At 64.9% G+C, this 57,671-nt stretch carries 44 protein-coding genes (1 of these 44 only partly in view); 25 read left to right on the forward strand and 19 right to left on the reverse strand.

Annotated features, from left to right (window positions below):
- Nucleotides 1-142: 142 nt before the first annotated feature.
- The 3 genes from FSY59_RS05220 to FSY59_RS05230 form a co-directional block, all read right to left on the reverse strand.
- A complete protein-coding gene (locus FSY59_RS05220) occupies nucleotides 143-322 on the reverse strand; it encodes a hypothetical protein (RefSeq protein WP_003058919.1) in 180 nt (59 codons plus the stop codon).
- A 194-nt stretch (nucleotides 323-516) separates the two neighbouring features.
- The gene (locus tag FSY59_RS05225; RefSeq protein ID WP_148728625.1) at nucleotides 517-1,755 is read right to left on the reverse strand and encodes a PLP-dependent aminotransferase family protein; all 1,239 of its coding nucleotides are present in this window, start codon (nucleotides 1,753-1,755) and stop codon (nucleotides 517-519) included.
- Nucleotides 1,752-3,170 carry a VOC family protein gene (locus tag FSY59_RS05230; RefSeq protein WP_148728626.1) on the reverse strand — a complete coding sequence of 473 codons (1,419 nt, stop codon included), beginning with the start codon at nucleotides 3,168-3,170 and terminating at the stop codon, nucleotides 1,752-1,754. Before FSY59_RS05230 ends, FSY59_RS05225 begins: the two co-directional genes overlap by 4 nt.
- A gap of 173 nt (nucleotides 3,171-3,343) precedes the next feature.
- On the opposite strand from FSY59_RS05230, the gene FSY59_RS05235 reads away from it, so the two are divergent.
- On the forward strand, nucleotides 3,344-4,261 hold the full coding sequence (locus FSY59_RS05235; protein ID WP_050871751.1) for a LysR family transcriptional regulator: 918 nt from the start codon (nucleotides 3,344-3,346) through the stop codon (nucleotides 4,259-4,261).
- Nucleotides 4,262-4,388: 127 nt separating this feature from the next.
- Here the strand turns inward: FSY59_RS05235 and FSY59_RS05240 are convergent, their stop codons facing one another.
- A complete protein-coding gene (locus tag FSY59_RS05240) occupies nucleotides 4,389-5,300 on the reverse strand; it encodes a transporter substrate-binding domain-containing protein (RefSeq protein ID WP_003058910.1) in 912 nt (303 codons plus the stop codon).
- 464 nt (nucleotides 5,301-5,764) lie between these two features.
- Between FSY59_RS05240 and FSY59_RS05245 the strand changes: the two genes are divergently transcribed.
- Together FSY59_RS05245 and FSY59_RS05250 are read left to right on the forward strand one after the other, a co-directional pair.
- Nucleotides 5,765-6,418 (forward strand): DUF2760 domain-containing protein, encoded by a 654-nt coding sequence (locus FSY59_RS05245; RefSeq protein ID WP_003058908.1) that lies wholly within the window; start codon nucleotides 5,765-5,767, stop codon nucleotides 6,416-6,418.
- Between the two features lie 3 nt (nucleotides 6,419-6,421).
- A complete protein-coding gene (locus FSY59_RS05250; protein ID WP_148728627.1) occupies nucleotides 6,422-8,386 on the forward strand; it encodes an Hsp70 family protein in 1,965 nt (654 codons plus the stop codon).
- 356 nt (nucleotides 8,387-8,742) lie between these two features.
- Here the strand turns inward: FSY59_RS05250 and FSY59_RS05255 are convergent, their stop codons facing one another.
- The 7 genes from FSY59_RS05255 to FSY59_RS05285 all read right to left on the reverse strand — a co-directional run bounded on the left by FSY59_RS05255 (nucleotide 8,743) and on the right by FSY59_RS05285 (nucleotide 16,382).
- A complete protein-coding gene (locus FSY59_RS05255) occupies nucleotides 8,743-9,774 on the reverse strand; it encodes a porin (protein WP_148728628.1) in 1,032 nt (343 codons plus the stop codon).
- Between the two features lie 243 nt (nucleotides 9,775-10,017).
- Entirely contained in the window at nucleotides 10,018-11,277 is a 1,260-nt protein-coding gene (locus tag FSY59_RS05260; protein WP_050871748.1) for an acyl-CoA dehydrogenase family protein, read from the reverse strand.
- 98 nt (nucleotides 11,278-11,375) lie between these two features.
- On the reverse strand, nucleotides 11,376-12,392 hold the full coding sequence (locus FSY59_RS05265; protein ID WP_003058894.1) for an aldo/keto reductase: 1,017 nt from the start codon (nucleotides 12,390-12,392) through the stop codon (nucleotides 11,376-11,378).
- 21 nt (nucleotides 12,393-12,413) lie between these two features.
- Nucleotides 12,414-13,373 (reverse strand): ABC transporter ATP-binding protein, encoded by a 960-nt coding sequence (locus FSY59_RS05270; RefSeq protein ID WP_043370803.1) that lies wholly within the window; start codon nucleotides 13,371-13,373, stop codon nucleotides 12,414-12,416.
- 7 nt (nucleotides 13,374-13,380) lie between these two features.
- On the reverse strand, nucleotides 13,381-14,379 hold the full coding sequence (locus tag FSY59_RS05275) for an ABC transporter ATP-binding protein (RefSeq protein WP_003058891.1): 999 nt from the start codon (nucleotides 14,377-14,379) through the stop codon (nucleotides 13,381-13,383).
- On the reverse strand, nucleotides 14,380-15,396 hold the full coding sequence (locus tag FSY59_RS05280; RefSeq protein ID WP_003058889.1) for an ABC transporter permease: 1,017 nt from the start codon (nucleotides 15,394-15,396) through the stop codon (nucleotides 14,380-14,382). It abuts the gene before it with no gap.
- Nucleotides 15,396-16,382 (reverse strand): ABC transporter permease, encoded by a 987-nt coding sequence (locus FSY59_RS05285; protein WP_003058887.1) that lies wholly within the window; start codon nucleotides 16,380-16,382, stop codon nucleotides 15,396-15,398. The genes FSY59_RS05280 and FSY59_RS05285 overlap by 1 nt, the downstream gene beginning before the upstream one ends.
- Nucleotides 16,383-16,748: 366 nt before the next feature.
- On the opposite strand from FSY59_RS05285, the gene FSY59_RS05290 reads away from it, so the two are divergent.
- The 19 genes from FSY59_RS05290 to FSY59_RS05380 all read left to right on the forward strand — a co-directional run bounded on the left by FSY59_RS05290 (nucleotide 16,749) and on the right by FSY59_RS05380 (nucleotide 44,136).
- Entirely contained in the window at nucleotides 16,749-17,933 is a 1,185-nt protein-coding gene (locus tag FSY59_RS05290; protein WP_050871746.1) for an LLM class flavin-dependent oxidoreductase, read from the forward strand.
- Nucleotides 17,934-17,980: 47 nt separating this feature from the next.
- Complete coding sequence (locus FSY59_RS05295; RefSeq protein WP_148728629.1) at nucleotides 17,981-19,567, forward strand: ABC transporter substrate-binding protein; 1,587 nt, start codon at nucleotides 17,981-17,983, stop codon at nucleotides 19,565-19,567.
- Nucleotides 19,564-21,096 (forward strand): amidase, encoded by a 1,533-nt coding sequence (locus FSY59_RS05300; RefSeq protein ID WP_148728630.1) that lies wholly within the window; start codon nucleotides 19,564-19,566, stop codon nucleotides 21,094-21,096. The genes FSY59_RS05295 and FSY59_RS05300 overlap by 4 nt, the downstream gene beginning before the upstream one ends.
- Nucleotides 21,093-22,331: an acyl-CoA dehydrogenase family protein gene (locus FSY59_RS05305; protein ID WP_148728631.1), complete on the forward strand. Its 1,239-nt coding sequence runs from the start codon at nucleotides 21,093-21,095 to the stop codon at nucleotides 22,329-22,331. The genes FSY59_RS05300 and FSY59_RS05305 overlap by 4 nt, the downstream gene beginning before the upstream one ends.
- A 41-nt stretch (nucleotides 22,332-22,372) precedes the next feature.
- Nucleotides 22,373-23,998 carry an ABC transporter substrate-binding protein gene (locus FSY59_RS05310; RefSeq protein WP_148728632.1) on the forward strand — a complete coding sequence of 542 codons (1,626 nt, stop codon included), beginning with the start codon at nucleotides 22,373-22,375 and terminating at the stop codon, nucleotides 23,996-23,998.
- Between the two features lie 31 nt (nucleotides 23,999-24,029).
- Complete coding sequence (locus tag FSY59_RS05315; protein ID WP_148728633.1) at nucleotides 24,030-25,115, forward strand: ABC transporter substrate-binding protein; 1,086 nt, start codon at nucleotides 24,030-24,032, stop codon at nucleotides 25,113-25,115.
- A complete protein-coding gene (locus FSY59_RS05320; RefSeq protein ID WP_148728634.1) occupies nucleotides 25,112-26,008 on the forward strand; it encodes an NAD(P)H-binding protein in 897 nt (298 codons plus the stop codon). Before FSY59_RS05315 ends, FSY59_RS05320 begins: the two co-directional genes overlap by 4 nt.
- Before the next feature lie 122 nt (nucleotides 26,009-26,130).
- Nucleotides 26,131-29,004 (forward strand): Hsp70 family protein, encoded by a 2,874-nt coding sequence (locus FSY59_RS05325; RefSeq protein WP_148728635.1) that lies wholly within the window; start codon nucleotides 26,131-26,133, stop codon nucleotides 29,002-29,004.
- Between the two features lie 195 nt (nucleotides 29,005-29,199).
- Nucleotides 29,200-30,228 (forward strand): tripartite tricarboxylate transporter substrate binding protein, encoded by a 1,029-nt coding sequence (locus FSY59_RS05330; protein ID WP_043376045.1) that lies wholly within the window; start codon nucleotides 29,200-29,202, stop codon nucleotides 30,226-30,228.
- Between the two features lie 63 nt (nucleotides 30,229-30,291).
- On the forward strand, nucleotides 30,292-30,666 hold the full coding sequence (locus FSY59_RS05335; protein ID WP_019042728.1) for a DUF2809 domain-containing protein: 375 nt from the start codon (nucleotides 30,292-30,294) through the stop codon (nucleotides 30,664-30,666).
- Between the two features lie 6 nt (nucleotides 30,667-30,672).
- Nucleotides 30,673-32,004: a nitrate regulatory protein gene (locus FSY59_RS05340; protein ID WP_255439179.1), complete on the forward strand. Its 1,332-nt coding sequence runs from the start codon at nucleotides 30,673-30,675 to the stop codon at nucleotides 32,002-32,004.
- 253 nt (nucleotides 32,005-32,257) lie between these two features.
- The gene (locus FSY59_RS05345) at nucleotides 32,258-33,529 is read left to right on the forward strand and encodes a CmpA/NrtA family ABC transporter substrate-binding protein (RefSeq protein WP_003058866.1); all 1,272 of its coding nucleotides are present in this window, start codon (nucleotides 32,258-32,260) and stop codon (nucleotides 33,527-33,529) included.
- Between the two features lie 27 nt (nucleotides 33,530-33,556).
- The gene (gene ntrB, locus FSY59_RS05350; RefSeq protein WP_043370815.1) at nucleotides 33,557-34,549 is read left to right on the forward strand and encodes a nitrate ABC transporter permease; all 993 of its coding nucleotides are present in this window, start codon (nucleotides 33,557-33,559) and stop codon (nucleotides 34,547-34,549) included.
- Nucleotides 34,550-34,657: 108 nt separating this feature from the next.
- A complete protein-coding gene (locus tag FSY59_RS05355; RefSeq protein ID WP_003058864.1) occupies nucleotides 34,658-35,470 on the forward strand; it encodes an ABC transporter ATP-binding protein in 813 nt (270 codons plus the stop codon).
- A 289-nt stretch (nucleotides 35,471-35,759) separates the two neighbouring features.
- Entirely contained in the window at nucleotides 35,760-38,228 is a 2,469-nt protein-coding gene (gene nirB / locus FSY59_RS05360; RefSeq protein ID WP_255439180.1) for a nitrite reductase large subunit NirB, read from the forward strand.
- Between the two features lie 23 nt (nucleotides 38,229-38,251).
- Nucleotides 38,252-38,650: a nitrite reductase small subunit NirD gene (gene nirD, locus FSY59_RS05365; protein WP_003058862.1), complete on the forward strand. Its 399-nt coding sequence runs from the start codon at nucleotides 38,252-38,254 to the stop codon at nucleotides 38,648-38,650.
- 174 nt (nucleotides 38,651-38,824) lie between these two features.
- Nucleotides 38,825-41,686 carry a nitrate reductase gene (locus FSY59_RS05370; RefSeq protein WP_148728637.1) on the forward strand — a complete coding sequence of 954 codons (2,862 nt, stop codon included), beginning with the start codon at nucleotides 38,825-38,827 and terminating at the stop codon, nucleotides 41,684-41,686.
- A 36-nt stretch (nucleotides 41,687-41,722) separates the two neighbouring features.
- Nucleotides 41,723-42,547 carry a uroporphyrinogen-III C-methyltransferase gene (gene cobA / locus FSY59_RS05375; protein WP_043370819.1) on the forward strand — a complete coding sequence of 275 codons (825 nt, stop codon included), beginning with the start codon at nucleotides 41,723-41,725 and terminating at the stop codon, nucleotides 42,545-42,547.
- Between the two features lie 146 nt (nucleotides 42,548-42,693).
- A complete protein-coding gene (locus FSY59_RS05380; RefSeq protein WP_003058859.1) occupies nucleotides 42,694-44,136 on the forward strand; it encodes an NAD-dependent succinate-semialdehyde dehydrogenase in 1,443 nt (480 codons plus the stop codon).
- A 188-nt stretch (nucleotides 44,137-44,324) separates the two neighbouring features.
- Here FSY59_RS05380 and FSY59_RS05385 read toward each other — a convergent pair whose 3' ends face one another.
- From FSY59_RS05385 to FSY59_RS05395, 3 genes are all read right to left on the reverse strand, one after another.
- The gene (locus FSY59_RS05385) at nucleotides 44,325-46,319 is read right to left on the reverse strand and encodes an FUSC family protein (protein WP_003058856.1); all 1,995 of its coding nucleotides are present in this window, start codon (nucleotides 46,317-46,319) and stop codon (nucleotides 44,325-44,327) included.
- A complete protein-coding gene (locus FSY59_RS05390; protein ID WP_003058855.1) occupies nucleotides 46,316-46,807 on the reverse strand; it encodes a MarR family winged helix-turn-helix transcriptional regulator in 492 nt (163 codons plus the stop codon). Before FSY59_RS05390 ends, FSY59_RS05385 begins: the two co-directional genes overlap by 4 nt.
- 179 nt (nucleotides 46,808-46,986) lie before the next feature.
- Nucleotides 46,987-48,075, reverse strand: a complete 1,089-nt coding sequence (locus FSY59_RS05395) for a YeiH family protein (protein WP_043370824.1) — start codon at nucleotides 48,073-48,075, stop codon at nucleotides 46,987-46,989.
- A gap of 265 nt (nucleotides 48,076-48,340) precedes the next feature.
- On the opposite strand from FSY59_RS05395, the gene FSY59_RS05400 reads away from it, so the two are divergent.
- Both FSY59_RS05400 and FSY59_RS05405 read left to right on the forward strand, forming a co-directional pair.
- On the forward strand, nucleotides 48,341-49,297 hold the full coding sequence (locus FSY59_RS05400; protein ID WP_034399482.1) for a LysR family transcriptional regulator: 957 nt from the start codon (nucleotides 48,341-48,343) through the stop codon (nucleotides 49,295-49,297).
- Between the two features lie 127 nt (nucleotides 49,298-49,424).
- Entirely contained in the window at nucleotides 49,425-49,646 is a 222-nt protein-coding gene (locus FSY59_RS05405) for a hypothetical protein (protein ID WP_148728638.1), read from the forward strand.
- Nucleotides 49,647-49,716: 70 nt separating this feature from the next.
- Here FSY59_RS05405 and FSY59_RS05410 read toward each other — a convergent pair whose 3' ends face one another.
- Nucleotides 49,717-50,217, reverse strand: a complete 501-nt coding sequence (locus FSY59_RS05410) for a CreA family protein (protein WP_148728639.1) — start codon at nucleotides 50,215-50,217, stop codon at nucleotides 49,717-49,719.
- 273 nt (nucleotides 50,218-50,490) lie between these two features.
- Between FSY59_RS05410 and FSY59_RS05415 the strand changes: the two genes are divergently transcribed.
- Nucleotides 50,491-51,696, forward strand: coding sequence for an MFS transporter (locus FSY59_RS05415; protein ID WP_148728640.1), 1,206 nt, complete (start codon nucleotides 50,491-50,493; stop codon nucleotides 51,694-51,696).
- Between the two features lie 12 nt (nucleotides 51,697-51,708).
- Here the strand turns inward: FSY59_RS05415 and FSY59_RS05420 are convergent, their stop codons facing one another.
- The 4 genes from FSY59_RS05420 to cphA (FSY59_RS05435) form a co-directional block, all read right to left on the reverse strand.
- Nucleotides 51,709-54,024 carry a TonB-dependent receptor gene (locus tag FSY59_RS05420; RefSeq protein WP_148728641.1) on the reverse strand — a complete coding sequence of 772 codons (2,316 nt, stop codon included), beginning with the start codon at nucleotides 54,022-54,024 and terminating at the stop codon, nucleotides 51,709-51,711.
- Nucleotides 54,025-54,108: 84 nt separating this feature from the next.
- Nucleotides 54,109-54,483 (reverse strand): DUF2946 family protein, encoded by a 375-nt coding sequence (locus tag FSY59_RS05425; protein WP_043376051.1) that lies wholly within the window; start codon nucleotides 54,481-54,483, stop codon nucleotides 54,109-54,111.
- A 270-nt stretch (nucleotides 54,484-54,753) separates the two neighbouring features.
- On the reverse strand, nucleotides 54,754-57,324 hold the full coding sequence (cphA, locus tag FSY59_RS05430) for a cyanophycin synthetase (protein WP_148728642.1): 2,571 nt from the start codon (nucleotides 57,322-57,324) through the stop codon (nucleotides 54,754-54,756).
- A 95-nt stretch (nucleotides 57,325-57,419) separates the two neighbouring features.
- A protein-coding gene (cphA, locus tag FSY59_RS05435; RefSeq protein ID WP_029158446.1) for a cyanophycin synthetase crosses the window boundary here: on the reverse strand, nucleotides 57,420-57,671 show its 3' end. It continues 1,929 nt past the right edge of the window; the window shows 252 of its 2,181 coding nt (coding positions 1,930-2,181); its start codon lies beyond the right edge, outside the window — the gene reads right to left on this strand; the stop codon is at nucleotides 57,420-57,422.

Raw genomic sequence — 57,671 nt, forward strand, 5'->3', positions numbered from 1 at the left:
CCATGGCTGACCTCCGGATCGTCCTTTGAGCAAGATGCGGTGCGCGTGGCAGTACAGGGCCGCGAAGGCGTGGACGTACCTCTCCCATGCACCAGGGAAATGCTTTTCTGGAAGGCCGTGCGGAGGATGTGAGCTGTGTGCTTCAAGCCTTCCGCACGGCGGCGGAAAGCATGGCCGTGACACCGCTCAGGCTCACGAATGCGGTGGGAATGCCATGGCGGCGGGTGTGTAGCGCACGCAGCACGCAGGCACGCGCGGACAGCTCTGCAGCAAGGGCAAAGCGGCGCAGGCGGGCGGCGGTGGACAGGTGCAGGCAGGCCATGGCAGGGAAGGTGTCAGAGCCCCGATTATGCCGCGCGGCCCGGGCTGGTGCAGATGACCCCCTGCTTGTCCGTTATTTCATGGCGCTGTGCATGGCCGGGCGCCGCGCAAGGGCCGCCCCGCAGCGTCGGTGCCGTCCCCCTCCGGCGAAGCCGGAGAGGGGGAAGACGCGAAGCGGCACAGGAGGGCTCTATCTCAGCGGCTTTGCGCTGCGGCCTGGCACAGACGCTCAACGGCCTGTGCGATCTGCGGCACTTCGGGTGCGGCAAACGACATGCGCAGCGTGTGCAGGTCGGGGTCGGCCGGATAGAAGGCCTTGCCTGGGACATAAATCACGCCCAGGGCCACGGCGGCGTCGAAGAGCTTTTGAGGATCGATGCGGCGGTCCAGCTCGGCCCAGACAAACATGCCGCCTGCGGGGCGCGAGCAGCGTATGCCGCTGTCCGGCGCCGCGTTCAAGCCCTGGACCAGGGCCTGCATGCGTCGCTGGTATTCCTGGCGCGCGCGCTGCACGGTGGCCGGGTAGCGCCCGCTGGCCAGATAGCAGGCGGCGACCGACTGCGTCAGCGGCGAGGTGCACAGGTCGGCCGTCTGCTTGGCCACCGTGCAGCGGCGCAGCAGCGGCGCGTCGGCCAGCATCCAGCCCACGCGCAGCGCGGGCGCCACGGTCTTGGACAGGCTGGACAGATAGACCACCGGGTTGCTGCCGTCCGCCGCCAGCCGCTCGCCCGCGGCGCGTACGGTGCCAGGCATGGCCTGGGGGAGACTGTCGGCATCGTCGAAGCGCAGCTCGCCATAGGGATCGTCCTCGACCACCCAGAAGCCGTGCTGCCTGGCCAGTTGCACCAGAGCCTCGCGGCGCTCGGCCGCCAGCAGCGTGCCGCGCGGGTTGGAGAAGTTCGGCACGGTGTAGAGCAGCTTGGGACGCTGGTCGGCGGGCAATGCGGCCAGCAGATCGGCCAGGGCTTTGGTCTGCAGGCCTTGCTCGTCCATGGGAATGGGCAGGATGCGCGCCTGCGCCAGACGCAGAGCCTGCAGCGTGGCCGGATAGGCGGGCACCTCGACCAGCACCGTGTCGCCGGGCTCGACGAGCACGCGCACCAGCAGGTCAAAGGCCTGCTGCGATCCGGTGGTCACCAGTATGTCGGCGGCCGTCGCCTGCATGCCGCGCTCGCGCGCCTGCTGCGCCAGGGCCTCACGCAGTTCGCTCAGGCCTTCGGTGGCGCCATATTGCAGCGCGCCCGGACCCTGTGTCATGGCCTGCGCGGCGGCCTGGGCCAGGCCTTCGGCATCGAAGAGGCTGGGCGATGGATAGCCGCCGGCCAGCGAGATCATGCCGGGGCGAGAAAGATAGGGAAACAGCTCGCGTATCGGCGATCCCGCAGGCTCGGCAAACACGACGGCAAAGGGTGCCAGTGCGCTGTCCTGACTCATGCCGCAGCTCCCGACAGCAGCCCGAGAACCTGAGCCCTGGATTGTTGCTCGCTGGCCTCGTACAAGGCGATTTCGTCATGCACGCGTGCGCCCAGTGCGCTCTCGAAGACCTGCTGCGCGGCATGGGCCTGGTATTGCTTTTGCTCCTCGCCGCCGAGGTTGGACTGGAAGATGCCGGCCGCGCTCACGGGCAGGAAATCCTCATAGGTGATCGGCTCGGCCTGCACCAGTCCCTTGCCGATCAGCGCTTCCAGATCTGCCTCGGCAGCGTCCTGGGGCAACTGAGCCTGAGCATGTTCGGTCAGGCTGTAGCGGTAGAAGGCCAGACCCTGGCGGCGAAGTTCCTCGTGGGTGTCGGGAAACTGCGTGAAGACCTGTTGCAGGCGGTGTGCATAGTCGGGCGCGGCGCTGCCCGCGCTGTCTATGCCGCGCACCAGACCCAGCAGCTCGTCGTACAGAGCGCGGCCCTTGCGTGTCAGCGCGACGCCGCGCTGCTCGATCTCGCCAAAGCGGGCGGTATGGGCGCCGGCATTGTCCGCGTTGGCGTCGGCATCGGTAAAGCGCACGGCCTCCTTGAGCGCCTTGAAGCTGGTCTGGCGCAGCAGGATCGGGCAGGCGCGCTGCGGCGGGCCTTCGACCACGTCCTTGGCATCCATGCCGCGCGCGGGCATATCGGCCTGGGCCAGGTCGATGTCCAGCGTGCGCGGCGTCAGATGGTTGATGTGGGGTCCCTTGAAGCACACCACATCGGCCACCAGGCGGTGGGCTTTCTGCAGGGCGTTGTAGGTCGCGGCATCCACGGTGGCGTCGCTGTGCCAGCGGAAGGTCTCCAGGGCCTGCTGCACAAAGGCGTCGGCATCGCCGCTGTCCAGGCCGCCGTCACGCTCGGCCTGGGCAATGAGCTCCAGTGCGCGCGGCGTGAAGATGCGACGGCGCTGGAGGATCTCGGCGGCCTGCGCGCGCAGCGCCTCATCGGCGATCAGCTCCAGACGCAGCAGCGAGGTGAAGACGCGAAACGGGTTGGCCAGCAGTGCCTCGTCGTGAACGGGGCGAAAGGCGGTGGAGTGCACGGGAACGCCGGCCACCGAGAGGTCGTAATAGCCCACGGGTTCCATGCCCATCACGGCGAACAGGCAGCGCAGCGTGGCCAGTTCCTCGGCCGTGCCCACGCGGATGGCGCCATGGCGCTCCACATCCAGGCGCTCAAGCTCGCCGCTGCTGCTCATGCGCTGGCGCAGCTCGGGATCGGCCTGCAGCGTCAGAGCGTTGACATCGGCAACCAGGTCGATCAGCGTGCCGTACTGGGGCACTTCCTTGCGGTACATCTCGGACATGGCGCGCGAGAAGCGCGTGCGGATCTCGTTGGAGGAGACAAATCGGGCAGCTGTGGAAGAGGCGTGGGGCGTGGCGCTCATGACGGAACAGAAGGGTCTTGGGGGTCGTGGGATGGCCGCGCCGCTGGCGTGGCCGCAGGAATATGCAGGATGTTGTGCGTCGCCATGACTTTGGTCAAACGATAATCCTGCCTCCAGGTCATACCTAAACGGAATGAACCTGCTGGCAGCCCCCACATTTACCGGTTCGTTCCATGCAGCTATCCCGTCGCTTTCTGCCCCCCATGTCCCTGCTCTGCGCCTTCGAGGCTTCGGCGCGGCACCAGAGCTTTACCGCGGCGGCCGCCGAACTGCATCTCACGCAAAGTGCCGTCAGCCGCCAGATCCGGGCGCTGGAGGAGCGGCTGGGCACCGAGCTGTTCGTGCGCGAGCGCCAGACCGTGCGCCTGAGCGCTGCGGGTCAGGTCTATGCGCAGGAGATTCGCGCCGCCCTGGCGCGCATCTCCAATGCCACGCTGGGCTTTCGCACCAATCCCCAGGGCGGCAGCCTGAACCTGGCCATCCTGCCGACCTTTGGTACACGCTGGCTGGCGCCGCGGCTGCCGCAGTTCTTCAGTGCCCATCCAGGCATCACCATCAATCTGACCACGCGGCTGTCGCAGTTCGATTTCCAGCTTGAAGCCGTGGATGCTGCCATTCATTTCGGGCTGCCGAACTGGCCGGGCGCGGAGCTGGAGTTCCTCATGAGCGAGACCGTGGTGCCGGCCTGCAGCCCCGATGTGGCGGCCCGCCATGGTTTTGCCCGGCCCCAGGACCTGCTGCGCGCGCCGCTGCTGCATCTGGCGTCGCGTCCTGATGCCTGGCAGCGCTGGTTCGGCAGCCAGGGCTGCCAGGGCGGTGATATGCAGGGCATGCTGTTCGATCAGTTCGCCACGGCGGCGCAGGCGGCGATTGCCGGCGTGGGCGTGGCGCTGCTGCCCAAGTTTCTGATCCTGCGCGAGCTGCAGGCCGGCGATCTGGTCCAGGCCCTGCCGCAACTGCCCGAGGTGCAAAGCGCCGAACGCTATTACCTGGCCTGGCCGACCAGCCGCTCGGCCTATCCGCCACTGCAGGCCTTCCAGGGCTGGCTCAAGCAGGTCGCGCAGGAGTTCGCTTCCTCTGCACCGCTGTAATGTAAAAAAGGAGCTGCTAGCGCAGCTCCTTCAAGGGATTGAGCAATGAATATGTCTGAAGTGCTTTACCAGCATGCGCAACCAGCTATCAATAAAGCATGGATCCAAGCGCAGGCCGGTGGTTGCTTCAGCTGTTGTAGGCTTCCAGCGGCTTGTCATTGGGTGCTTGCAGCAGCTGCTTGAGCGTCTCGCTCATGGGCAGGTTCAGCGGCATCTCCTTGGGCGGAATGGGCTGCATAAACCATTTGTCGTAGATCTTTGCCACTTCGCCGGACTTCATCATGCGCACCAGGGCATCGTCCACGGCCTTCTTGAAGCCGGGATCGTCCTTGCGCATCAGCAGCGCGATGGGCTCCGATCCCAGCGCCTCGCCCACGATCTTGTAGCCCTTGGGGTCCTTGGCGTTGGCGATCACCCCGGCCAGCAGGTTGTCGTCGAGCACGAAGGCGTCCGCGCGGCCGGACTCCAGCATCAGAAAGCTCTCGAAGTGGTCCTTGCCCAGCTGGGTCGGCAGCTTGACATTGTTCTCATGGCTGTATTTGCGCAGCAGCTGCACGGCGGTGGTGCCGGCCGAGGCTGCCACGGTCTTGCCGTCGAGCTGCTTGAACGAGGTCACGGGCGAGTCCGCACGCACGGCCATGCGCACCTGGCTGACATAGGTGGTGACGGCAAAGGCGACCTGCTTCTGGCGGCTGAGGTTGTTGGTCGTGGGGCCGCAGCCCAGATCCACCGTGCCGTTCTGCACCAGAGGCATGGTGTTCTGCGCGGTAATGGCCATGTATTCGATCTTGGCGCTGGGCACGATCTGGGCCAGAACCTTCTCGCACAGCTCCACGTGGTAGCCGGTGAAGCGGTGGTTGGCGCCTATGGCATAGGCCATGGGGGCGGAGCTCTCGCGCACGCCTATGACCACCTTGCCGGTCTTTTGCAGCTTCTCCAGCGTGCTGCCGGGGGCGGTCTGGGCCTGGGCACCGAAGGTGGTCATGGCGGCTACAAGGGCGGTACATGCCAGCGTCAGGTTCGCGGTCATCAGGCGCATGGGGGGGGCTCCTCGGAAAGTGGGCGTATGGAAAACGCAATGCTGTTGTTGTTCGGTCGTTCCTGGTGCCGCGCATTGCTGCAGCCCGTGAACCGGCAGGACCTGTGGCCGCAACGGCCTGTCTGTCAATGTCCTGCAGCAACTATCCGGCAAATGGCGGCGGCTTCATAACGATGAAACGGAAGAAGGTCATGCTTGCGGCGTATGACCCTGCAGCGCGCGCTTCGGTGCGGCCGCAGGCGCGGCAAAGCCATAGCGGGAAGGCAGATCGGGCTTTTTGGGTAATATCTGCGCCTATTGCACAGGCCCGCGCGCATCCGTTTGCGACGCGTCCAGCCTTGTGTCGCCAGGGCCGGCCGTGCTGCTGCCGCCTGGTCAGGCTCCGTTTTCGGTTCGCGCAGCCCAGCCCGCAAGGGCGCCACAGAATGATTGTGCGTGCGTGAACCCGTTTTGAGACAGACTCCATGACTGCCAATACTCCCCCCTCATTCCTGAGCCGCATCGCCATCGCGATCGGCAGTTTCTTTGCCATCCTCGGTAACGGCCGTCTGGCCGCCGACGTGACCCGTGTGCGCGCCGGTGAGGCCTTTGCCGCCGACGTCGCGCCCAAGGAAGTGCGCGTGGAAGTGCCGGTCGAGAAGATCGTCGAGGTCCGCGTCGAAGTGCCGGTCGAGAAAATCGTGGAGAAGACCGTCGAGGTTCCGGTCGAAAAACGCGTCGAGGTGGAAAAACTCGTCGTCACCGACAGCGCCGCCCTGCAGTTGCTGGGACTGATGCAGCGCGAAGCCCGCTTTGTGGACTTCATCCAGGAAGACGTCGCCCCCTATACCGATGCCGAAATCGGCGCTGCCGCACGCGTGGTGCATGAAGGCTGCCGCAAGGTGCTGCGCGAGCATTTCACACTGAGCCCCGTGCGCAGCGAAGCCGAAGGTTCGCGCATCACATTGCTGGCCGGCTTTGACGCCGCTGCCGTGCGCCTGACAGGCAATGTGGTCGGTCATGCACCGTTCACCGGCACGCTGTCCCACCGTGGCTGGCTGGTGACGGAGGTCAAGCTGCCTCAGCTCATCGACAGCCAGGCCGCCAAGGTCATCGCCCAGGCCGAAGTGGAGCTGTAAACCATGAACATGTTTGCCTCCATTGCCGCATCCGGTGCGGCCCCCCAGGCCGCGCCCGTGGCTGCTGGCGCTCAGCCGCAAGGCGCTGCTGCACAGGTCGATGTTCCATCTGCCGGCGCTCGGTTCAGCATCGGCATCGATCTGGGCACCACGCACTGCGCGCTGTCCTATGTGAACAAGACCGCCAGCGATGGCGAGAAGGTGGTGCAGGGCGTGCTGGACATCCCCCAGCTCACGGCTCCAGGCAGTGTCGAGGCCAGGCCCCTGCTGCCGTCCTTTCTCTATCTGCCGCACCAGAGCGAGCTGACCGAGGCCGAGCGCAGCTTGCCCGGCGCGCCCGGCGATTTCATCACCGGTGAATTTGCCCGCAGCCGTGGCGCGGCCACGCCCATCCGCCTGGTCAGCAGCGCCAAGAGCTGGCTCTGCCACCCCGGCGTCGATCGCCGCGCCGGCATTCTCCCCGCCGATGCCCCCGAGGAAGTCAGCCGCATCTCGCCGCTGACCGCTTCCACCCGCTATCTCGAGCATCTGCGCCGCGCCTGGGAGCAAGCCCATCCAGAGGCCCCGTTCGAGCAGCAGGACATTACCGTCACCATCCCGGCATCGTTCGACCCCGCCGCGCGCGAGCTGACGGCCGAGGCCTGCAAGGCCGCAGGTTTTGCCAGACTGACGCTGCTCGAAGAACCCCAGGCCGCGCTGTACAGCTGGATCCAGGCCAGCGGCGGCCAATGGCGCAAGCAGGTCCGGCATGGCGACATCATCCTCGTCGTGGACGTGGGCGGCGGCACCACCGACCTGTCGGTGATCGCGGTGCTGGAGCGCGAAGGCAATCTGGAGCTGCAGCGCATTGCCGTGGGCGAACACATTCTGCTGGGCGGCGACAACATGGACCTGGCCCTGGCCTATGGCGTGGCACGCAAGCTGGCGACCGAGGGCAAGCAGCTGGATGCCTGGCAAACCCGCGCGCTGGCCCATGGCTGCCGCGTTGCCAAGGAGCAGTTGCTGGCAGATAGCAGCCTGCAGGCCGTGCCCGTGGTCGTACCCAGCCGGGGCAGCAAGCTCATCGGCGGCAGCATCCGCACCGAAGTCACCAAGGACGAAGTGCTGGCCATGCTGGTCGAGGGCTTTTTCCCCAAGGTGGCCGTCAGCGACAAACCCAAGACCCGTGCGCGCGGCGCGCTCACGCAGCTGGGCCTGCCCTATGCGCAGGATGCCGCCGTCACGCGCCATCTGGCGGCCTTTCTGAGCCGCCAGGTTCATGCGCTGGCCGAGATCGAGGGCCTGAACGGCGATCAGATCGACGGCTCCACCTTTCTGCATCCCACGGCCATTCTGTTCAACGGCGGCGTGCTCAAGGCGCCGCAGATCGAGCAGCGCATTCTGGAAGTCATCAACGGCTGGCTGGACGACGAGGCCTGCGAGCCCGCGCGTCTGCTGGACGGTGCCAACCTCGATCTGGCCGTGGCGCGTGGCGCGGCCTATTACGGCCATATCGCCACCAGCGGCCGCGGCGTGCGCATTCGCGGCGGCACGGCCCAGTCCTACTACGTGGGCGTGGAGAGCAATATGCCCGCCATCCCCGGCATGGAGCCGCCCCTGTCCGCCCTGTGCCTGGCACCGTTCGGCATGGAAGAGGGCACGGAAGTCGCGCTGCCTGACGAAGAGTTCGGCCTGGTCGTGGGCGAGCCCGTGCGTCTGCGCTTCTTCGGCTCGTCCGTGCGCCGCACCGATCAGGTCGGCGCCATGCTGGACTTCTGGTCGCCCGAAGAGCTGGTGGAGCTGCAGGAGATCGAGCTGAATCTGCCCGCCGCCGGCCGTGCGGCCGGCGAGGTGGTGCCCGTGACCCTGGAGGCGCGCGTGACCGATATCGGCACCCTGGAACTCAATGCCGTTCCCGTGGGCGGAAGCGAGCGCTGGAAGGTGGAATTCGATGTGCGCGCGGAGACCTCTGCAGAGGTTGCCGAGTAAGGCCGTTGAGCCGCTTGGCTGCGAAAGCCCGCTGGCCGATTGGTTGGCGGGCTTTTTTGTTCTGGACACGGCTTACGCAGAAGCGGGTTCAGGCTGGGCGACTGCTTCTGCACCCAGGCCCTTGTTGCATTCTTGTTGGCGTAAGTTCTGCCGGAGTTTGCGGTTGCCTGTCTGCCCGTGTCCAAGGCATGTCGCCCAAACCAGCCAGTGGCAGAAGCGATCTGAAACAGAAACTTCAGGCCAGATCAGCTTCTGGCCCCGTCACAGAAAGCGCGATCAGCTCATTTCTTTGAGGAAGCAGGGCGCGCACCATGCCCACCAGCAACATGGCACGCGCCCGCCACTCAAGCAGAGGTCTAGAACGCGTGGCGCAGACCGATGCTCAGGCTGCTGGCATCCTGCCCATGGCCCACACCACCCTTGAAGTTATAGCCATAGGCCACGCCGGATCCGTTGTCGATGCGCGTGTAGGCCGCGTAGAGCTTGGTGCGCTTGCTCAGGTGGTGGTTGTAGCCAAGAATCCACTGGCGTGCGCTGCTGCCGGGCACATGGCTCCAGCGGCTGGCCCAGCCGTAGCCCAGGGCGACTTCCGAAGCGCCGACCCGGTAAACCGCGGTCACGCGTGCCGCATCGCGGCTGCCGCAGCCGGCACCGCCATGGCTGCACAGCGAGCCTGAACCGTTGTCCGAACGCTGGTAGTAGGCGCCGATCTGCAGAGCGTTCCAGAGGTAATGGCCGCGCAGGGCGAACTGCCTGTCGTCGCCCAGCTGGGTAAAGCCCGCCCCCAGGGCCAGCGCGCCGCGTTCCCAGTTGGCATAGAGGTCATAGCCGTTCTTCTGCACGGTGCCAGCCGTCTTTTCGTGCAGCGATGCCTGGGCTTCCACCGTCAGTCCGGCCATGACCGGGCTGCGGTAGGCAATCTTGTTGGTGTTGCGCATCACATAGTCGTAGAGCGCATCGGCGATGGCTCCGGTGTCGTGGTTGGGTTCGTCCAGCGCACCATAGTCGGCAATGCCGAAATAGGTGGCGGCACCGAAGCGGCCCAGACGCAGCTTGCCCAGGCTGCCCGATAGGTTGACTTCGCTCTGGCGCTGAAAGGCCAGCGCGCCGGTGCTGCCTGTGCCGGCACCGGTGTCGGACTCAAAGCCGGATTCGAGCTGAAAGCCGGCCCTGAGGCCGCCGCCCAGGTCTTCGCTGCCCACAAAGCCAAAGCGCGAGTTGTTGTTGAGCAGTCCGGTCAGGCTGTTGGCGCCGACCTTCTGGTGCTCGAGCGAGGTGTTGAGACGGCCATAGATCTGCACGCTGCTTTGTGCGGGTGCGGCGGAAGCTCCGGCGGTGGCCAGAGCGGCGAAGAGGATACGAGACGCAGTTGTTGTTTTGACTGGCATGTAGCGGCTAGCCTTCGATCTTTGCTATGAAACTTGCGCGAACCTGCGCGCTTGTAACAAGGCAAATCCCGTGCCAGCGGACATGCACCGGTTTGGACTGTGGTCTCCTTGAGGTCCTGCCCGCGCCTGCGTTCGGCAGCACTGCTGCGCAACAGGTTGACGGACTACGTGTGCTTTGGGGCAACCTCTCTGAGAGAGTCGGATACCTGCTCGGCCAGAGGCCGGCTGCGATTGTGTGCAGCTCTAGAAGACGCGACCCTCTTCCAGATGGGTACGTGTGCCATTGAGCTCGTAGTCGCCCACGACCCGTGATTTGTGCAGCAAGGGGTTGTGGCTGAAGATGGTGCGCAGATTGCGCCAGTGCCTGTCCAGATTCAGCTTGCGTGAGGTGGCCGAGGCTCCACCAACCTCGAACAGCCGCTCGGCGGCGTTGAGAGCCAGGCGGCTGACGACGAGCTGTGTCTTGGCCGTGGCCAGTGCGCCATGCAGCACGATGTTCTCGGTGTCGTCATGCTCCAGCAGCAGTGCCTCGGCGCCCAGGTCGAGCTGGCGGGCGTTTTCTGCCACCAACTGGTCTATGGCATAGCTGGCTGCGGCCAGCTCTCCCACCACGGCCTGCACGAAATGATCATCGCACGAACGCTCGGCAGGACTGTGCATGGCCGGGCGTCCGAGGTGCAGTACATAGTGACGTGCATCGCTAAAGAGGTTGCGCACTATGCCGGCTGCGGTGGCCACCAGAATCAGCTGTCGTAGTGCCGAAGCATGGCGGCCAGGCAATTGCTCACGGGAGCTGGGACTGATCTCGTCGTCGTACACCAGCACATTGTCCAGCTCCACGCTGCCGCTGGCCGTCAGGCGCTGGCCCATGCCGTCCCAGTCGTCGAGCACGCGTACGCCTTCGCGCTGAACGGGTATCACAGCCGTGATGCCCTGCTCCTGTGCGTTGACGGCAAAGACATTGAAATAGTCCGCATAGGCGGTTCCGGTGGCGTAGTACTTTTTGCCATTGAGGCGGTGGTGTTCTCCCTCGCGCCGCAGTGTCGAGGTACTGATACCTGCGCGTGCCGTGCCCAGCTCGGTGAATGCACCGCCGAACAGCTTGCCTTCCAGCACCCAGCCGATCTGGCGCTGTGCCAGCGGCGAAGGGCTTCGGTCCAGGCGCAGCAGCTCGGTCGTGTTGAAGTGAGTGCGCAGTGCATGGGCAACGTTCGAATCTGCTGCAGCGAGCGTGGCAACCACCTCGATGACATCGGCGATGGATCCGCCGGGGCCGCCTTGCTCGCGACCTATGCGCAGTGCCCCTATGCCTGAAGCACGCAGCAGATCAAAAGCCGCAAAAGGGGCTTCGCGCTGCAGCTCGCGCTGCGCCGCGCCGGGAGCAATGGCTGCGGCGAGCTGCGGCAGACCCGAGAGTATGTCTGTGCGGCCTGGGCGAGCGGATGGCGCTGCAGATTCCTGTGCGGCCGCGGCTTGCCGCAGAGGTGTGACGAATGCATTCATCGGTGATGGCCTGTTTCGGACTTTGAGCGGCAGACGCCACCGTGAAAGCCAGGTCAGGCAGAAGTTTCACGATGGTGCCTGCAGAGGCGTCTGCCGGCCTATGCGGCGGCAACGTAGGGAATGCGGCCTTCCACAGGGTGACCGGGGTCGGTGAAGCCCAGTGTTGAAGGATGGCCGGCAGCTACCAGGCGGTTGACCAGGGCTTCGTCCTCGGCAGTGAACCGGTAGTTCAGGGCACGGATATAGCCTTCCCACTGCTCGGGAGTGCGGGGGCCGGCAATTGCAGAGGTGATCAGGCGGTTGTTGAGCACCCAGGCCAGAGCAAAATCGACGGTGCTGATGTCGCGCGCGTCGGTGTGCTGTTTGATTTCGGCAGCGATGTCGATGGATTCGGGACGCCACTCGGTCTCCAGCAGGCGTTTGTCCTTGCGTGCGGCGCGTGAGCCAGGATCGGCAGTTTCCAGGCTCGGGTACTTGGCTGTCAGCACGCCTCGCGCGAGAGGGCTGTAGGAGACCACGCCCAGTCCATAGGCTGCAGCCGCCGGCAACTGCTCTGCTTCGGCCGTGCGGTTGACGATGTTGTAGAGCGGCTGGCTGGCGATGGGGCGGTCTATGCCTTCGGCATCGGCCAGGTGCGCCACCTCGGCAATGCGCCAGCCGCGGAAGTTGGACAGGCCAAAGTAGCGCAGCTTACCGGCGCGGATCAGATCGCCGATGGCGCGGACTGCCTCGCCTAGCGGGGCATCGAAATCTGCGCGATGAAAGTACAGCAGGTCAATGTAGTCTGTGCCAAGGCGGCGCAGGCTGTTTTCCACCGATTCGATGATCCATTTGCGCGAGGTGCCGGCACGATTGGGGCCTTCGCCTAGCGGGTTGCCGAACTTGGTCGCCAGAACCCAGTCGTTGCGGTCTGCGGCCAGGGCACGACCCACAACCTGCTCGGTCACGCCCTTTTGATAGACGTCGGCGGTATCGATGAAGTTGATGCCCTGGGATTTGGCCCTGGCGATGATCTCATGCGAGGTCTTTTCATCGGTGGGGCCTCCAAACATCATGGTGCCCAGTGCGAGGCGGGAGACTTTGAGGCCGCTGCGGCCCAGATAGCGATAGGTCATGGAGATGGCTTTGATCGGTGGTTAGTGGAGAAAGGAAATCACAGAGGTCTGTGGATGGTGGCAAGCGACCTGGTGGCCGCCTCCCAGATCGGTCAGTGCAGGCTCCTGCCTCAGGCACAGTTCGCTGGCCCTGGGGCAGCGAGGATGGAAACGGCAGCCCGACGGCAGGTTCTGCGGACTTGGGAGATCGCCGCTCAGCGGGGCTGCCTGCCGGTGGCGGGATGGGTCGGGCACGGCATCGATCAAGGCCTGGGTGTAGGGGTGGCGAGGAGTGCTCCAAAGGCTGCGGCGATCGGCGCTCTCGACGATGCGCCCCAGATACATGACTAGCACGCGGTCGGCAAAATACTGCACCACGGACAGATCGTGCGAGATGAACAGGTAGGAGAGACCGAACTCGCGTTTCATCTCGACCAGAAGGTTCAGAATCTGGGCCTGAATCGACAGGTCCAGGGCTGACACCGGCTCGTCGCAGACCACCAGATCTGGCTGCAGCATCAGAGCCCGTGCAATGCCCAGGCGCTGGCGCTGGCCGCCCGAGAATTCATGCGGGTAACGACTCAAAGCGCTGCGCGGCAGGCCTACGCGGTCGAGCAACTGCTCCACTTGCCTGCGGCGCTGGGAACGATCACCGAGGCCATGCACCTGCAACGGTGTCTCGAGAATGCTGCCAATGCTGTGGCGCGGATTCAGCGAGGCGAACGGGTCCTGGAAGATCATCTGCATGCGCTTGCGCAGGCCGCGCAACTGGGCGCCCTTGAGCGGCAGGATGTCCTGCCCGTCGAGCGTGATATGCCCTGCCGTCGGTGTTTCGAGCCGCAGCAGGCTGCGACCCAGGGTGGATTTGCCGCAACCCGACTCGCCCACCAGGCCCACGGTTTCGCCGCGTTCCACGGTGAAGGAAACGCCGTCCACGGCGCGCAGCACGCCCTTGGGCAATTTGAAATGGGTCTGAAGATCGCTGACGTTCAGCAGGCTCATGGCAATCCTAGGAAAAATTGGCGTTCTGCGTGGCAGCGGCAGGCAAGGTGACGGGGCAAGCACTGAGGCGCTTTGGTCCGGCATCCATCAGTGGCGGCACGGCGATGCGGCAATAGGCCTGGGTGTGCGGGCAGCGCGGGGCGAAGGCACAACCTTGCTGGCCGATGGCCGAGGCGATACTGCCGCGAATTTCGCTCAGGGGGCCGTCCTGATAATGCGCTCCGGGCTGCAGCCGCGGCGATGCAGCCAGCAGACCCCGGGTATAGGGATGCAGGGGGTGCTCGAAAAGCGGGCCGGGGCTTGCCTGCTCGACCTCGCGGCCGGCATACATGACGACCACGCGATCGGCCCATTGCGACACCACGCCCAGGTCATGGGTGATCAGAATCAAACCCATGGACAGTTCCTTGCGCAGGCGATCCAGCAGATCCAGCACCTGGGCCTGGATGGTCACGTCAAGGGCCGTGGTCGGCTCGTCCGCAATCAGCAGGCGCGGGCTGCAGGCAATGGCCATGGCGATCATCACGCGCTGGCGCATGCCACCTGAGAGCTGATGCGGAAAGTCGTCCACCCGCCGCTGGGGATCGGGGATACGGACGGTGTCCAGCAGCTCCACGGCGCGCAGCCGCGCCGACCTGGCGGAAAGTCCCTCATGCTGGCGCAGCACCTCGGCGATCTGCCAGCCGACGGAGTAGACGGGGTTGAGCGATGTCATGGGCTCCTGAAAGATCATGCCGATCTCGCGTCCACGCAGACGTCGCATCGATTGCTCGTTCAGCTGCAACAGATCGTGGCCGTTGAAACGGACTTCGCCTTCGGCGATACGCGCCGCGCGCGGCAGCAGCCTCATGAGCGCCAGTGCTGTCAGCGATTTCCCCGAGCCCGACTCGCCGACGATGGCCAGGGTCTCACCAGCATTGACGCAAAAGCTCAGTCCACGCACCGGATCATGCTGCGGGAAACGGATGCTCAACCCGCGTACATCGAGCAAGGTCTGTCCGCTCATTCAGCGCTCCTGCGAAAAACGTGGGTTCAGCGCGTCGTTGAGGCCGTCGCCGATGAGGTTGAAGGCCAGCACGGCAAACACTATGGCCAGGCCCGGCGCGGCGGTCAGATACCAGGCGGTACGCAGCAGCTCGCGCCCCGCGCCGATCATGCTGCCCCAACTGACGACATTGGGGTCGCCCATGCCCATGAAGGACAGCGCGGATTCCAGCAGAATGGCCGAGGCCACCATGACCGAGGAGGTGACGATGATCGGGGGCAGGGCATTGGGAAGGATTTCGCGCAGGATGATGCGGGCATGCGAGTAGCCCAGGGCACGCGCGGCCAGCACAAAGTCCTTTTCGCGCAGCGAACGGAACTCGGCGCGCACCAGGCGAGCCACGGTCGGCCAGGTCACCAGACCTATGGCCATGACGATCGTGCCTATCGCCGGTTGTGCAATGGCGACCAGAACGACCAGCAGGATGAAGCCGGGAATGGTCTGGAACAGCACCACCACGCGCTGCAGCACGTCATCGACCCAGCCTCCGAAATAGCCGCTGATCGAGCCGATACCGATGCCCAGGCTCAGACCGATCAGGGTTGCCGAGATGCCTACCAGCAGCGAAATCCGGGCGCCGTGGGCAATGCCGGCCGCTACATCACGCCCCATGGAATCGGTGCCGAGCAGAAACTGCGAGTCCTGGCCTGGCCAGAGAAAGGGCTGGGCCACCATGTCCAGCGGATCGCCGGGATAAAGCCAGGGGGCAGCCAGGGCCAGCGCCAGAACCGCCAGCAAAAAGGCGCAGCCCAGCATGGCCGTTGGGTTGTGCAGAAAAATGCGCAGTGCTCGATGGCCCTGGCTTGTGCTGCCTGCACTGGCCTCGCTGGTGGTGGTACGCACTGCATCGGGTGCGTGCACATTGGGCCAGGGGGGCGCCGGCTCGGGCGCTGCGGCCTCGTTGCGCGCGGCAGTCGCAGCCGATGTAGCCGCGTTCGGTGCGGTCTGCAGCAGATCAGGTGTGGATGACAGGGACATCAGCGAACCTCGATGCGCGGGTCCAGCCACGCGTGCAGCAGATCGACCAGCACATTGGCGGCGATCACCAGCAGGGAAGACAGAAACAGCACGCCCATCAGCACATTGAAGTCACGGCTGAGCACGGCTTCGAACGCGAGCCGACCCAGGCCAGGCCAGCTGTAGACGGTTTCGACGACCACGGCGCCGCCAAGCATGCCGCCCAGGTGCATGCCCGCCATGGTCGTGACGGGTAGCAGGGCGTTGCGCAATACATGGCGCAGCGTGATGCGCCAGGGAGAAAGGCCCTTGGCTGCTGCGGTGCGCACAAAGTCCTGGGACTGCACCTCCAGCATGGCCGCACGTGTCAGCCGCGCATAGATGGCGACAAAGAACAAGGCCAGCGAGGTGGCAGGCAGGACCATGTAGCGCAACTGGTCCAGCACGGCAGCCAGACCGCTGAGCTGCGAGCCAATGCTGGCCGATCCGCCGCTGGGCAACCAGCCCAGCTGCACCGAGAACAGCACGATCAGCATCAGCCCGACCCAGAAGCCCGGCACCGAATAGAACAGCAGGGACAGCACCGAGAGCAGGCGGTCGGGCAGGCGGCCTGCGAAGTACGCCATGGCCGCGCCCAGCGCGATGCCCAGCGTCAGCGCGATGGACAGGGCCAGCCCCATCAGCAGCAGCGTGCTTGGCAGGCGCTGAGCTATCAGAGCCATCACCGGCATGTTGTAGCGTGGCGAGAAGCCCAGGCTGAGATGGGCGAGGTTGCCCAGATAGGCCTGCAACTGCTCGAACACTGTCAGATCGAGCCCGAAGCGCGAGCGCAGTGCCGCCAGGGTCTCGGCCGTGGCCGCGCCGGCTTCACCGGCCATGACATCGGCGGCATCGCCCGGCGTCAGCTGCAGCAGCAGAAAGTTCAATACGGCGACGCCCAGCACGGTGGGGACCGCATATTTCGCATTGGACCAAAGCGAACGTAATAAACGTGGAGTGGCATTCATGGGGAATCGTGTGTTAATCCATGAATGATAGAGGCGTAAATATTCAGTGGAATCTGTTTATTGAGCCTGATTTCTTATATCGATCATTGAAAAATAAATAAGAAAGGCCTCATGAGTGAATTAGTAGATAGTAGAGGAACGCATATTATATTTTTGAGATTCTTGTTTATGTTTGAAAAATCTATAGGCATGAGTGTTCGAATTTTCTTGAGAGGCAAGGGCTTGGCATATTTCTGAATATGTAAATGCGAAATTATTGCTAGGGATATCAGGGTCGTCATGTGATTATTGGAAGGCGCTGTGATTCGGTATTTTCATTTCTATGAAAAGTATCTGCGTCACATATCAAGACCCCATGGCTGATCTATGACTTCTGCATTACGACCTGGCTCTCTCGTGGATTGGGAGCATTTCCCTTCACCTCTTGAATATTCCGAAAGCCCGCTTTCCAAGGCTTTCAATCAGCCGGTTCTGCTCGGCCTGTTTCTGCCCATACAGGCCGGTGGCTGGAGTGCTTCGACCCTGCCGCGCAGCACCGACTGGAGTTTTGACTACAACCGGGATCTGGTGCTTCATGCCGAGAAGCTGGGGTTCGACCTGGTGTTTGCCTTGTCGCAATGGCTGCCCAAGGGCGGGTATGGCGGAGTCTTCAATGGCCAGGCGCTGGATTCGTTTGCCACGACGGCGGCACTGACTTCTGTCACCAGCCGCATCATGCTGATCTCGACCATCCACGTGCTCTACGGACCTCTGCACCCCCTGCATCTGGCCAAGTGGGGCGCCACGCTGGATCACATCTCGGGAGGGCGCTGGGGCATCAATGTGGTGACGGGTCATCGCGAGGTGGAGCACAAGATGTTCGGCTGGGAGCAGATCGAGCATGACCAGCGCTATGCGCTGGCTTCGGAGTTCATCGAAGTGGTGCAGCGCCTGTGGGCCGATGAAGAGAATTTCTCGTTCTCGGGCCGCTCGCCCTGGAGGCTGGGCGGCGGCTTTGTGAGTCCCAAGCCGCGCTATGGCCGGCCGGTGCTGGTCAATGCCACGGGCTCGGAGGCGGGCATCGAATTCGCGGCCAGATACTCGGACCTGATTTTCATCACCAGCCCTGGCGCCTCGGACTTCGCGCGCGCCATCGAAGTGCTGCCCGACCATGCGGCGCGGGTCAAGCAGGTGGCGCGCAACGCGGGGCGATCAGTGCGCACCTTGCTCAATCCCATGGTGATCAGCCGTGAGACCGAGAAGGAGACCTGGGCCTATCACGATGCCATCGTGGCCCATCAGGACCTGCGCACACCGGAGGGCTTCAACAGCCACAAAAGCGATGCCCATGCCTGGAAGGGCCGTGCAGGTCTTGATGAGCCCAAGCGTCGGGCCATAGGTGGAAACATCGAAGTCATCGGCACGCCCGAGCAGGTGGTCGAGCAGTTCGTGCAGCTCAAGCGTGCAGGCATTGACGGCCTGCAGCTGAGCTTCTTCGACTTCAAGCCCGATCTGGAGTTTTTCGGTGATCGCATTCTGCCGCTCATGAAGCAGGCTGGTCTGCGCTTGTGAGCGCCGCCGTTCTGCATCGTCCTTCCTCTTTCTTGCTGATCTCTCCCATGCATACCATTTACAAGCCCATGTTCTGGGCTCTGCTGTCCGTGATTACTGCGGGCGCCCATGGCCAGACGCCGGCCACACCCGTCAAAGGGGGCACGGTGACTGCGGTGGTCGCCCAGGAACCCACCTCGCTGGTATCGTTTCTGGACACCAAGACCGACAACCGCGATATCAGTGCCAAGATCACCGAAGGCCTGTTGCGCTATGACGCTCAGTTCAAACCCCAGCCGTTGCTGGCCACATCCTGGAGCATCAGCGCTGACGGCCTCAGATACACCTTCAAGCTGCGCCAGGGAGTGAAGTTCCATGACGGCCAGGATTTCAGCTCGGCCGATGTACGCTATTCGCTGCTGACGCAGAAAAGGCTGGGGCCGCGCGGCCGCATCACGCTGCAGAGCCTGGAGCGTGTGGATACGCCAGATCCCCACACGGCCGTGCTGGTGCTCTCCAGACCGGCGCCTTTTCTGCTGAAGTCGCTGTCGTCGGCAGAGCTACCCATCGTTGCGGCCCGGCGCTACGGCGATGCAGATCCGCTGGCAAGCCCCAACATCACGGCCCCCGTGGGCACCGGTCCCTTTGTGTTCGAGCAATGGGTGCGCGGCAGCCATGTGATCCTCAAGCGCAATCCGAACTACTGGCGCCAGGGCGTGCCCCATGTGGATCGCGTGGTCTTCCGCTTTGTCCGCGATCCCTCGGCGATCTCTGCGGCCGTGGAAACAGGCGAGGCCGATATCGCCCAGAACCTGAGTCTGGCCGATCTCGGACGCCTGCTGCAAAAGCCCGCGCTCAAGCTGGACGCCAGCTATGACGCCTTTCTCAACAATGCGTCCTTTCTTGAATTCAATGTAGAGAACCCGGCTCTGGCCAAGGCCGAGGTGCGTCATGCGATCGCGCATGCAGTGGACCGCCAGTTCATCGTCAACAACGTCTACTACAAGCAGGCGGAACTGGTGAACTCGCCGATTCCCAAGGTGCTCGCCGGCTATTACGACGACAGCAGCTTCAAGTATGGCTTCGATGTGAGCCGCGCCAACCAGCTGCTTGACGCGGCAGGTTACCCACGCCAGGCCAGCGGCCAGCGCTTCAGCCTCAGGCTCAGCTATATCCCAGGTGCCCAGTTCAAGCAGACGGCAGAGTACCTGCGCTCCGCACTCAACCGCGTGGGCATCAAGGTGGACATTCTCGATGGCGATCTGCCGACTTTTCTCAAGCGCGTCTATACGTCACGCGAGTTCGATCTGAACATCAACGGCCTGGGTCGGCTGTTCGATCCCTCGGTGGGGGTGCAGCGCATCTACTGGTCCGACGGTATCAAGAACCCACTGATCTGGATCAACGCCTCCCACTACAACAACCCACAGGTTGATGAGCTATTTCGTCAGGCGGCGGTCGAGGTGGATGAGACCAAGCGTGCCGCACAGTTCCGCCAGATCCAGCAGATCGTGGGACGGGATCTGCCCGTCTATCCGCTGGCCACCGTGCCATCGGCACTGCGCGTGCACAGCACCCGCGTCCACGGGCTCAACAACAGCATCGACCTGACGGCAGGCGACTTCTCCGATCTCTGGCTGGAGCCCCGCAAATGACGGCCGTGAATCTCTCCCTTCCCACGCCGGCCGATGACGGGCTTGAATCCCTGGTCTTTGCCAGTGCACGCGAGCAGGCCCAGGCCCTGGCCGACGGCCGGGTCACGGCCGTGGCGCTGCTGGAGCAGGCGCTGGCGCGCATGGAGTGTCATGAGGCACAACTCAATGCAGTGCCCGTGCGCGCCGTGGCCCAGGCTCGCAGCGATGCGCTGCAGGCCGATGCCGCCTTGCAGCGCGGCGAGCGCAGACCGTTGCTGGGCGTGCCCATCACGGTCAAGGAGAACTTCGACGTGGCCGGCCTGGCCACCACCGTGGGCAACCCCGACTTCCAGGACAATATCGCGCGCCAGGATGCTTTGGCCGTGGCTGCGCTGCGCGCGGCGGGAGCCGTGCTCATCGGCAAGAGCAATGTGCCGCATTCCCTGGCTGATCTGCAAAGCTACAACACCATCTACGGCACCAGCCGCAATCCCTGGGATCTGCAGCGTACGCCGGGCGGATCTTCGGGTGGCGGCGCGGCTGCCGTGGCTGCAGGCTATGTGGCTCTCGAGTTGGGCACCGACATAGGTGGCTCGGTACGCATACCCGCGCATTTCAACGGCATCTTCGGGCACAAGACCAGCTATGGGCTGATCTCCATGCGCGGAGCCGGAGCGCCCCAGGGGCGCTTCAGTGCACGTGATCTGTCGGTGGCCGGGCCGCTGGCGCGCACCGCACAGGATCTGGAATTGGCACTGGACCTGTTGCTGAACCTTGATCCGCTGGAGGCCAAGGGCTGGAAATTCACGCTGCCACCGGCGCGCCACCGGCAGCTCAGGGATTTCCGCGTACTGGTGATCGACGCCTGGCCCGGGACCGATCCCAGTCTTTCCGAGCAGCTCGTCATGGATCGCTTGCTCCGGCGGTTGCAAGCCGAGGGCGTGACGCCCGTGCTATGGCGCGATCTTCCGGCAGCACTGCGCCCCGACCTCGGGGAGCAGCACCGCACCTATCGCAGCCTGCTGGGCGCGTCGGTGGCGAATCCGCCGCCGCTGTCGCCGGCCCAGCGCAAGCGCCTGGCCGAGTTGGCGGCGGATGATCGCAGCGCCGAGGCGGCCTTGCTGCGAGCGCCCAGCCTGCCGCATGCGACTTGGCTGCAGGACAACGAGCACCGCCATGCCCTGCGCCATCAGTGGGAGCAGCTGTTCACCCACTTCGATGTGCTGCTCAGCCCCGTCGCCCCCACGCCGGCCTTTGCGCACCAGCACCAGGAGCCCAAGGAGGAGCGCCGCTTTCCGGTGGCGTATGCCGACGGCATGCGCCAGCTGGGGTTTCGCGAGCTCTTCAACTGGGCGGGACTGCCCGTACTGCCCGGCTTGCCGGCGACCAGTTTCCCGCTGGGCCTGGACGACGACGGACTGCCCGTCAGCGCACAGGCCGTGGGTCCGTATCTCGAGGACCGCACCACGATCGCTTTTGCCCATGCGTTCGAGCTCGCGCATGGCGGCTTTGTGGCACCGCCGCTCCACAGCCTGGAGGTCGTGGCATGAGCGAAATTGTGCAAATGGAGCGCGGGCATCTCTCGCCTGCCCAGGCCAGGGGCGCAGCACCGCTTGGCGTGACCGCGCTGCAGGCGCCGGAGCTGGTGGCCAGAGCCGCAGCGCTGGCCGTGCAGCTGGCCGCGCTGGCCGCTGATCACGATAGCAGCGGCGCACCGCCCGCGCCGCAGTTTGCGTTGCTGCACGAGGCCGACCTGCTGCGCCTGACGATTGCGAAAGAGGCTGGCGGCCATGGTGCGGGGCTGGCGACGGCACGCGCCGTGGTCGGAGCCGTGGCCCAGGGCGATCCTGCGGTGGCGCTGATTCTGTCCATGCACTACAGCATGCATGCGGCGATAGCGCGCTCCCAGCAGGCGGGTTCGGGGGAATGGTCTGCGGCACTGGCGACCGAGCTGATTGCTGCCAGTCTGCAAGGGCCTGCGCTGCTCAATGCGGCCCAGGTGGAGCCTGAGCTGGGCTCACCCTCCCATGGCGGTTTGCCTGCGACAAGGGCCCGGCGTGTGCAAGGGGGCTGGCAGCTCAGCGGGCACAAGATCTATGTCACGGGCGGGCCGTTGCTGGCATGGATCAGCGTGCTGGCGGTGACCGACGAGGATAAGCCGCGCCTGGGCAGCTTTGTGCTGCCGCGCGGCACGCCGGGCTCGCGTCTGGTCGAGACCTGGGACCCCATGGGTATGCGTGCCACGGTCAGCCAGGATTTGCTGCTGGAAGAGGCCTGGGTGCCCGACCACCATGCGGTGGGCCTGCGCCCGGCCGCTCAGGGCCTGCAGCGCGAGGCGCATGGTATTGCCTGGTATTTCAGTCTGGTGGCCAGTGTCTACGATGGCGCGGCGCGCGCTGCACGCGACTGGCTGGCCGACTTTCTCAATCACCGGCGCCCCAGTGCACTGGGCGGTGCGTCCCTGGCTTCGCTGCCCACGGTGCAGGAGAAGTTTGGCGAGATCGAAGTGCTGCTGCAGGCCAGTGACTGCCTGCTGGACAGCCACGCACGCGCCTATGACGCGGGCTCTGCTCCCGACGGGCTGGCGGCAGTGGCCAAGCATGTCGCCGTGGAAAACGCCGTGCGTGCCGCCACGCTGGCTCTGGAGTTGGCCGGCAACCATGGTCTGGCGCGTCGCAATCCGCTCGAGCGCCATCTGCGCAATGTGCTTTGCAGCCAGATCCATTCACCGCCCAACAACCTGATTCGCAGCAATGCCGGCCGCGCAGGCCTGCAGCGCCGCTAGAGCGCGCTCTCCGTCTGTTTTCCACTCCGACTGCCTTCACCATGTCCGCTGATCTCGACTCTTCTCCGGCCTCGCGCCGCAGCTTTGTGCTGGCCGCCGCAGCCTCCGGCCTGTCCTCCATCGTTCCCTCGGTCGGCTGGGCCCAGCAGGAAAAGCCGCAAAAAGGCGGCACGCTGACGCTGCTGCTGTTTCCCGAGCCGCCGACATTGACCACAATTGCACATACGGCGGGTTCGTCAGTGACGATCTCGGGCAAGGTCACCGAGGGCTTGCTGACCTATGACTTCAACCTCAACCCCCAGCCCCAGTTGGCGGTGTCGTGGACCATCAGCCCCGATGGCCTGCTCTACAGCTTCAAGCTGCGCCAGGGTGTGAAATGGCATGACGGCAAGCCGTTCACGTCGGCCGACGTGGCGCATTCCATCGCCTTGCTCAAGGAGTTCCATCCGCGTGGTCGCGCCACTTTTGCCAGCGTCTCCGAGGTCCAGACACCCGATGCGCACACCGTGGTGCTCAAGCTAAGCAAGCCGATTCCCTATCTGATCACGGCGCTGGCGGCCTCGGAATCGCCCATGGTGCCCAAGCATCTGTATGCCACGGGGCGTGCCGATGCCAATCCGGCCAACAATGCACCGGTGGGGACCGGGCCTTTCGTGTTCAAGGAATGGGTGCGCGGCAGCCATGTGATTTACGAGCGCAACCCCCATTACTGGGATGGCGACAAACCGTATATCGACCGGCTGATCGTACGCTTCATTCCCGATGCAGCGGCACGCACGGCAGCGATTGAAAGCGGGCAGGTGCAGATCGCTCCGAGTTCGCCGGTGCCCTTCTCCGAAGTCGATCGCCTGCGCACCAAGCCCGGCCTGAGCTTCGAGACTCGGGGTTATGAATACATCAACACCGTCTATCGTCTGGAGTTCAACCTGGAGCACGAGGCCTTGAAGGATCTGCGCGTGCGCCAGGCCATTGCCCACGCGATCCAGCGCGAAAACCTGCTCAAGGTCGCCTGGTACGGCCAGGGGCGGCTGACCTCGGGGCCGGTCCATCCCGCCCTCAAGAAATTCTATGTGCCCGACCTTCCCCTGCTGCCCCATGACCTCAGGGCTGCCGAAAAGCTGCTGGACGATGCCGGGCTGCGGCGCGGCAAGGCTGGTGGCAATTGGCGCATCAGGCTGCATCTGACGCCGATTCCCAACGAGGGCGGCCAGCGTACGGCAGATTTTCTCAAGCAGGCCCTGGGGCGCATAGGCATTGACGTGCAGATCAACGGCCAAGACTTCGCCACTTACATCAAGCGCGTCTACACCGATCGTGCTTTCGATCTGCATGTCAGCGCCATGAGCAACACCTTCGACCCTACCGTGGGCATACAGCGGCTGTACTGGTCAAAGAACTTCAAGCGCGGCCTTCCTTTCTCCAATGGAGCCCACTATGTCAGCCCCGAGGTGGACCGCTTGCTGGAGTCCGCAGCCGTCGAGGTCAACGAGCCGCAGCGCATCCGCGATATCGCCGAGTTCCAGAAGCGCATCGCCCTCGATCTGCCGGACATCACTCTGGTCGCGCCGCATATCTACACCATCGTCGACAAGCGTGTGCGCAACCACACGGTGGGCGCCGACGGCGTGGCCGGAAATCTGGCAAGCGTGTGGCTTGCGGCGTCCTGATTCTTTCACCGTCTCAATCAAGGAGAAACGCATGAGTTCCACCCACAGCACGGCGGCTCAGCCGCAATCCCTCTGGTATACCCGCTGCCCCGTGCCGTCCCCGCTGGGGATTGCCGCGCAGCAAGGCTGGCTGCAGTCGGCCTTTGCTGAGCTGGGCATTGGTGTGGAGTCGATTTTCGACTCCAAGGACCGCAGCGTGCGAGAAAGCCATTTCGACCATCATCTGTCATGGTCCTTCCGGCAGGGCGGCAATATTCCCCCGATCTGGGCGCGCGCCAAAGGGCGCGATACCCGGCTCGTCGCCATCACCTGGACCGACGAATTCCAGGCGCTGATCACGCTGCCTAGTCGCGGCATTCATGCGCCCGAGCAACTGGTCGGCAGGCGCTTTGGCGTACCAGCCCGCGTCAATGACCTGATCGACTTCCACCGCGCTACGGCACTCAAGGGGCTGGTCTCCGGCCTGTCGCTGGCGAGCCTCAGCCATCGCGATGTGGAGCTGGTCGACCTGGTGATCGAGGAGTCCATCATCCAGGAGCAGGGTACGCCCAGCCTGTTCGGTCTGCGTCGCCGCCACCCTTATTTCCGCGAAGTCGAGGCCCTGGTGCGCGGCGAAGTTGATGCGATCTTTGTCAAAGGTGCCGAAGGGGTGTTGGTGGCCAATCTGATTGGCGCCCAGATTGTCAGCGAGTTCGGCCGTCACCCCGACCCGCGTGTGCGCATCAACAATGGCACGCCACGTACGCTGACCGTGGATGCAGCCCTGGCCGGGCAACGCCCCGACCTGGTGGTGGAACTGCTGCGCGTGGTGCAGCGCGCAGGCCGCTGGGCCGAAGCCCATCCCGACGAGACGCTGCGCTTTGTAGCAAGGGAGATCGCCACCAGCGAGGAGGCGATCCTGGCTTCCAATGGGCCCGATGTGCACCGCCATCTGGACATCAGCCTGAAGCCAGAGCTGATTGATGCCATCGGCTATTTCAAGGACTTTCTGCTCGAATGGGGATTCCTTGCAGCTGACTTTTCCCTCGCGGACTGGGTGGACCAGAGGCCGTTGGCCGCCTTGCTCGCCCAGCAGTCCGCTGCTGCCGAGTGGCCCGAGGTGGCTGTCAGCGCATGAGCAAGAGAGCAGAACCCAGAGTTCTGGTCAGCGGTGCCAGTGGGCGGCTGGGGCAGTTGCTGGTGCCGCGTTTGCTGGCACGCCATGCGCGTGTGCGCGTGCTGGTGCGCTGCGCCGCCACGGCACGCTCGCTATGGGGTGATGCGGTGGAGATTGCAGAAGCCAGCTTCGATGAACAGGCCTCCTTGTGCGAGGCCACGGCCGAGGCGGACAGCCTGTTCCTGCTTTCGCCCATAGGCCCCGCGCTGGCCGCGCAGCAGTCGCGCGTGATCGAGGCCGCGCAGGCCGCCGGTTTGTCTCATATCGTCAAGCTTTCGGGTTCGGACTGGACGATAAAGCCTTCTGGTCTCTCGCTGTCTGGCGATGCCCATGGCCATGTTGAGCAGTTTTTGCAGGACAGCGGCATCTCGCATGTGGTGCTGCGCCCCAACGCCTGGATGCAGGTGGGCCTGAGCCGGGTGGCCGGCGATCTGCGCGAGGGCGATGTGATCCGCTGCCACCATATCGGCGCCGCTGTGTCCTATATCGATGCCAGGGACATTGCCGACGTGGCCGTGCAGGCGCTGCTCAATCAGAGGCTGGTGCGCCAAATGCGCGAGCGCGCGCCCGGCCCGTGGGTGCTGACAGGTGGGCATGCGGTGGGCGCGCAGCAACTGGCGCAGATCGCCTCGCACCACCTGTCCCGGCAGATTCGGGTGGAGGCGCCATTGCCTGCGCTTGCGCAAGACCCGTTCATTGCTCGGGTGCATGGCCAGTTCTTTGCTCTGATGAGCGAGGGACATGCGGCCGCGGTGACCGATACCGTCAGACTTGTGCTGGGGCGCGAGCCACGCAACGTGGCGGATTTTCTGGCCGAACAGCTGCGTGCAGTGCCTATCGCTCCATTGTCCTGAGCAGGATCCGATACCGCAGGGATGGCGGGCTGCTCGTACCATTTCGCAATGCTTCTTGCATAGAGTTGCTACGATCAAGAATCCGGATGGCGTTTTCCGGGTTCTGCGTTTTTCGGCTCTCTATGAATTTACCGTCTCCCCTCTATGTCATCGGCATCGACCTGGGCACCAGTCACACGGTCGTGGCAAGCGTTGCGCTGGACGGTGCGACAAGCGATATCGCACTGCTCGACATTCCCCAGCGCAGCACGGCAGGCGAGGTCGTGGCCCAGCCGCTGTTGCCTTCGGTGCGCTACCAGGCGGCAAAGGGCGAGCTGGGCGAGGCCTGGCGGCAGCCCTGGTCGCCGCAGGGCGCAGATGCAGCGGCGCCTGCCGTCATCGGCCGCTGGGCGCGAGATCTGGGAGCAGCCGTGCCGGGGCGGCTGGTGGCCAGTGCCAAAAGCTGGCTCTCGCATACCGGTGTGGATCGCACGGCCGCCATCCTGCCCTGGGGGGCCGGCGAGGACGTGGCCAAGATATCGCCGCTGGCGGCCTCAAGCTCCTACCTGGCCCATGTGCGAGCAGCATGGGACCAAGCGCATCCCGAAGCGCCGCTGCACCAGCAAAGCGTGGTGCTGACGGTGCCTGCTTCATTTGACGAGGGCGCACGTGCGCTGACGCTGGAGGCCGCACAGATGGCGGGTCTGCCGCACGTGCAGCTGCTGGAGGAACCCAAGGCCGCGTTTCACGACTGGCTGGTGCTGCAGGGCGATGAGCTGGCCGCGCAACTGGCGGACAGCCGGCTGGTACTGGTGGTGGACGTGGGCGGGGGAACTACCGATCTGACGCTGATCCGCGTGGATGCATCGGCCGACGGCGGCCTGCCCACGCTGACGCGCACGGCCGTCGGCGAGCACCTGATGCTGGGTGGCGACAACATGGATCTGGCGCTGGCCCATCAGCTTGAGACGGCGTTTGCGGCCAAGTCCGGAGAGCAAAACCAGAGACTGTCCGCACAGCGCTTTGCCCAGTTGGTGCAGCGCTGCCGCATGGCCAAGGAGCAGTTGCTGGCGCAGAACGCGCCAGAGCAGATCGGCATTACCTTGCTGGGGGGCGGCAGCAGGCTGCTGGCAGCGACTCAAAGCGTCACGCTGACCCGCGAGCAGGTGCGGCAGTCGGTGGTCGACGGCTTTTTGCCGGTCGTTCAGATCAGCGATATGCCCGCCAGGCGGCAGGGTGCGCTGCGCGGCTTTGGTCTGCCCTATCCAGCCGATGCGGCCATCAGCCGTCATCTGGCGCAATTTCTCGTCCAGCATGCAAGCGGGGGGCTGCCCGATACCGTGTTGCTCAACGGCGGCGTGTTCCATGCCCATGCCATGGTGCAGCGTCTGACGGAACTGCTTGGCCGATGGCGCGGCAGCCCGGTGCGCGTGCTGCACAACCCGCACCCGGACTGGGCCGTGGCGCGCGGTGCGGCGGCCTATGGGCTGGCGCGCCATCAGGCCGAGCTGGTGGCGGCTCAGATTGCTGCACCCAACCGGCCTGAAGCACGGGCCGGGCAAGCGTCAGCAGTGGTCAAACCCGTGGTGCCGCGCATTGGCGGCGGTTCGGCGCGCAGCTACTGGCTGCTGCTGCCGGGCAAGAAGGGCGAGGCTCCGCAAGGCCTGTGCCTGCTGCCGCGCGGTACGGAAGAGGGCGTGCGCATGGTGCTCTCGGGCCGGCGCTTTGCGCTCAAGCTGGGCCAGGCCGTGCGCTTCAATTTGCTGGCCAACAGCCAGAGCCATGTACCTGCGCAGGCCGGCCAGATTGCAGCGCTGGCCGGCGATGGCTGGGTGGAGCTTCCGCCCCTGGCCACGGTGCTGCCCGCGCCCGAAGGCCGGGCTGCTGCCCAGGTAGAGGTGCAGCTGCAAGCCTGCATGAGCGAGGTCGGCACGCTGGAAGTGCGCTGCGTGGCCGTGCAGGACGCGGGCCGGTCCTGGTTGCTGCCATTCGCCGTGCGCGGTGCAGCGGCTTCTGAAACCATCGCTGACAACGAAGATGCACAAAGCGCTGAGGGCCAGAAGCAATCAGATTCCTTGCTGGCCAGGCTACCCGAAGCCGTGGCCCTGGTGGACCGCATCTTCGGCACGCAGGCGCAGGCGGTGACGACCCGGGAAGTGCGCCAGCTGCGCCAGTTGCTCGAAAGAATCCTCGGCCCGCGCGAGGGCTGGGAGCTGGGCCTGCTGCGAGCCCTGTTCGATGCGCTGCTGGCCCGTGCCAGGCGCCGCCGCCGCACGGCCGACCATGAGCGCGTCTGGTTCAACCTTGCAGGCTGGTGCCTGCGCCCAGGAGTGGGGGCGGAACTCGATGGCTGGCGCATAGACCAGGTCTGGGCCTTGTATGGCCAGGGCCTGGGTCATGCCAAAGAGGCCGCCAACTGGACGGAGTGGTGGGTGTTCTGGCGCCGCGTGGCTGCGGGTCTGAACGAGGCCCGGCAGATGGAGCTGCTCGAAGACGTGGCCGGCCATATGCAGAAGGCCGTGCAACAGAACACGCGCGGCAAATCCAGCCATGGCAGCTATGACGACATGCTGCGGCTGTTCGCGGCCATGGAGGCCGTGCCCTGGCAGTACCGCCAGGAAATGGGGCAGTGGATGCTGCAGCGCCTCAGGCGCGAGGATGAAACAGTGCAGGCCTGGTGGGCCATAGGCCGCCTCGCGGCACGCCAGTCGCTGGCCGCGAACGCCCATCTGGTGATGCCGCCCGAGGCGGCGCTGGAGTTCCTGAACGCCACGCTGGCCCAGGACTGGCGCAGGAACGAAACCGCGATGTTTGCCGCCGTGCAGATGGCCCGCATGACGGGCGACCGCGCGCGTGACCTGCCCGATGCCATCAGAGCGCAGGTGCTGGAAAAGATGCGCAACAGCGGTGCGCCCGAACGCTGGATGACCATGGTCGAGCAGGTGGTGCAGATGGAGGCCGAGGATCACAAGCGCAGTCTGGGCGACAGCCTGCCGCCGGGCCTGGTGCTGTTGTGAAGAGTCCGTGCCGCTGCGGGCAGGTTTTGGGTCACGGCATTTGCAGGAGGCAGCCCCTGCCAAAGACGATGGCCGAACAGTGAGTGCCGTTCAGGTCGCCTGGTCAGTGATGCAAGAATGGCTTGTTGCATGGGACGACAGGTCGGCGTGGAGGGCTGGCAGCATCCATGTCCACCACCACAGGAAATTATTGCCATGAAGTTTGAAGAAGCTGCGCGCACCGAGGCTGTGCAAAACGCTGTTTTTATCTCCGGAACCCGACGTCGCCCGCTACTGCTGGCGGCACTGGCTGCCGTGGTGGCCGCTCCTCTGACGCAAGCATTGGCGCAGGGCGGCAACTGGCCCACCAAGCCGATTACCTTTGTCGTGCCCCAGGCACCGGGCGGTGCCAACGATGTGATTGCGCGAGCCGTGGCGCAGGGGTTGGAGAATTCGCTGGGCCAGCCCGTCATCGTGGAAAACCGCGCCGGTGCCAACGGCAATCTGGGCACGGGCCAGGTGGCGCGCAGCGCGGCCGACGGCTACACCTTTCTGGTGACGGCGCAAAGCGCCTACACCATCAATCCGGCGCTTTATTCCAGGGTGCCGTTCGATCCCATCAAGGATTTCACTCCCGTGATGCAGCTGGCCGTCGCGCCTTATCTGCTGGTGGTGAATCCGAACTTTCCGGCCAAAAATCTGGACGAACTGGTGGCCTATGCCAAGGCGCATCCAGGCAAGGTGGAATACGCTTCTGCCGGCAATGGCACGCTCAACCATCTGTTGGGCGAGATGCTGAAAAAGCAGAAGAACGTGAGCCTGCTGCATGTGCCTTACAAGGGGGCGTCGGCAGCCGCCACCGATGTGGTGGCCGGCCAGTTGCCGGTGACCTTTGGCAGCTTTCCCGGCGTGATGCCTTTTGTCAGCAGTGGCAAGCTGCGCGTGCTGGGCGTGGCGTCCGACAGGCCGACATCGCTGGCACCCGAGATACCCGTGCTGGGCAAGGGCCTGGCCGTGATCAGCTGGTACGGCTTGTTTGCACCGGCCGGTACGCCGCAGCCGGTGGTGGACAAGCTCCATCAGGCAGTGCAGACCGTGCTGGCCAGGCCCGAGATGGCAGAGCGCCTCAAGACTCTGGGCGCCGAGCGCGTGGAGTCCACGCCGCAAAGCTTCAAGGCCATGCTGCCGGCCGAGCTGGCGTACTGGAAGCAGGTGGTCAAGGACTCCGGCGCGCATATCGACTGAGGGGACGACAGCTTGTTGATACATCTGGCCGCTGGCGGATCCTTTCGTCGCTCACGGACGGGGTTGACCCTGCTCATTGTGGCGGTCATCGCCATCGGGCTGGCCTCGCGCCGGGGCTACGTGCCCTTTCCCGCCGTGCTGGGCAACTATCCGGGCGATGCGCTCTGGGCCTGGGTGGTGCTGCTGTGCGTGGCCTGGCTGCGGCCGGCCATCACGTGCGGCAAGCTCATGGCCTGGACCCTGGTCATCGCCTTTGCCATCGAGTTTCTGCAGCTCTATCAGGCCCCCTGGATGCAGGCCCTGCGCGCCAACAAGCTGGCCTATCTGGTGCTGGGCAATGGCTTCGATCCCCTGGATCTGCTGGCCTATGTCGTGGGAATCGGTGTGGGCGCCATGGTGGACCAGCTCTGGCAGAGGCGGCAGCGTCGCCTCGCCTGAGATGGCATGAATCGTGCTGATCGTCGATGGCATCAACATGACGACAAGCACTACCCCATGAAAACGCCTCTGCACTATCTGGTGGCTGCAAGGCAAAGCGAGATTGCCGAGCTGGAGCAGATCAGCCGCGCCAGCAGCCTGGTGGCGAGCATGTCCGAGCTCGTCCATGCGCTGCAAAAAGAGCGCGGTCTCTCGAATATCTTTCTGGTCAGCGGCGGCGCACAGGCGCAGCAGAGCCTGCTCGACCATGGCCTTCATGTGGACCAGGTCATGGGGCGGGTCTGTCTCGCCCTTGAAGAGCTGGGCGCGCGGGCGCCGGGTGCGCATGGCGCTCGCTTGTTCAATGCGATCGCCAATGCGCTGCAAGGCTTTGAAGCCCTGCCGCTGCTGCGCCGTCGGCGCAATGCGCTGCAGCTGAGTGCCGAGGACTGCACGCAGGCGCTGATCCGCATGATTGCGGCCTGCCTGACCGTGGTGTTCGAGGCGGCGGACAGCGCTTGCGATCCCGATATCGCGAAATTGCTGGTGGCGGTGTTTCATTTCATGCAGGGCAAGGAGCTGGCGGGCCAGGAGCGCGCCACAGGGGTCGCGGCGTTTACCGCAGGGGTCGGCAGGACAGAGCGTCAGCGCCATTGGCTGCATCTGATCGAGTCGCAGGAGCGCTGCTTTCAGGTGTTTGCAGACTTCGCCAGCCCCTCGGGGATGGAGCGCTGGCAGCAGCAATGCGGGGCCTGTCCCGATATGACGGTGATCGAGCGGCTGCGGCGCCTGGGCTGCACGGCCGGGGACGGCATGGCGCTGGACTGCAGCCTGAGCTCGCCATGGTTCGAAGCCTGTTCCAGCCGGCTCGATGCCATGCACCAGATTGAGGCATTCCTGGCCGAGGAGCTGCAGGCCCAATGTCTGCGCAAGCTGGAGCAGGCCGGTGCCGCTCTGAGTCAGCAAAAGGCGCTGCTGGAGATGCAGCCGCAGCCTGGGACTCGCGCCGAAGCGGCTGCAGCCTTTCTGGGAGCCACGCAGCCAGCCGCCTTCTTGCCTGCTGAGGGCGCATACGGGCTGCAGCTCGAGAAGAGCATCGTCTTGCTGGTGCAGGAGCAGTCCATGCGCCTGCAGGACATGCAGACCGAAATCGACAAGGCGCGCGCCACGCTCAAGGAGCGCAAGACCATAGAGCGGGCCAAGGGCGTGCTGATGAACTACCGCCAGCTCAGCGAGGGCGAGGCCTACAAGCTGATCCGCCAGACGGCCATGAACCAGAACCGGCGCATGCTGGATGTGGCCGAGGCGATTCTGGCCACAGTGGACCTGCTGCCTGGCAGCACCAATTCATCGCTTTGACAGCGTTGTGTTTGTTGCGCTGCACCAAATATGGGCCAAAAACCGGGGGGCAAAGCCTGCTCCACCTCTGATCAGGGGCTGGCATGGTTTGTGCATGACTGTTGATGTCAAGCAGACCAAAGGCGGTCGCGCTTAAAGCGTTATTACGAGTGACCTGGGACAACGGCGTCCTTTTCTCCTCACACCCGAGGAGGGAAGGGCGCCTTTTTGTTTTCCGGATCGCCTTCACCACGATTCTTGATGGAGTTTTCTCATGAGCCAGCGCCTTTCTTCGACTACTGCTCCCGCGCCGGAGCCCGTATCTGCCGGTGGCCGGCGTGAGTTTCTGCGCGTGGCCGGTGCCGCGGCACTCTATGGCACGCTGGGCCACCATGGCGCCTGGGCCGCAGGCTCCGACGCGCCGGAGAAGAAAGAGGTCAAGATCGGCTTCATCCCGCTGACCGATTGCGCCAGCGTGGTCATGGCCTCGGTGCTGGGCCTGGACCAGAAATACGGCGTGAAGATCGTTCTCAGCAAGGAGGCGAGCTGGGCCGGCGTGCGCGACAAGCTGGTCAACGGCGAGCTGGACTTCGCCCATGTGCTCTACGGCCTGGTCTACGGCCTGCACCTGGGCGTGGGCGGCCCCAAGAAGGACATGGCCGTGCTCATGGGGCTGAACAACAACGGCCAGGCGGTCACGCTGTCCAAGGCCCTGGCCGACAAGGGGGCGGTCGACGGAGCCAGCCTGGCCAAGGTCATGGCCAAGGAAAAGCGCGAATACACCTTCGCCGGCACTTTCCCCACCGGCACCCACGCCATGTGGATGCATTACTGGCTGGCGGCAGCAGGCATCAACCCTTTGTCCGAGGCCAAGCTGATCACCGTGCCGCCGCCCCAGATGGTGGCCAATATGCGTGTGGGCAATATGGATGGCTTCTGCGTGGGCGAACCCTGGAACCATCGCGCCATCATGGACGGCATAGGCATCACGGCCAATACCACGCAGGACATCTGGAAGGACCATCCCGAGAAGGTGCTGGGCACCACGGGCGAGTTCGCGCAGAAGAATCCCAATACCTGCCGCGCCGTGATGATGGCGATTCTCGAAGCCGGCCGCTGGATCGACGCCAGCCTGCAGAACAAGACGAAGATGGCCGAGACGGTGGCCCAGAAGTCCTATATCAATACCAGCGTGGACGCCATCAACCAGCGCATTCTGGGGCGCTACCAGAATGGCCTGGGCAAGACCTGGGACGACCCCAACCACATGAAGTTCTTCAACGACGGGGCCGTGAACTTCCCCTATCTGTCGGACGGCATGTGGTTCCTCACCCAGCACAAGCGCTGGGGTCTGCTCAAGGCCCATCCCGACTATCTGTCCGTGGCCAAGCAGATCAACCGCATCGACCTCTACCAGCAGGCGGCCAGCCAGCTCAAGGTCAGTGTGCCCAAGGATGTGCTGCGCAGCAGCAAGCTCATGGACGGCGTGGTCTGGGATGGCAAGAACCCGGCCCAGTACGCTGACGGTTTCAAGATCAAGGCCTGAGGCCGCCCCACCTAACGGAGAGACATCATGGTCAGTGCCGCACTTCATTCGCCGCTGGAACTCGATCCCCCGCATGACCCCCAACTGGCCGCTCTGGCCGCCAACGATGCACAGCTGGAAACTGCAGAAAAGACCGCTGGCAACGCAGATATTTCAAGGGCTGAAGTGAAAAAAGATACCGGTGTCGTCAGGGCATCCCCGGCGGTGATCTCGACCCCGCCCGGCCACTGGCGCCGGCACGCGGAAGCGTTTGCCGGCCAGGTATTGCCGCCGCTGCTGGGGCTGGCGCTCCTGGTCGGCCTGTGGTCGCTGGTCTCCAGCACCACCGGCAAGAGCATTCCGACCCCGGCCGAGACCTGGGAACAGGCCTTGCAGGTGTTCAGCGATCCCTTCTACCGCAACGGACCCAATGACCAGGGCGTGGGCTGGAACGTGCTGTCCTCGCTGCAGCGCGTGGCCCTGGGTTTCGGTCTGGCGGCACTGGTCGGCATCCCTTTGGGGTTCGTGATCGGGCGCTTCAGCTTTCTGTCGCGCATGTTCAACCCCTTGATCAGCCTGCTGCGTCCGGTGTCGCCGCTGGCCTGGCTGCCGATAGGCCTGCTGGTGTTCAAGGGCGCCAATCCGGCAGCCATCTGGACCATCTTCATCTGCTCGATCTGGCCCATGGTCATCAACACCGCCGTGGGCGTGCAGCGTGTGCCCCAGGACTATATGAATGTGGCACGCGTGCTCAATCTGTCGGAGTGGAAGATCGCCACCACCATTCTGTTTCCTGCGGTGCTGCCCTATATGCTGACCGGCGTGCGCCTGGCCGTGGGCACGGCCTGGCTGGTGATCGTGGCCGCCGAGATGCTGACTGGCGGCGTGGGCATAGGCTTCTGGGTCTGGGACGAGTGGAACAACCTCAATGTCAAGAACATCATCATCGCCATCTTCGTGATCGGCATCGTGGGCCTGGTGCTGGAGTGGGCCCTGGTCAAGCTGGCCTCGGCCTTTACGTTTGAAGAGGTCAAGACTTAACCCACCCCTGAGCCGCGCCTTCGGGCGCGTCACCCCCTCAAGGGGGCACCACCGGTGGCCCGGCAAAGCCGGCGCCACGGTGGCCTCGGAAAAAACAAGGAGTACCTCATGCATACATCTCTCAGCACCAAGTACATCGAGATCCACGGGGTGGAGCAGACCTTCAAGACTGCCAAGGGACTGTTTCCCGCACTGCGCGACATCAATCTGAACATTGCCAAGGGCGAGTTTGTCAGTCTCATCGGGCACTCGGGCTGCGGCAAGTCGACACTGCTCAATCTGATTGCCGGCCTGACCGTTCCCACGGGCGGTGCATTGCTGTGCGCCAACAAGGAAATCAAGGGCCCTGGCCCCGAGCGTGCGGTGGTCTTCCAGAACCATTCGCTGCTGCCATGGCTGACCTGCTGGGGCAATGTGCATCTGGCCGTGGAGCGCGTCTTCGGCAAGCGCGAAACCCGGGCGCAGCTGGCGCAGCGCACCGATGCAGCGCTGGCCATGGTGGGGCTCAGCCATGCGGCGCAAAAGCGCCCCGGAGAGATCTCGGGCGGCATGAAGCAGCGCGTGGGCATTGCCCGCGCCCTGTCCATGGAGCCCCAGGTGCTGCTCATGGACGAGCCCTTCGGTGCTCTCGACGCCCTCACGCGTGCCAAGCTGCAGGACGAGTTGCTGGAGATCGTGGCACGCACCCAGAGCACGGTGGTCATGGTCACGCATGATGTGGACGAGGCCGTGCTGCTGTCCGACAAGATCGTGATGATGACCAACGGGCCTGCGGCCACGATTGGCGAGGTGCTGCATGTGGCGCTGCCACGCCCGCGCAGCCGGGTGGAACTGGCCGAGGATGCCCGCTATCAGAGCTACCGCAAGGCGGTGATCGACTTTCTCTACACGCGCCAGGGCCACGTGGAGAAGGCGGCCTGAGCCTTTTTGATTTCAAGCTGCATGGCGCCTTGGGGCGCCATGTTTGTTTTGCACAGCAATAAAGCGGCCATGCACAAAAGCAGTGCATGCCGCAGGATGGAATAGTCTGTGCAGGCTGAGAAAAGCTGGCACAGCAATTGCGTGTTGTTCAGCGTGGCCAAGGTGGGTCACCGGGGGATGGTGCAAGGCTGGACCAGAACCCACAGACAAAGACGTCTACGCGTTCATGCAAGTCATGAAGCGCGCAGACGTCTTTTTTTTGGCTTTGCAAATGCCCACGGGGACTCAGATGAAAAAATCCAAACTGGTCATGATTGGAAACGGAATGGCAGGCGTGCGTGCGCTGGAAGAGCTGCTGGCCATTGCCCCCGATCTGTACGACATCACGGTCTTCGGCGCCGAGCCGCATCCCAACTACAACCGCATTCTGCTGTCGCCCGTGCTCGCCGGCGAGCAGACGCTCGGCGATATCGTGCTCAACGACTGGTCCTGGTACCAGGACCACCATATCCTGCTGCACGCCGGCTATACCGTGACGGCCGTCGACCGGGCCCGACGCACCGTGCATGCGGTCAATGCCCAGGGCGAGAACGCCAGCGCCGAGTACGACCGGCTGATCATGGCGACCGGCTCCAAGCCCTTCATCCTGCCCATTCCCGGCAAGGACCTGAAGGGCGTGCTGGCCTACCGCGACATTGCCGACACCGAGGCCATGATCGAAGCGGCAAAGACACTCAGGCATGCAGTGGTGATCGGCGGTGGCCTGCTGGGACTGGAAGCGGCCAACGGCCTCATGAAGCGCGGCATGCAGGTCACCGTGGTGCATGTCGGCGACTGGCTGATGGAGCGCCAGCTCGACGATCAGGCGGGCCGCATGCTGCAGAAATCGCTGGCCGAGCGCGGCATGCAGTTCTGCATGCAGGCGCAGACGCAGGAGCTGCTGGGCGATGCCGGCGGCCGCGTGCGCGCCGTGCGTTTCAAGGATGGCAGCGAGATCCCGGCCGAACTGGTGGTGATGGCCGTGGGCATTCGTCCCAGCACCGAACTGGCCGAGTCCATGCATCTGCATGTGAGCCGCGGCATCGTGGTCAGCGATACGCTGCAGACCGTGACCGATCCGCGCATCTATGCCGTGGGCGAATGCGCGGCGCACCGAGGCATTGCCTACGGACTGGTGGCGCCCCTGTTCGAGCAGGGCAAGGTACTGGCCAACCATCTGGCGGAGTTCGGCATCGGTCGCTATCTGGGTTCGCTGACCTCGACCAAGCTCAAGGTCACGGGCATCGATCTGTTCTCTGCAGGCGATTTCCAGGGCGGCGGCGATACCGAGGAAATTCTCATGAGCGATCCCTACGCGGGGGTCTACAAAAAGCTGGTCATCAAGGATGACAAACTGGTCGGTGCCTGCCTGTACGGCGACACGGTGGACGGCAGCTGGTACTTCAAGCTGCTGCGCGAGGGCCGCAGCGTGGCCGATATCCGGGACAAGCTGATGTTCGGCGAATCCAATCTCGGCGATACCGGCCACCAGGGGCAGAGCAAGGCCGCGGCCATGGCCGATGGCGACGAGGTCTGCGGCTGCAACGGCGTGACCAAGGGCGCGATCTGCAAGGCCATCAAGGACAAGGGCCTGTTCACGCTCGACGATGTGCGCAAGCACACCAAGGCCAGTGCCAGCTGCGGCTCCTGCACCGGGCTGGTGGAGCAGATCATCATGTTCACGGCCGGCGGCGATTACTCGGCGGCCCCCAAGACCAAGGCCATGTGCGGCTGCACCGACCACGGGCACCAGTCCGTGCGCGATGCGATCCGCGAGCACAAGCTGCTGAGCACCGATGCGGTGTTCCGCTTCATGGAGTGGCGCACGCCCAATGGCTGTGCCTCCTGCCGCCCGGCTGTCAACTACTACCTGATCAGCACCTGGCCCAAGGAAGCCAGGGACGACCCGCAAAGCCGCTTCATCAACGAGCGCAGCCATGCCAACATCCAGAAGGACGGAACCTACAGCGTGATTCCGCGCATGTGGGGCGGCGAGACCACGGCCTCCGAGCTGCGCCGCATTGCCGATGTGGTGGACAAGTACCAGATCCCCACCGTGAAGGTCACGGGCGGTCAGCGCATCGATCTGCTGGGCGTGAAGAAGGAGGATCTGCAGGCCGTCTGGAACGATATCGGCATGCCCTGCGGCCATGCCTATGCCAAGGCACTGCGCACGGTCAAGACCTGTGTGGGCAGCGAATGGTGCCGCATGGGCACGCAGGACAGCACCCAGATGGGCAAGGACCTGGAGCGCGCCATGTGGCGCATGTACGCACCGCACAAGGTGAAGTTCGCGGTCAGCGGCTGCCCGCGCAACTGCGCGGAGTCCGGCATCAAGGATGTGGGAATCATCGGTGTGGACTCGGGCTGGGAGATGTATGTGGGCGGCAACGGTGGCATCAAGACCGAGGTTGCGCATTTCTTCACCAAGCTCAAGACCGCCGAAGAGGTGATGGAGTACACGGGCGCCTTCATGCAGCTGTACCGCCTGGAAGGCTGGTATCTGGAGCGCACGGTGCACTACATCAATCGCGTGGGCCTGGACTATGTCAAGCGACGCATTCTCGGCGATGCCGAGGGCCGCAGGGCGCTGTGGGAGCAGCTGCAGTTTGCACTGGACGGCGAGCCCGATCCCTGGTTCGAAGCCGACAAGGCGGCCGTGGATACGCGCCAGTTCCAGCCACTGACTGCGGCGCACACCGAAAGCGCCGGCGTCTGATCACAAGCACCGAGGAGCCAGAAATGAGCGAATGGATTTCTATCTGCACGATGGACGACATCCCCGTGCTGGGAGCACGCCGCGTGGCGCGCGCACAAGGGCTGGATGTGGCCGTGTTCCGCAATGCCGACGACGAGGTGTTCGCGCTGCTGGACCGCTGCCCGCACAAGGGCGGCCCGCTGTCGCAAGGCATTGTGTTCGGGCGCAGCGTGGCCTGCCCGCTGCACAACTGGACGATTGCGCTGAGCTCCGGCGAGGCGGCGGCGCCCGATGAGGGCTGCACGCCCTATTTCAGCGTGCGTGTGCAGGACGGCGAGGTGCAGCTGCGCGCCGACGAACTGGCCAGCCGCGCCCTGGAGCAGACCCGCCCGCATGCCGGTCCCGCACATTGCGCGGGTAAATCCGGCTGCGCCACGGCCTAGTGTCTCTGTTGATATGAAATGAATAGCTGCATGCGCTTATTCAGAAGGCGTTACAGCATGATTTCACTGAAAGTCTGCCATGTGTGAGACCCAATCCAGCTGCCCTTGTTGCCGTGTGGGCTGCGAACCCGATTGTTGCGGTGAATGTCAATTCCGCATCTTCTGGGGGACACCATGAAAGAAACCAAGTCCACCTGTCCCTATTGCGGTGTCGGCTGCGGCGTGATCGTCGAGTCCGACGGCCTGCAGATTACCGGTGTGCGTGGCGATCCCGAGCATCCTGCCAACTTGGGCCGCCTGTGCACCAAGGGCAGCACCCTGCATCTGACGGCCGCGCCCGCCTATGCCCAGCAGGCCCGTTTGCTGCAGCCCATGCGCAGGCTGGAGCGTACAGCCGTACCGCAGGCGGTCAGCTGGGATCTGGCACTGGACGAACTGGCCGGGCGCATCGCCCGGATTCATGCAGCCCATGGTCCCGACGCGCTGGGTTTCTACCTCAGTGGCCAGTTGCTGACCGAGGACTACTACGTCTTCAACAAGCTGGTCAAAGGTCTGCTGGGCACCAACAATCTCGACACCAATTCGCGCCTGTGCATGAGCAGCGCCGTGGCCGGCTACAAGGCCACGCTGGGCGCCGATGCACCACCGGCCTGCTACGAGGACATCGATCTGGCCGGCTGCCTGTTCATCACGGGCAGCAATATGGCATGGGCGCATCCCATTCTGTTCAGGCGTGTGGAAGAGGCCAGGGAGCGCAATTCGCAACTCAGGATCATCGTGGCCGATCCGCGCCGTACCGAGACCGCCGAGCTGGCCGATCTCTATCTGCCGCTGCAGCCGGGCAGCGATGTGATGCTGTTTCACGGTCTGCTGCACATCATGCTGTGGGAGGGCTGGACGGACAGCGCCTTCATCGCGCAGCACATCAGCGGCTTTGCAGCGCTCAAGGAACTGGTGCGCGAAGCCACGCCCGAAAAGGTTGCTGCCCTCTGCGGCCTGCCAGTGGCGGACCTGTACCGGGCAGCGCGCTGGATGGCGCTGGGCGGTGCCGAGGAGCCGGCGGACGTGCGTCGTCCCACGCTCAGCCTGTACTGCCAGGGTCTGAACCAAAGCCGCAGCGGCACGGCCAACAATGCGGCACTGATCAATCTGCATCTGGCGACGGGCCAGATCGGCAGGCCTGGCGCCGGGCCCCTGTCACTGACGGGCCAGCCCAATGCCATGGGAGGGCGCGAGGTGGGCGGGCTGTCCAATCTGCTGAGCGCGCATCGTGATCTTTCCAACGCAGCGCACAGGGCCGAAGTGGCGCGGCTATGGGGTGTGGAGTCGATTCCGCAGCAGCCAGGCAAGTCCGCGCTGGAGATGTTCGAGGCCGCCGCCGACGGCCAGATCAAGGCCTTGTGGATTGCCTGCACCAATCCCGCGCAAAGCATGCCCGAACAGGCCATGGTGCGCAGGGCGCTGGAGCGTGCCGAGCTGGTGGTGGTGCAGGAGGCTTTTGCCGCAACCGAGACCACGGCTTATGCCGACTGGTTGCTGCCCGCTTCCACCTGGGGCGAGAAGCTGGGCACGGTCACCAACAGCGAGCGACGCATCTCGCGGGTGCGCGCTGCCGTGGTCGCGCCGGGGGCGGCACGCCATGACTGGCAGATAGGCGTGCAGCTGGCGCGGCGCCTGGAGCAGCATCTGCGGCCCTCGCTGCCAAGCTTGTTTCCCTATGACACTGCGAATGCCGACGCGGGTGCCGAAGCTGTCTGGAACGAGCATCGCGAGTCCACACGCGGGCGCGATCTGGATATCACGGGTCTGAGCTGGGCGGTGCTGGAGGTCAAGGGACCGCAGCAATGGCCCATGCCTCAAGGCGCGAGCCAGGGGCGGCAGCGTCTGTATGGCGATGCGGTGTTTGCGACCGAGGACGGGCGCGCATGCTTTGATACCCAGCCCTGGCAGGCGCCAGCCGTGCCGCGCGATGCGCGGCATCCGTTCAGTCTCAACACCGGCCGCCTGCGCGATCAATGGCATGGCATGACGCGCACCGGCCAGCTGGGGCGCCTGTTTGCCCATGTCAGCGAACCGCAGCTGCAGGTCAGTCCCCAGGACATGCAGCGCCTGCAGCTGCAGGATGGCGATCTGGTCCATGCCTCCAACCGCTATGGCGCCATCGTGTTGCCCGTTCAGTCGGACCCGGGCTTGCAGCCCGCACAGCTCTATCTGCCCATGCACTGGGGCAGCATGTACCTGAGCGGCATGGGCTCCAAGGGGCAGCGGCTTGCGGGCGTCAACGCCCTGACCACGCCCGAGCGCTGCCCGCGCTCCAAGCAGCCCGAGCTCAAGCATGTGGCCGTCAGGCTGCTCAAGGCCGAGCTGCCCTGGACCTGTCTGGGCATGGCCTGGCTGGATGAGCAGGATGTGCAGTCGGTTCGCCAGGCCTTGAGCGAATTGATGGCCGAGTTCGACTTTGCCAGCTGTGTGCTGTTCGGACGCGCCGTACCGCTGGAAAAAGCGGATCAGGGCCGCACCGGCGTGCAGTTCCGCGCGGCGGCCTATGCGCAGCCCGGCGCCGAGGTGCTGGCGCGGCTGCATGGACTGCTGCGGCTCGATGGCCCGCAGGCCATGCGCTATGCCGACGCGCGTCGCCAATGCAGCCGTGCCATGGCGATTGGCCGTCAGACCGGGGAGCCCAGGCTCGATGCCTTTTTGCTCTGCGGCGACGCCAGCGCCGGTCGCTGGCTGGGACCGGTACTGCGCGACGAGCAATCGGTGCAAAGCTATGGGCGCCTATTGCTGTCCTCGGGGGCCAGGCCACCCGCCGCCATGCCGGCCCGGTCGCCACAGATCTGTGCCTGCATGAATGTGGATGAGGCCCGCATCAACTCGGCACTGACCGCGTGCGAGGGCTCTGCCGACGAGCGGCTTGCGCAGCTCAAGTCTTCCCTGGGTTGTGGCACGCGCTGCGGCTCCTGCATCCCCAGGATCAAACAACTGGTGCATGCGACGCCTGCGCCGCAGTCGGCAGCCCTGCCGGTTGCCACCTAGATTTCGATGTCCGGCAATGCACATGAAAGGCCAGCCATGACAAACAGCCATGTCACTTCCCTGCCGCCCGTGGGCCGCTGCTATCTGGTCGGTGCCGGCCCCGGCGATCCGGAACTGCTCACGCTCAAGGCGCTGAGACTGATCCAGTCCGCCACGCTGCTGCTGGCTGACGACCTGGTGTCTGCCGACATCGTGAAGCTTGCCAGCGCAAGCGCCCGCATCGTTCATGTGGGCAAGCGCGGCGGGCGCGAGAGCACCTCGCAGGAGTTCATCGAAAAGCTCATGATCATGGCGGCCCGCCAGGGCGAGCTGGTGGTGCGCCTCAAGGGCGGCGACCCTTTCATCTTCGGCCGGGGCGGCGAAGAGGTCGAGCATCTGCGCGCAGCCGGAATCGCCGTGGAAGTGGTGAACGGCATCACCGCCGGGCTGGCGGCCGCCACCAGCCTGGGCGTTCCGCTGACCCATCGCGACCATGCCCATGGCGTGGTGTTTGTCACAGGTCATGCCAAGCCGGGCAGCGCCGGCCATGACTGGCAGCTGCTGGCCGGCACGGCCCGCATGCTGGGGCTGACACTGGTGATCTACATGGGGGTCGCCACTGCCGGCATCATCCAGCAGCAACTGCTGGCCGGCGGACTGCCGGCTACGACTCCCGTGGCCCTGGTCCAGAACGCCAGCCTGCCGGCACAGCAGCAGATACTGACCGATCTGGGGCAGATGACGCAGGCGCTGGCATGCAGCGGACTGGGCAGTCCCTGCGTGTTCGTGGTGGGCGACGTCGTCGGCCTTGCCGCATCGTCGGAAGCCGGCCTTGACGGTCTGCTGGAGCAGGTGCAGCTGCGCCGCGCCGTGGGGGCATAAAGGCCGATTGCTGACAGCTGTCTCCCTTTTGTCTGAGTGCCGGGCCTGCATGACTAGAATTTGTCCGGTAACCCCTGAACATTTGTCACACCCGGCCTCGTCAGTCTGCAGGGGGATAGCGGCGGCCGACACCTAAGAGTCATGCGATGAGCACTGCATATCCCGATACCCAGCTTTTGATCGACGGTCAGTGGCAGGACGCTGCCAGCGGCAAGAAAATTGATGTGCGCAACCCGGCAAGCGGCGAGGTGATTGGCCGTGTGGCCCATGCCGATATCGCCGATCTGGACCGCGCCCTGGCGGCGGCCGACAAGGGCTTTCAGGTCTGGCGCAAGGTGTCTGCCCATGAGCGCGGCGCCATCATGCGCCGTGCCGCAGCCCTGCTCAAGGAGCGTGCCGACGAGATCGCCGCGCTGCTGACGCAGGAGCAGGGCAAGCCGCTGGCCGAGGCCAAGGTGGAAATCATTGCCGGCGCCGGCATCATCGAATGGTTTGCCGACGAGGCTCTGCGTGTCTATGGCCGCATCGTGCCTTCGCGTCGCCCCGAGCAGCAGCAGCTGGTGATCAAGGAACCCGTGGGGCCCGTGGCTGCCTTCACGCCCTGGAACTTCCCCGTCAACCAGATCGTGCGCAAGATCGGCGCGGCCCTGGCTTCGGGCTGCTCCTTCCTGGTCAAGGCGCCCGAGGAGACTCCGGCCTCCCCCGCAGCCCTGCTCAAGTGCTTTGTCGATGCCGGCATTCCTGCCGGTGTGGTGGGCCTGGTCTATGGCAACCCCGCACAGATTTCCGAATATCTGATTGCCCATCCCGTGATCCGCAAGGTGACCTTCACGGGCTCCACGGCCGTGGGCAAGCAGCTGGCAGCGCTGGCCGGCCAGCACATGAAGCGCTCCACCATGGAGCTCGGCGGTCATGCCCCCGTGATCGTGGCCGAGGATGCCGACGTGCAACTGGCCGTCAAGGCCGCTGGCGCTGCCAAGTTCCGCAACGCGGGCCAGGTCTGCATCTCGCCCACGCGCTTTCTGGTGCACAACAGCGTGCGCGAGGAGTTCACGCGCGCCATGGTGGCCCATGCCGAGGCATTGAAGGTCGGCAACGGCCTGGAGCAGGGCACGCAGATGGGCCCGCTGGCCAATCCGCGTCGCGTGACCGCGCTGACCCAGCTGATCCAGAACGCCGAGCAAAGCGGCGCCAAGCTGATGACGGGCGGCGAATCCTTTGGCTCCGCCGGCAACTTCTTTGCCCCCACGGTGCTGGCCGACGTGCCTCTGACGGCGGATATCTTCAACCAGGAGCCTTTCGGCCCCGTGGCGGCGATTCGCGGCTTCGACAGGATCGAAGATGCCATTCAGGAGGCCAATCGCCTGTCCTATGGCCTGGCCGCCTATGCCTTCACGCGCTCGCTGAAGACGACGCACCTGCTGTCTCAGGATGTGGAGGCAGGCATGCTGTGGATCAACCAGCCTGCCCTGCCATCGGCCGAGCTGCCCTTTGGCGGCATCAAGGATTCGGGCTATGGCTCCGAAGGCGGCCCGGAGGCGCTGGAGGCCTATCTGGTGGCCAAGGCCGTGGCGATCACTTGTGTGTAACCCCCTAAGGCGCTTTGCGCCTTCCCCCTTTCTCTAAGCGCTGCGCGCGACGCCATCGTCGCGAGGCGGCGTGGCCGGCCAGGCTCTTGCTTGGCGCCTCCGAGATGGAGCATGCTTGGTTTGAGGTTTCGCTCTGAGAGGCAAAAAGCCGCTGTGTTTGCAGCGGCTTTTTTCATGGGCGATGGTGTTCAGGCAATCTTGGCGGTACTGGCAAAAAACTGCTGATGCGCTTCAATGTCCTGAGCCGCCAGTCGCAGCTGCAGCGCCTGCTCGGGCTGGCGCTGCTGTATGCGCCGGGCCAGGCCTTGCAGGAGCGGCACGGCCCTGGCGGGAGCGCTGGGCAATTGCTGCAGTCTCTGCAGCGCGCTGCGCACACCGCGCAAGGTGCTTTCGGACAGGAGTAAATCCGCCTGCAGCTGATGCAGGATCAGCACGGCCTTGCCCACCCGCAGCGCGGCCAGACCGCAGTCAGCTGCGTCCTGCACGGCGGGTGCGCTGACTTTTTCGCAGGCGCGCACCAGGCGCAGCAGGCGGTGGTAGAGGCGGGCGCGCCACACGCGCACGTCGCGGGCGTGCACCGGGGCGCAAGCCATGTCCTGCAGCTCGTGAACCATCATGGCGCGCAGGCCGTCCAGCCTGCCTTGCGCGGTGACGGGCAGGATGAAGCGATAGGCCGCCCAGCCGGCCAGCGGGCCGGTGACGATGGCAAACGCCATGGACAGCGAGTGGCCCACATCGAGCTGGTAGGGGAAGTGTGGCGACAGCGCCAGCAGGATCACCATATTGCAGTCGAACCCGTACAGCGTGGTGCGGCGGTGGCTGAGCAGCAGGGCGCCAAGAAAGATGAAGGGCAGCATCATCAGCACCATCTGCAGCTGGCTGTTGGCAAACGGCCAGGCAAACCACTGGCAGGCCAGCGCCACGCCGGCGCCCATGGCCTGCCCCAGAATCACAAAGCGCATGGTGAAGACCGGGTTCTCGAACGAGGAGAACACGGTGATCATCACCGACAGGCCGAGCAGCATGTAGGCGCCGCCATGCCAGCCCGTGACCACCCAGACCAGGCCGACCAGAAAGATGGCGCTGAAGGCCCGCAGCATGGCCCGGCGCGCGCCCACCCAGTCGCTGTGCAGGACCACGGGCAGCTGGCGTGCGCGATGGTGGGCCGGCAGCCTCAGGTCGCTGGCGGCCACAAAATGGGCCTGCAGGGCCAGGCCGATATTGCCCAGGATTTCCTCGGCATGGCCCCAGCCTGCGGCGGCACTGCGGGCTGTGGCGATGGCGTCGATGGCTGCCAGCGGTGCGGGCTGGGTTTCCAGCAGCTTGGCGGCCTGCTCCAGCGCGGCCGTCATGATCCGGGCCTGCTCGGCCGTGAAGGCGGGGGTAAGGGTCTTGCCCGTGCTGTCGCGCAGCCAGAGCAGGGCCGAGATCTGGGTGTTGATCAGGCGGCGCAGCGCCCGCACGGCGCGGCGCGAACGCTGCGAGCCCGCGGCATGCGGGTCCAGTCCTTCTTCGATGGCGGCCATCACGGCCAGCCGCTCGGCCAGGTCCCTGGGGTTGAGGGCGCTATGGCCGCTGGCCGTGGCCTGTGCGGCGTCGGCGATGTCGCGCAGCAGGCGGGCGCAGAGTCGCCGTACCCTGCCGTCGCCGGGGATTTCAGCGCCCACGGGCGTGAACAGCCAGCCCACGACGAGGGCGGCAGCCACGCCGGTCAGCGCGGTAAACAAGCGATCCCAGCCCAGCGCGTAGACATGGGCGGGGTTGCCGTTGTCCAGCAAGGCCACCATGGAGGCCGAATAGCCGGCCAGCATGGTGCCGTAGGAGGCAAAGCTGCGCTGCAGATTGCCCAGGCCCGCGCAGATGCCGATCCACACCGCCAGCCCCGTGACCAGCCAGAGCAGATCGCCATCGGCCACCAGCACCAGCACCACGCCGGCGGCTGTGCCGACCAGCGTGCCCGTGGTACGGAAAAAGCTTTTCTCCAGCAGCTGGCCGCGCAGCGGCTGGGAGGCGGCCCAGACCGTCATGCCCGCCCATTGCGGATGTTCCAGCCCCAGGGCCCAGGCCGCGAACACGGCAATACAGGCTGCAAAGGCCGTGCGCAGATGCTGGCGCAGGCGGGCGCTGTCAAAGCCCCATAGCGTGGCGCTCTCCAGCAGGCGGTCGTAGGCAGCCACGCTCATGCGCGCTCCTCTGTGTCGGGGTGGGCCTGGGCTGAGCGCTGCCCGTGCATCTGCTCGATACGGGCACGAATCTTGTTCACGCCGTCCAGCATGGCCTCGACCTCGGAGTCCTGCAGGTCCTGCAGCAGACTGAGTTCGGCCTCCAGCATGGTGGCGCGGATGCTGTCCACGGCGCTATTGCCTGCGGCCGTGAGAAAGATGCGCTTGCTGCGGCGGTCGGCCGCATCGGCACGGCGCTCCACCCAGCCCTTGCCTTCGAGAATGTCCAGCAGACGCACCAGGCTGGAGCCGTCCAGGCCCACGCGCTCGGCCAGCTCCTTTTGCGTCACGCCGTCACCCCAGGCGCGCAGATGCAGAAGCGGCGTCCAGGTAGCGTCGGTCAGGCCGCTGGCGGCCAGCTGTTCTTCGACAAAACGCCGCCATTGGCGGGTCAGGGTGACCATGAGAAAGCCCAGGCGGTCGCGGGAGGGTGCATCGGTAAAAGACATGGCTGAATTTTGATGCCTGTCCAATTAATTTGCAATTCAAACTAATTGAGTCTGCATTTATAGAAAGGGTATTCCCTGATCTGCGAGAGCAAAAAAAAGGAGAGCGTCATGCGCTCTCCTTCAAATGGTTTCAGCTCTGTCTATGTTGTATTTCTAATCCGGTAAAGCGTAAGCTGCTATCAAAAAAGTGTAGGAATCCAGAGATTCAATACCAGGCCGGCGACCAGCAGCCAGACGAACAGCGCCAGGGCCAGAATCAGCGGCCTGGTGCCGGCAGCACGCACGGCGCGGATATGGGTGGTCAGTCCCAGGGCGGCCATGGCCAGGGCCAGCAGTGCGTTGTCGAGTTGAATGCCTATGCTGACCGCTTCCTTGGGCAGCACCCCCAGGGAGTTGACTCCGGCCATGGCCACGAAGCCCACGGCAAACCAGGGAATGGTGATCCGGTTGCCGGGCTGGCCGTCGTTCACGCCCAGGGCCCGTTCGCTGCGTGTCAGCCACATGGACAGCACCAGCAGGAAGGGCGCCAGCATCATCACGCGCACCATCTTGGCGATCACGGCCGTATCGGCGGCCTGGCTGCCGATGGCTTCGCCGGCGGCCACGACCTGGGCCACCTCATGCACGGTGGAGCCGACGAAAACGCCGTACTGCTGCATGCTGGTGTCTATCCAGCCGTACTCGGCATTCCAGTGGAACAGCGCCGGGTAGAGAAAGGTGCCGATGGTGCCGAACACCACCACGGTGGCCACGGCCACGGCCACGTCCTCTGCGCGGCCCTTGACCACGGGTTCGGTGGCCAGCACGGCGGCAGCGCCGCAGATGGAGGCGCCGGCCCCCACCAGCATGGTGGTGCGCTTGTCCATGCCCAGCAGCTTCTGGCCTATCCACTGCGCCAGCAAAAAGGTGCTGGACAGCACCAGCGCATCGATCACCACGCCGGCCATGCCGACCTGGCCGATGTCCTGGAAGGTCAGGCGCAGACCGTAGAGCACGATGCCGGTGCGCAGCAGGCGGGCCTTGGTGAAGGCGATGCCGCTGGCACACTGGCTGGCGATGGCCGGATAGACGGTGTTGCCGATCAGCAGACCGATGATGATGGCCAGCGTCAGCGCGCTCAGGCCGTTGTTCTTGATGGCCGGAAACTGTGCGGCCCAGGTGGCAACGGCAGCGATGGTACCTGCCAGCAGCAGGCCGGGAATCATCCCGCCGGTTTTGTGCATCCAGCCTTGCGAGGGTGCGGAGTTTTTCAGTGTTGTAGTGTTCATCGTGACCTTTCGCAGCAGGCAAGACAACAGGTCTGATTGCCGGCGTGGAGATCACTTTAGATTTCTTGGTTATATTTGTATAACTAATAGTTTTTGTAAGATCAACCTATAAAACAGGTAGATTGGGCTTTCTGGCGCCTGCAATTCGACTCAATCATTGACTCCATGAGTCGCTGATGGAATGGCTGGGCCGCCTGTTTTCTGCTGGCAGGCAGGGGCTGCTGGCGAGTCTGCTGTCATCGATACGAATATACGAATCATCGTCATGCTGCATCTCACCTTGCGTCAGTTCGAGATCTTCTGCGCCGTGGCCCAAAGCGGGACCACGGTGGCGGCCGCAGAGGCCGTAGCGCTCTCGCAGTCGGCCACCAGTGCCGCGCTGCAGCAGCTGGAGCAAGGTCTGGGCGTGCAGCTGTTCGAGCGCGTGGGCAAGCGCCTGGTGCTCAACGATGCGGGCCGTGCGCTGCTGCCCCAGGCCCTGGGCGTTCTGGAGCAGGCCAGAGGCATAGAGCAGACGTTTTCCGCGCGTGCAGCCAATATGCCGGTGCGCCTGCGCGTGGCGGCCAGCACCACCATCGGCACCTATGCGCTGCCCGAAGTGCTGGCGCGTCTGGCACGCTCGCATCCGCTGGTGCGCGTGGATCTGCAGATCGCCAATACCCAGGAAGTGGGCGAAGCCGTGCTGGCCATGGAGGTCGACATGGGCCTGATCGAGGGCAGCAGCCATTGGCAGGGGCTGGAGGTCGAGCCCTGGCTGCGCGACGAACTGGTCATCGTGGCATCTCCGCAGGACCCGTTGGCCGAGCAGGCGCGCAGCAAGCCGCTGGGCGTGGCAGCGCTGCGCAAGGCGGCATGGCTGTTGCGCGAGGCGGGCTCAGGCACGCGCGAGATGGTCGAGCATGCGCTGCTGCCGCATCTGCACCAGCTGCCTGCGAGCGCCACGCTGGGCAGCTCCGAGGCGATTGCACGCTGTGTCGAGCAGGGGCTGGGCATCAGCTGTCTGTCGCGCGTGCTGGTGCAGTCACAGCTGCAGGCCCGGGCGCTGGAAATTCTGCCCACCACCCTGCCGCGCATGTGGCGCAACTTCTCTCTGGTGCAGCGTGCCGGAAAGCGCCGCTCGCCCGCGCTGCAGGCCTTTGTCGATGCCTGCAAGGCCAACGAACCGGTGCTGAGCGAGCCCTCGGGTCCCTCCAATGTCAAACACGCTGTAGCGCCTGAATGACAGACGTCGACAGCTATGGTTTTCTTAACAATGATTTGCTTGTGACACCGGTTTTTGCCCCTATATTGGGTAGACAAGTCGGGCGCGGTCTGTGCAGCGCCGGCTTTCTCAAGCAGGGAGGAACACCATGAAAACCATCGATGAAATGCTGCACCTGGACCTGCTCACTCACGAACAGCACCTGCAGATCAGCCACTGGATCGACGATGCGCAGTCCCCCGAGGCCATTTTGCAGATGCCTGCCGGACTCTGGCAGGCCGTGGAGCGCGCCAGTCAGGCCATGGGCGTGAACGAGGATTTGCTGCGCCCGCCTGCGCTGGACGCCGACGGTCTGACTTTCAGTCAGTAGGTCGCCGGGCCTGGCCCTCAGCCAAAACTGCCTCAAACGCGAACTGCACAAGCGCAGCCTGCTCTGATTTTCATTTCAGCGGGATAGCCGTTCCCTGGGGCACGGCCACGGCGGTGACGCTGTTCTGGGGCGAGCCCTCGATCACCCGGTCCGAGTAGGTCATATAGATCAGGGCGTTGCGCTTGGCATCCACCATGCGCACCACACGCAGGCGCTTGAACAGCAGCGAGGTGCGCTCGGTAAACACTTCTTCCTGCTGCCTGAGCGGCGCGGGGAACTGGATATTGCCCGTGGCCTGGCAGGCGATCGACGCTTCCGAGCGATCCTCGGCCAGGCCCAGGCCGCCCTTGATGCCGCCGGTCTTGGCACGCGAGACATAGCAGGTCACACCCGGCACCTTGGGGTCGTCATAGGCATCGACCACGATCTTGTGATCCGGGCCAATCCACTTGAAGACGGTATCCACGGCGCCTATCTGTTCGGCATGGCTCATGCCGACGAAGGCCATGGTTCCTGCGGCGGCGGCCGCGACGGCCAGAACGGCGGAGAGCAGTTTCATGGGGGTGCGCATACAGTAAGTTAAGGGTTAACCCTTGTCTTTTAACAGGGCATTGTGCCCCGGGCAAGGGATTGGCAGCCGGCCTGAAGACAATACCGGCTGCTGCAGAGCTTTCTGTATTGCATCACGGTTTGCCCCGGCCTGCTGGCGGGCACCGGCAGCTGAGACGCTGCCACAGGCATGACACAGCGCATGCCGGACTTCCGAACTCCCTCTTTGATCAGCGACGGCCCTCGGGCGGTGGCTTCATGCAAGCGCCGCATCTGCCGGATGTGGCCGTTATCTATGTCGGTGAACGTTTCCGCGCCCGGTCTGAGCGCCTCCTCCCTGTTGCTGATGGCACTGGCCTGCGGCCTGTGCGCGGGCGGCAATTATTTCAACCAGCCGCTGCTGCACTCGATTGCCGCTCATTTCTCGGTCAGCGAGTCGGCGGCCGCGACCAGCGTGACGCTGGCCCAGGTGGCCTATGCGGCGGGCCTTTTGTTGCTGGCTCCGCTGGGCGACAAGCTGCAGCGCCGCGGCCTGGCCGTGAGCCTGATGCTGCTGGCTGCCCTGGGGCAGGCGCTGTGCGGCCTGGCGGGCCAGTTCGATCTGTTTCTGCTGGGCACGCTGATGGCCGGTCTGTTCTCGGTTGCAGCCCAGGTGCTGGTGCCCATGGCGGCGGCCCTGGCCCAGCCGGGGCAAAGCGGGCGGGCCGTGGGTTGGGTGATGAGCGGTCTGCTGCTGGGCATTTTGCTGGCGCGCAGCGTGGCCGGCATGGTCTCGGAGGCCTGGGGCTGGCAGGCCGTCTACCAGGGCGCTGCGCTGGTGATGGCCGTGGTGGCGCTGTGGCTGTGGAAGGCGCTGCCGGCATCGCGCAACCCCAGTCCTGTCAGTTATCCACAGGTGCTCGGAAGCATGTGGCATCTGCTGCGCAGTCAGCCGGGTCTGCGCCAGCGCACCCTGGTCAGCGCGCTGGCGTTCGCCTCGGTCAGCGTGCTGTTCTCGACCATGGCGCTGCAGTTGTCCAGCGGCCCCCTGGGCCTGGACGACGGGCAGATCGGCTTGATCGGTCTGGCCGGCGCGGCGGGTGCCCTGGTGGCCACGCAGGCGGGGCGACTGGTGGACAAGGGCCTGGGCCGCGTGAGCTGCGCCATCGGGGCGCTGGCCCTGCTGCTGTCCTGGCCGCTGCTGTGGGTGGGCGGAGCGCATCTGGGCTGGTTCGTGCTGGGCATGGTGGTGATCGATCTGGGTCTGCAATGCCTGAACATCACCAACCAGGCCACGGTGGCCCAGTTGCTGCCCGCAGCGCGCGGCCGCATGAATGCCGTCTATATGACGGGCTATTTCACGGGCGCGGCGGCGGGCTCGGCGTTGGGGACTCTCGCCTGGCGCATCAACGGCTGGCAAGGTGCCTGCGTGCTGGGCCTGGGCCTGGCCCTGGCGCTGCTGGCCTGCCTGGGCACTTTCAGGATGCGCAAGACCCATGGCCTGGTGGCCAGGCTGGCCTAGAGCAGCCGGCGTCTAAAGATCCCAGCGCAGGGAGGCGCTAAAGGTTCTCTGCGGATAGGGATGGAAGTTCCAGTACCTGGCATTGTTGGCGTTGTCTATGCCAAAGGCGGCCGACAACTGCCTGTCGATCTGATAGCGGGCCCGCAGATCGACGCTGAAGTACTGGCTGGCACCCATATAGGTGTCGGCATGCACGTCGCTGTTGTCCAGATTCGAGTACTGGCGCCCGCTGTAGCGCGCCGCCACGGTCAAGGCCCAACGCTCGTCGGGCTTGTAGGTGGCCCAGGCCGTGGCACGCCAGCGTGGCACGCGGGGTTGCCATTTGCCGACGCTGGCCGGGTTGGCGGCATTGGCCGTGATGCGCGAGTTGGCCCAGGTCAGGCTGCCGCCCAGGTCCAGCCCGCGAATCCACACCGACTGCGCCGAGTAAGCCAGTTCCAGCCCCGAGGTACGGACCTGATCCACGTTCTGCACCGCAGAGATGGTGGTTCCGGGAATCAGCTGGCTGTAGAGCGCATCGCGCGTGCGCTCGTGGAACCAGGTGGCGCGCAGTAGACCGTTACCCAGGTCTTGCTCGGCCGTCAGCTCGCCCGTCCAGGATTTTTCGGGTTTCAGATTCGGGTCGTTGATGAAGGACAGTGCCCCGCCAGAGGTCGCGCCATACAGCTCGCCCACGGTGGGAAAGCGCACGGCCCGGCCCAGCGAGGCCTTGAGCATGGTGCTGCGGGCCAGCTGGTAGGCCAGCGCGGCCTTGGGCGAGAAATGCGATTCGCTGCGCTGGGCGTAACTCAGCTGGCTGCTGGCCGTGGCGGTGTGGCCCTGGCTGGCCGTCCAGTCCTCCCAGCGCAGGCCCAGCACGGCCTTCCAGTCCCTGGCGATCTGCCAGCTGTCCTGTGCCCAGGCATAGCGGGTCTCGGCCCTGCCGCCGACCTGGCTGAGGATGGACTGCTCGTTGGCCGGGCCGGACTGCCAGTCGCCAACCACGTTGTATTTGCCGATGTTGAGCTTGTAGGCATCGCGGCCCAGGCCGAAGTCCACGATATGTGTGCCCTGCAGGCCCAGTATGTCGTTCTGTCGCCATGTGCCCCTGGCGGCCAGCGTGTTCCAGCCCGTGCCGTCCTGATCCTGCAGCGTGCCCTTGCCACCCAGATTGGCAGCCGGCTGGGCAATGGTGGGCACGCGCTGCTGATCCTTGCCGTAGTCATAGAGGCTGGCGCTGAGCTCCCAGTCGAACTCGCCCTGGGTATGGCTTTTGAGCGATACGCCATGCATGGTGTGGGTCTGCTGGTCTTGGCTCAGTCCGAATGCGGTGTCGGCCAGCTTGTAGGTCTTGCCGTCGATATGGATGTTGCCGCTGTACACCGGCTGGCCGTCCGGCCCGCGCAGATAGGTCTGTGAGCTGCCCTTGGCGTTGTTCTGCCACCAGCCCAGCGTGTAGCTGGCGCGCAGCATGGGCGTGATGTCATAGGCCAGCTTGATCTTGGCGTGATCCTGCCTGGTGCGGTACTGCGTGCCCGCGCCCAGGATGTACCAGGGCTGGTTGGTGGTGTTGAGCCCGGCAATCGCACCCGTCACGGGCGTGCCGGCGCTGCCCGCCACGCCTGCGGACTGCAGCACGCTGGGGAAGGTCATGGGCTGGCCCTGGCTGTCGCTGCGACTCAGGTTGATCCAGTACGACCAGTCGCCGCTTCTGCTGCCTATCGAAGCGCTGGTGTTCCAGCTGCGGTAATGGCCGCTGCTGCCCAGCACGTCGGCACTCTGGTGGGCATAGCCGGTGGCCACATGGGCTTCGAGTTTGTCGGGCATGCGCGTCACATAGTCCACCACGGCGCCGGCGGAATTGCCGGGATAGGCGGCCGAGAACGGCCCGTACATGACATCGACGCGCTCGATTTCCTCGGGCGTCACCAGGCCCCAGCGCGGCGCATAGTTGCTGCCGTTGGCAATGCCATTGCCCAGATAGTTGGACAGCAAAATGCCGTCGGCATAGACGGCCGAGCGCGCGCTATTGCCCGTGCCCGACGCACGGGTGGAGAGTATGGCGTGGTTGTAGTCGCCGATATAGCGCTTGCGCACCAGCAGGCTGGGCAGATATTTCAGGGCATCTTCGCTGTCGGTGGCATTGATGCGGGTCTCGATCTCCTCGCGCGTGATGCCTTCGATGGTGGTCGGAATCTGCGTGGGCAGCGAGCTGGGCTGGCCGCCGTTGACGGTGACCACTCCCAGGGTCTTGGAGCGCTCAGGCGGGTCGGCGGAATCGGTTGAAGTCTGGGCCAGGCACGGCCATGCGATACCACTGACCACCAGTGGCAGAAAAATCTGTTTCATGAATGCTTACCTTGGGACGTAGTTGTCCCTGTGAATCTGATAGCGGCCAGCGCAGATCGGATCTGCGCTAGAGCCAGAAATGGTTCAGAGGTAAGCGGGGGGCGGCCCGCGCGCAGGCAGAGGCGCGGCTGTGATGGCGGCGATGCGCGCCCGCTCCACGGGCTGCTGCGCATGCCACAGCGGTGACTCGGTAGGGGGCGGCAGTTGCAGCGCGGGCGGAGGCGGTGCTGCATGGGGCAGGCACATGGGGCAATCGAGATGACCCGCACCCAGGGCACTGCCGCCGTCTTCGCCCTTGACGATCAGCTTGACCGCGCCGGTGCTGGTGCAGATCAGCTCAAACCCCTGAGACTGGATCAGCGGCGCGGCTGCCGCCACCCCCATGGACAGTGCCAGCCATGCCAGCACGCACCGGCCCAGCAGGCAGGTGGCTATGCGGCGAAGCTGTTGCAAGGTCATGGGGTGGGCGCTGCGAATATGCGTCCGGATCATACGTCGTCTGCTGCCGCAGAGCATGCGTGAAAACCGCCGCGCAAGCCCTGCTGCAGGTGCAAAGTGCTGTGACTTCAAATACAAAACCCGGCGCAAGGCCGGGTCGGTATGGAGGTGCCGAGGGTTCACGCACGGCTCCTGGGCTGGAATATGGACACTCGCTCAAGCGAGAGATGGCAAGCAAGAGCCTGGCCGGCCGCGCCGCCTCGCGGCGAGGCCGTCGTCCCCCTGAGGGGGTCACTGTCCATTCACATGCTTGCGCAGATGCTCCAGCGCCTCCTCCACCTGATCCACCAGCACCAGGCACAGGTCGCCGGGTTGCAGGCGGGCCAGGGCATGGTCGATGGCGAGAAACTCGCCATGGATCTCGGTGCTGTAGCTGGTGCGGGGCGCGCCTTCCAGACCCTTTTTCAGCAGGGCCAGCACTTCGCCATCCACGCGGCCACGCTGGCAGGCGTCCTGATAGAGCACCACATCGTCGAACACCTTGCCCAGAATCTGGGTCTGTTCGGTGATGTCCTGGTCGCGACGGTCGCCGGCACCCGAGATCACCACGCTGCGGCGCTTGGCAGGCATGGCTTCCACGGCCTGGGACAGCGCGCGAATGGCGTCGGGGTTGTGGCCGTAGTCGGCAATGATGGTGGCGCCCTTGTAATCCATCACATTGAAGCGGGCAGGGGCGTTGTCGCTGTCGTTGAGGAAGCCAGCCAGACCGCGGCGGATGGTCTGCCAGGGCAGGCCCGCCGCCCAGGCGGCGCCGATGGAGGCCATGACGTTTTCCACCTGGAAGGTGATGGTGCCGTTACGGGTCAGCGGAATGTCGCGCAGCGCGATGCTCTCGCGCCAGGATCCTTCCGCGGCCACGATGGCGTCGCCATCGACATAGACCACGCGGCTGCCCTGGGCACGGTGCGTGGCCATGACGGGGTGGTGGCGGTCGGCGGCAAAGAAGATCACCTTGCCGGGGCAGACATGGGCCATGGCAGCGACCAGCGGGTCGGCGGCGTTGAGCACGGCATAGCCCGTGGGCGCCACGTTCTGCACGATGACGCGCTTGAGCACGCCGACATCTTCCTTGGTGGTGATGAAGTTCAGACCCAGGTGGTCGCCTTCGCCCACGTTGGTGACCACGGCGACCTGGCAGCGGTCAAAGCCCAGGCCTTCGCGCAAGATGCCGCCGCGTGCGCATTCCAGCACGGCTGCATCGGTCTCGGGGTGGGCCAGGGCGTTGCGCGCACTCTTGGGGCCGGAGCAGTCGCCGCTGTCGATCTGGCGGCCGTTGACGTACACGCCATCGGTGTTGGTCATGGCGGTGCGCCAGCCATGCGAGGTGAACAGATGGGCGATCACGCGGGTGGTCGTGGTCTTGCCGTTGGTGCCGGTGACGGCAACCAGGGGGATACGGCCGTCGTCGCCGGGCGCGAACAGCTCGTCCACCATGGGTGCGCCCACATTGCGGGGACGGCCGAAGGAGGGGGCCAGGTGCATGCGCAGGCCGGGGGCGGCATTGACTTCCACGATGCCGCCGCTTTGCTCTTCCAGGGGCTTGAGCATGGTTTCGCAGACCACGTCCACGCCGCAGATATGCAGACCGATGGTCTGCGCGGCCTCGATGGCCCGGGCGGCGATTTCGGGATGCACGTCATCGGTCACGTCGGTGGCGCTGCCGCCGGTGGACAGATTGGCGTTGTTGCGCAGCACCACGCGCTGGCCCTGGGCGGGCACGCTGTCAGGCGTCAGGCCTTCGCTGGCAATGCGCGCGATGGCGATATCGTCCAGGCGCACCTTGGTCAATGCCGTGCCGTGGCCGGAGCCGCGGCGGGGGTCCTGGTTGACGATGTTCACGAGTTCGCGGATGGTGTGCTGGCCGTCGCCCAGCACCTGGGGTGGCTCGCGGCGGGCGGCTGCCACCAACTGGCCGCCGACGACCAGCATGCGGAAGTCATGGCCGGGCAAAAAGCGCTCGACGAGGATTTCGTCGCCAAACTCGCTGGCGGTCTTGTAAGCGGCTTCCAGACCTTCGCGGGTGGTGATGTTCACCACCACGCCCTTGCCCTGGTTGCCGTCCTGGGGCTTGACCACCACGGGCAGTCCCACTTCCAGGGCCACGGCCCAGGCGTCTTCCACGTCGGCGACGGGGCGGCCCATGGGCACGGGCACGCCGGCTGCGTGCAGCAGGCGCTTGGTCAGGTCCTTGTCCTGTGCAATGGATTCGGCCACGGCGCTGGTGGAGTCGATCTCGGCGGCCTGGAAGCGGCGCGCACGTGAACCCCAGCCCAGCTGCACCAGCGAACCGGTGGTCAGGCGACGGAAGGGAATGCCGCGTGCCACGGCGGCATCGACGATGGCACCGGTCGAGGGGCCGATACGGTCGTCCTCGTCCAGTTCGCGCAGTTCGGCAATCGTGGCGTCGGCATCGAAGGGGGTGTCGTTCAATGCGGCCTGAATCAGGGCCTCGGCACGCTCCATGGCCAGCTTGCCCACGGATTCTTCGGTGTACTCGACCACCACCTGGAAGGTGCCGTGCTCCACGGTCTCATGGGTGCGGCTGAAGGTGACGGGGCAGCCTGCCTGGGCCTGCAGCGACAGGGCGGCAACTTCCAGCACATGGGCCAGCGACAGGCGCTGGTCCGCGCCATGGGGCTGCAGCGTACCGATGGTGGGGAAACGCGCCCGCAGCTTTTCTTCAAAACCGGGCATGGCGGTGTACAGCAGCTCGCTGTCTTCACAGTGCACGATGGCTTCGATGGCGGTGCTGCGGGTCCAGAGGTTGGGGCCGCGCAAGGCTCGGTTGCGAGTGATCTGCATGGTGTTTCTTTCAGCTGAATTTCAAGCTTTTCTTGGTCTGACGCTTGTGTGGCAAGCGTCAGCAGCTATATCTGTTGAAGCGTTTTATGGGGCAATCAAGCCTGGTATTCAAAGGTCTTGATGCCGGCGCCGATCAGCTCGGGCGTGATGTCCAGCGCCCAGGCGGTGGCAATCGCGGCCAGCAGCGCGCTGGTCTCGGGGCGCTTGCCGCCGGCCAGGGACAGTGCTTCCAGCGTGCCCAGCACACGTTCCTGGGTGCCGGTGGCCAGCACCACGTTGTTGCCTTTGAGGAAGACAGCGCGGCCGCCTTCATGACGGGCTTCGGTGTTGGCGCGGTGTGCGGCGAC

The sequence above is a fragment of the Comamonas sp. Z3 genome, assembly GCF_008121565.1.
Lineage (GTDB): Bacteria > Pseudomonadota > Gammaproteobacteria > Burkholderiales > Burkholderiaceae_C > Comamonas > Comamonas brasiliensis.

Bases quoted from the DNA above. Each gene is read 5' to 3' on its own strand.
- FSY59_RS05285 (WP_003058887.1), bottom strand. From the start codon at position 16,382: ATGAATGCCACTCCACGTTTATTACGTTCGCTTTGGTCCAATGCGAAA.
- FSY59_RS05265 (WP_003058894.1), bottom strand. From the start codon at position 12,392: ATGACCTATCGCTATCTGGGCCGCAGCGGCCTCAAAGTCTCCCGCCTC.
- FSY59_RS05330 (WP_043376045.1), top strand. From the start codon at position 29,200: ATGAAGTTTGAAGAAGCTGCGCGCACCGAGGCTGTGCAAAACGCTGTT.
- FSY59_RS05270 (WP_043370803.1), bottom strand. From the start codon at position 13,373: ATGAGCCTGCTGAACGTCAGCGATCTTCAGACCCATTTCAAATTGCCC.
- FSY59_RS05315 (WP_148728633.1), top strand. From the start codon at position 24,030: ATGAGTTCCACCCACAGCACGGCGGCTCAGCCGCAATCCCTCTGGTAT.
- FSY59_RS05255 (WP_148728628.1), bottom strand. From the start codon at position 9,774: ATGCCAGTCAAAACAACAACTGCGTCTCGTATCCTCTTCGCCGCTCTG.
- FSY59_RS05415 (WP_148728640.1), top strand. From the start codon at position 50,491: ATGTCGGTGAACGTTTCCGCGCCCGGTCTGAGCGCCTCCTCCCTGTTG.
- FSY59_RS05310 (WP_148728632.1), top strand. From the start codon at position 22,373: ATGTCCGCTGATCTCGACTCTTCTCCGGCCTCGCGCCGCAGCTTTGTG.
- FSY59_RS05275 (WP_003058891.1), bottom strand. From the start codon at position 14,379: ATGAGCGGACAGACCTTGCTCGATGTACGCGGGTTGAGCATCCGTTTC.
- FSY59_RS05340 (WP_255439179.1), top strand. From the start codon at position 30,673: ATGAATCGTGCTGATCGTCGATGGCATCAACATGACGACAAGCACTAC.
- FSY59_RS05290 (WP_050871746.1), top strand. From the start codon at position 16,749: ATGACTTCTGCATTACGACCTGGCTCTCTCGTGGATTGGGAGCATTTC.
- FSY59_RS05410 (WP_148728639.1), bottom strand. From the start codon at position 50,217: ATGCGCACCCCCATGAAACTGCTCTCCGCCGTTCTGGCCGTCGCGGCC.
- FSY59_RS05380 (WP_003058859.1), top strand. From the start codon at position 42,694: ATGAGCACTGCATATCCCGATACCCAGCTTTTGATCGACGGTCAGTGG.
- FSY59_RS05425 (WP_043376051.1), bottom strand. From the start codon at position 54,483: ATGACCTTGCAACAGCTTCGCCGCATAGCCACCTGCCTGCTGGGCCGG.
- FSY59_RS05400 (WP_034399482.1), top strand. From the start codon at position 48,341: ATGCTGCATCTCACCTTGCGTCAGTTCGAGATCTTCTGCGCCGTGGCC.
- FSY59_RS05240 (WP_003058910.1), bottom strand. From the start codon at position 5,300: ATGCGCCTGATGACCGCGAACCTGACGCTGGCATGTACCGCCCTTGTA.
- FSY59_RS05395 (WP_043370824.1), bottom strand. From the start codon at position 48,075: ATGAACACTACAACACTGAAAAACTCCGCACCCTCGCAAGGCTGGATG.
- FSY59_RS05420 (WP_148728641.1), bottom strand. From the start codon at position 54,024: ATGAAACAGATTTTTCTGCCACTGGTGGTCAGTGGTATCGCATGGCCG.
- FSY59_RS05305 (WP_148728631.1), top strand. From the start codon at position 21,093: ATGAGCGAAATTGTGCAAATGGAGCGCGGGCATCTCTCGCCTGCCCAG.
- FSY59_RS05245 (WP_003058908.1), top strand. From the start codon at position 5,765: ATGACTGCCAATACTCCCCCCTCATTCCTGAGCCGCATCGCCATCGCG.
- FSY59_RS05300 (WP_148728630.1), top strand. From the start codon at position 19,564: ATGACGGCCGTGAATCTCTCCCTTCCCACGCCGGCCGATGACGGGCTT.
- FSY59_RS05230 (WP_148728626.1), bottom strand. From the start codon at position 3,170: ATGAGCGCCACGCCCCACGCCTCTTCCACAGCTGCCCGATTTGTCTCC.
- FSY59_RS05320 (WP_148728634.1), top strand. From the start codon at position 25,112: ATGAGCAAGAGAGCAGAACCCAGAGTTCTGGTCAGCGGTGCCAGTGGG.
- FSY59_RS05250 (WP_148728627.1), top strand. From the start codon at position 6,422: ATGAACATGTTTGCCTCCATTGCCGCATCCGGTGCGGCCCCCCAGGCC.
- FSY59_RS05235 (WP_050871751.1), top strand. From the start codon at position 3,344: ATGCAGCTATCCCGTCGCTTTCTGCCCCCCATGTCCCTGCTCTGCGCC.
- ntrB (WP_043370815.1), top strand. From the start codon at position 33,557: ATGGTCAGTGCCGCACTTCATTCGCCGCTGGAACTCGATCCCCCGCAT.
- cphA (WP_148728642.1), bottom strand. From the start codon at position 57,324: ATGCAGATCACTCGCAACCGAGCCTTGCGCGGCCCCAACCTCTGGACC.
- FSY59_RS05325 (WP_148728635.1), top strand. From the start codon at position 26,131: ATGAATTTACCGTCTCCCCTCTATGTCATCGGCATCGACCTGGGCACC.
- cobA (WP_043370819.1), top strand. From the start codon at position 41,723: ATGACAAACAGCCATGTCACTTCCCTGCCGCCCGTGGGCCGCTGCTAT.
- FSY59_RS05385 (WP_003058856.1), bottom strand. From the start codon at position 46,319: ATGAGCGTGGCTGCCTACGACCGCCTGCTGGAGAGCGCCACGCTATGG.
- FSY59_RS05220 (WP_003058919.1), bottom strand. From the start codon at position 322: ATGGCCTGCCTGCACCTGTCCACCGCCGCCCGCCTGCGCCGCTTTGCC.
- FSY59_RS05355 (WP_003058864.1), top strand. From the start codon at position 34,658: ATGCATACATCTCTCAGCACCAAGTACATCGAGATCCACGGGGTGGAG.
- FSY59_RS05405 (WP_148728638.1), top strand. From the start codon at position 49,425: ATGAAAACCATCGATGAAATGCTGCACCTGGACCTGCTCACTCACGAA.
- FSY59_RS05370 (WP_148728637.1), top strand. From the start codon at position 38,825: ATGAAAGAAACCAAGTCCACCTGTCCCTATTGCGGTGTCGGCTGCGGC.
- FSY59_RS05390 (WP_003058855.1), bottom strand. From the start codon at position 46,807: ATGTCTTTTACCGATGCACCCTCCCGCGACCGCCTGGGCTTTCTCATG.
- nirB (WP_255439180.1), top strand. From the start codon at position 35,760: ATGAAAAAATCCAAACTGGTCATGATTGGAAACGGAATGGCAGGCGTG.
- FSY59_RS05295 (WP_148728629.1), top strand. From the start codon at position 17,981: ATGCATACCATTTACAAGCCCATGTTCTGGGCTCTGCTGTCCGTGATT.
- FSY59_RS05280 (WP_003058889.1), bottom strand. From the start codon at position 15,396: ATGTCCCTGTCATCCACACCTGATCTGCTGCAGACCGCACCGAACGCG.
- FSY59_RS05345 (WP_003058866.1), top strand. From the start codon at position 32,258: ATGAGCCAGCGCCTTTCTTCGACTACTGCTCCCGCGCCGGAGCCCGTA.
- nirD (WP_003058862.1), top strand. From the start codon at position 38,252: ATGAGCGAATGGATTTCTATCTGCACGATGGACGACATCCCCGTGCTG.
- FSY59_RS05225 (WP_148728625.1), bottom strand. From the start codon at position 1,755: ATGAGTCAGGACAGCGCACTGGCACCCTTTGCCGTCGTGTTTGCCGAG.
- FSY59_RS05260 (WP_050871748.1), bottom strand. From the start codon at position 11,277: ATGAATGCATTCGTCACACCTCTGCGGCAAGCCGCGGCCGCACAGGAA.